Source organism: Variovorax sp. GW821-FHT09D04 (genome assembly GCF_059416405.1).
In genome coordinates this window covers 170,928-226,662 of sequence record NZ_JBWKPA010000006.1, presented here as the reverse complement: position 1 = coordinate 226,662, position 55,735 = coordinate 170,928, and the positions used below count along the sequence as shown (strand labels likewise).

At 68.3% G+C, this 55,735-nt stretch carries 52 protein-coding genes (2 of these 52 only partly in view); 28 read left to right on the top strand and 24 right to left on the bottom strand.

The annotated features are described in order from the left end of the window. From AC07O4_RS19900 to AC07O4_RS19890, 3 genes are all read left to right on the top strand, one after another. Positions 1-828, top strand: the 3' portion of a protein-coding gene (locus AC07O4_RS19900) for a polyprenyl synthetase family protein (protein WP_495305432.1). 87 nt of this gene lie to the left of the window's left edge; only the last 828 of its 915 coding nucleotides appear in the window; the start codon falls outside the window, past its left edge; the stop codon is at positions 826-828. Positions 829-850: 22 nt separating this feature from the next. Continuing rightward, positions 851-2,695 (top strand): 1-deoxy-D-xylulose-5-phosphate synthase, encoded by a 1,845-nt coding sequence (gene dxs / locus AC07O4_RS19895; RefSeq protein ID WP_159277877.1) that lies wholly within the window; start codon positions 851-853, stop codon positions 2,693-2,695. A 130-nt stretch (positions 2,696-2,825) separates the two neighbouring features. After that, complete coding sequence (locus AC07O4_RS19890; RefSeq protein WP_062468808.1) at positions 2,826-3,905, top strand: TRAP transporter substrate-binding protein; 1,080 nt, start codon at positions 2,826-2,828, stop codon at positions 3,903-3,905. Positions 3,906-3,983: 78 nt separating this feature from the next. Here the strand turns inward: AC07O4_RS19890 and AC07O4_RS19885 are convergent, their stop codons facing one another. From AC07O4_RS19885 to AC07O4_RS19875, 3 genes are all read right to left on the bottom strand, one after another. Further along, the gene (locus AC07O4_RS19885) at positions 3,984-4,505 is read right to left on the bottom strand and encodes a hypothetical protein (protein WP_139701873.1); all 522 of its coding nucleotides are present in this window, start codon (positions 4,503-4,505) and stop codon (positions 3,984-3,986) included. After that, positions 4,502-6,040 (bottom strand): TRAP transporter large permease, encoded by a 1,539-nt coding sequence (locus tag AC07O4_RS19880; RefSeq protein ID WP_062468805.1) that lies wholly within the window; start codon positions 6,038-6,040, stop codon positions 4,502-4,504. Before AC07O4_RS19880 ends, AC07O4_RS19885 begins: the two co-directional genes overlap by 4 nt. 64 nt (positions 6,041-6,104) lie before the next feature. Next, positions 6,105-6,644, bottom strand: coding sequence for a TRAP transporter small permease subunit (locus AC07O4_RS19875; RefSeq protein WP_070061823.1), 540 nt, complete (start codon positions 6,642-6,644; stop codon positions 6,105-6,107). A gap of 167 nt (positions 6,645-6,811) precedes the next feature. Between AC07O4_RS19875 and AC07O4_RS19870 the strand changes: the two genes are divergently transcribed. Beyond that, positions 6,812-8,104: an SUMF1/EgtB/PvdO family nonheme iron enzyme gene (locus tag AC07O4_RS19870; RefSeq protein WP_495305431.1), complete on the top strand. Its 1,293-nt coding sequence runs from the start codon at positions 6,812-6,814 to the stop codon at positions 8,102-8,104. Between the two features lie 6 nt (positions 8,105-8,110). Here AC07O4_RS19870 and AC07O4_RS19865 read toward each other — a convergent pair whose 3' ends face one another. The 5 genes from AC07O4_RS19865 to AC07O4_RS19845 all read right to left on the bottom strand — a co-directional run bounded on the left by AC07O4_RS19865 (position 8,111) and on the right by AC07O4_RS19845 (position 14,792). Next, positions 8,111-9,553 (bottom strand): MFS transporter, encoded by a 1,443-nt coding sequence (locus tag AC07O4_RS19865; RefSeq protein WP_495305430.1) that lies wholly within the window; start codon positions 9,551-9,553, stop codon positions 8,111-8,113. A gap of 78 nt (positions 9,554-9,631) precedes the next feature. After that, entirely contained in the window at positions 9,632-10,762 is a 1,131-nt protein-coding gene (locus AC07O4_RS19860; RefSeq protein ID WP_070061826.1) for a 2-aminoethylphosphonate--pyruvate transaminase, read from the bottom strand. Positions 10,763-10,813: 51 nt separating this feature from the next. Further along, positions 10,814-12,538, bottom strand: a complete 1,725-nt coding sequence (locus tag AC07O4_RS19855; protein WP_495305429.1) for a putative 2-aminoethylphosphonate ABC transporter permease subunit — start codon at positions 12,536-12,538, stop codon at positions 10,814-10,816. Continuing rightward, entirely contained in the window at positions 12,535-13,677 is a 1,143-nt protein-coding gene (locus AC07O4_RS19850; RefSeq protein ID WP_487850175.1) for a putative 2-aminoethylphosphonate ABC transporter ATP-binding protein, read from the bottom strand. Before AC07O4_RS19850 ends, AC07O4_RS19855 begins: the two co-directional genes overlap by 4 nt. 77 nt (positions 13,678-13,754) lie before the next feature. Then, on the bottom strand, positions 13,755-14,792 hold the full coding sequence (locus AC07O4_RS19845; RefSeq protein ID WP_159277872.1) for a putative 2-aminoethylphosphonate ABC transporter substrate-binding protein: 1,038 nt from the start codon (positions 14,790-14,792) through the stop codon (positions 13,755-13,757). A 160-nt stretch (positions 14,793-14,952) separates the two neighbouring features. Between AC07O4_RS19845 and AC07O4_RS19840 the strand changes: the two genes are divergently transcribed. The 5 genes from AC07O4_RS19840 to AC07O4_RS19820 are packed head-to-tail and all read left to right on the top strand — an operon-like array spanning position 14,953 to position 20,370. After that, positions 14,953-15,699: a phosphonate utilization associated transcriptional regulator gene (locus tag AC07O4_RS19840; protein ID WP_070061830.1), complete on the top strand. Its 747-nt coding sequence runs from the start codon at positions 14,953-14,955 to the stop codon at positions 15,697-15,699. Position 15,700: 1 nt separating this feature from the next. Further along, complete coding sequence (gene phnA, locus AC07O4_RS19835; protein ID WP_495305428.1) at positions 15,701-16,927, top strand: phosphonoacetate hydrolase; 1,227 nt, start codon at positions 15,701-15,703, stop codon at positions 16,925-16,927. 21 nt (positions 16,928-16,948) lie between these two features. After that, positions 16,949-18,397: a phosphonoacetaldehyde dehydrogenase gene (phnY, locus tag AC07O4_RS19830; protein ID WP_062468776.1), complete on the top strand. Its 1,449-nt coding sequence runs from the start codon at positions 16,949-16,951 to the stop codon at positions 18,395-18,397. A 2-nt stretch (positions 18,398-18,399) separates the two neighbouring features. Next, positions 18,400-18,972, top strand: coding sequence for a phosphonate degradation HD-domain oxygenase (locus AC07O4_RS19825; RefSeq protein WP_307694429.1), 573 nt, complete (start codon positions 18,400-18,402; stop codon positions 18,970-18,972). A 9-nt stretch (positions 18,973-18,981) separates the two neighbouring features. Beyond that, the gene (locus tag AC07O4_RS19820; RefSeq protein ID WP_495305427.1) at positions 18,982-20,370 is read left to right on the top strand and encodes an FAD-dependent oxidoreductase; all 1,389 of its coding nucleotides are present in this window, start codon (positions 18,982-18,984) and stop codon (positions 20,368-20,370) included. A gap of 15 nt (positions 20,371-20,385) precedes the next feature. Here AC07O4_RS19820 and AC07O4_RS19815 read toward each other — a convergent pair whose 3' ends face one another. Both AC07O4_RS19815 and aptA read right to left on the bottom strand, forming a co-directional pair. After that, positions 20,386-21,903: a CoA-acylating methylmalonate-semialdehyde dehydrogenase gene (locus AC07O4_RS19815; protein WP_095744313.1), complete on the bottom strand. Its 1,518-nt coding sequence runs from the start codon at positions 21,901-21,903 to the stop codon at positions 20,386-20,388. A 22-nt stretch (positions 21,904-21,925) separates the two neighbouring features. Further along, positions 21,926-23,281 carry an omega-aminotransferase AptA gene (gene aptA, locus AC07O4_RS19810; protein ID WP_495305426.1) on the bottom strand — a complete coding sequence of 452 codons (1,356 nt, stop codon included), beginning with the start codon at positions 23,279-23,281 and terminating at the stop codon, positions 21,926-21,928. Positions 23,282-23,387: 106 nt separating this feature from the next. On the opposite strand from aptA, the gene AC07O4_RS19805 reads away from it, so the two are divergent. Both AC07O4_RS19805 and AC07O4_RS19800 read left to right on the top strand, forming a co-directional pair. Beyond that, positions 23,388-24,368 carry a LysR family transcriptional regulator gene (locus tag AC07O4_RS19805; RefSeq protein ID WP_495305425.1) on the top strand — a complete coding sequence of 327 codons (981 nt, stop codon included), beginning with the start codon at positions 23,388-23,390 and terminating at the stop codon, positions 24,366-24,368. Positions 24,369-24,388: 20 nt separating this feature from the next. Further along, entirely contained in the window at positions 24,389-24,847 is a 459-nt protein-coding gene (locus AC07O4_RS19800; protein ID WP_495305424.1) for a GNAT family N-acetyltransferase, read from the top strand. A gap of 12 nt (positions 24,848-24,859) precedes the next feature. Here AC07O4_RS19800 and AC07O4_RS19795 read toward each other — a convergent pair whose 3' ends face one another. After that, the gene (locus AC07O4_RS19795) at positions 24,860-25,624 is read right to left on the bottom strand and encodes a FadR/GntR family transcriptional regulator (RefSeq protein WP_354347481.1); all 765 of its coding nucleotides are present in this window, start codon (positions 25,622-25,624) and stop codon (positions 24,860-24,862) included. 214 nt (positions 25,625-25,838) lie between these two features. Between AC07O4_RS19795 and AC07O4_RS19790 the strand changes: the two genes are divergently transcribed. The 9 genes from AC07O4_RS19790 (at position 25,839) to AC07O4_RS19750 (ending at position 34,827) form a co-directional block, all read left to right on the top strand. Continuing rightward, positions 25,839-27,044 carry an ABC transporter substrate-binding protein gene (locus AC07O4_RS19790; RefSeq protein WP_495305423.1) on the top strand — a complete coding sequence of 402 codons (1,206 nt, stop codon included), beginning with the start codon at positions 25,839-25,841 and terminating at the stop codon, positions 27,042-27,044. Between the two features lie 88 nt (positions 27,045-27,132). Beyond that, the gene (locus tag AC07O4_RS19785) at positions 27,133-27,993 is read left to right on the top strand and encodes a branched-chain amino acid ABC transporter permease (RefSeq protein WP_062468750.1); all 861 of its coding nucleotides are present in this window, start codon (positions 27,133-27,135) and stop codon (positions 27,991-27,993) included. Between the two features lie 7 nt (positions 27,994-28,000). Further along, positions 28,001-28,960 carry a branched-chain amino acid ABC transporter permease gene (locus AC07O4_RS19780; protein ID WP_495305422.1) on the top strand — a complete coding sequence of 320 codons (960 nt, stop codon included), beginning with the start codon at positions 28,001-28,003 and terminating at the stop codon, positions 28,958-28,960. Further along, entirely contained in the window at positions 28,957-29,724 is a 768-nt protein-coding gene (locus tag AC07O4_RS19775; RefSeq protein WP_495260538.1) for an ABC transporter ATP-binding protein, read from the top strand. Before AC07O4_RS19780 ends, AC07O4_RS19775 begins: the two co-directional genes overlap by 4 nt. Further along, entirely contained in the window at positions 29,721-30,428 is a 708-nt protein-coding gene (locus tag AC07O4_RS19770; protein ID WP_495305421.1) for an ABC transporter ATP-binding protein, read from the top strand. The genes AC07O4_RS19775 and AC07O4_RS19770 overlap by 4 nt, the downstream gene beginning before the upstream one ends. 26 nt (positions 30,429-30,454) lie before the next feature. Continuing rightward, a complete protein-coding gene (locus tag AC07O4_RS19765; protein ID WP_495305420.1) occupies positions 30,455-31,735 on the top strand; it encodes a Zn-dependent hydrolase in 1,281 nt (426 codons plus the stop codon). Then, complete coding sequence (locus tag AC07O4_RS19760; protein ID WP_495305419.1) at positions 31,732-32,868, top strand: ABC transporter substrate-binding protein; 1,137 nt, start codon at positions 31,732-31,734, stop codon at positions 32,866-32,868. Before AC07O4_RS19765 ends, AC07O4_RS19760 begins: the two co-directional genes overlap by 4 nt. Continuing rightward, positions 32,865-34,358, top strand: coding sequence for a M81 family metallopeptidase (locus AC07O4_RS19755; protein WP_495305418.1), 1,494 nt, complete (start codon positions 32,865-32,867; stop codon positions 34,356-34,358). Before AC07O4_RS19760 ends, AC07O4_RS19755 begins: the two co-directional genes overlap by 4 nt. A 91-nt stretch (positions 34,359-34,449) precedes the next feature. Beyond that, positions 34,450-34,827 (top strand): nuclear transport factor 2 family protein, encoded by a 378-nt coding sequence (locus tag AC07O4_RS19750; RefSeq protein WP_495305417.1) that lies wholly within the window; start codon positions 34,450-34,452, stop codon positions 34,825-34,827. Between the two features lie 10 nt (positions 34,828-34,837). On the opposite strand, the gene AC07O4_RS19745 is transcribed toward AC07O4_RS19750, so the two are convergent. Continuing rightward, on the bottom strand, positions 34,838-35,977 hold the full coding sequence (locus AC07O4_RS19745; RefSeq protein WP_495305539.1) for a helix-turn-helix domain-containing protein: 1,140 nt from the start codon (positions 35,975-35,977) through the stop codon (positions 34,838-34,840). A 187-nt stretch (positions 35,978-36,164) separates the two neighbouring features. Between AC07O4_RS19745 and AC07O4_RS19740 the strand changes: the two genes are divergently transcribed. From AC07O4_RS19740 to AC07O4_RS19710, 7 genes are all read left to right on the top strand, one after another. Continuing rightward, on the top strand, positions 36,165-36,671 hold the full coding sequence (locus tag AC07O4_RS19740; RefSeq protein ID WP_062468730.1) for a (2Fe-2S)-binding protein: 507 nt from the start codon (positions 36,165-36,167) through the stop codon (positions 36,669-36,671). A 10-nt stretch (positions 36,672-36,681) separates the two neighbouring features. After that, entirely contained in the window at positions 36,682-39,066 is a 2,385-nt protein-coding gene (locus tag AC07O4_RS19735; protein ID WP_495305416.1) for a xanthine dehydrogenase family protein molybdopterin-binding subunit, read from the top strand. Positions 39,067-39,100: 34 nt separating this feature from the next. After that, on the top strand, positions 39,101-39,892 hold the full coding sequence (locus AC07O4_RS19730; protein WP_159274620.1) for an FAD binding domain-containing protein: 792 nt from the start codon (positions 39,101-39,103) through the stop codon (positions 39,890-39,892). A gap of 64 nt (positions 39,893-39,956) precedes the next feature. Next, positions 39,957-40,859, top strand: coding sequence for an AAA family ATPase (locus AC07O4_RS19725; RefSeq protein ID WP_095744327.1), 903 nt, complete (start codon positions 39,957-39,959; stop codon positions 40,857-40,859). 19 nt (positions 40,860-40,878) lie between these two features. Next, the gene (locus tag AC07O4_RS19720) at positions 40,879-42,093 is read left to right on the top strand and encodes a vWA domain-containing protein (protein WP_495305415.1); all 1,215 of its coding nucleotides are present in this window, start codon (positions 40,879-40,881) and stop codon (positions 42,091-42,093) included. A 34-nt stretch (positions 42,094-42,127) separates the two neighbouring features. Further along, on the top strand, positions 42,128-42,781 hold the full coding sequence (locus tag AC07O4_RS19715) for an SRPBCC family protein (protein WP_495305414.1): 654 nt from the start codon (positions 42,128-42,130) through the stop codon (positions 42,779-42,781). Positions 42,782-42,797: 16 nt separating this feature from the next. Next, complete coding sequence (locus AC07O4_RS19710; RefSeq protein ID WP_495305413.1) at positions 42,798-43,820, top strand: XdhC family protein; 1,023 nt, start codon at positions 42,798-42,800, stop codon at positions 43,818-43,820. A 20-nt stretch (positions 43,821-43,840) separates the two neighbouring features. Here AC07O4_RS19710 and AC07O4_RS19705 read toward each other — a convergent pair whose 3' ends face one another. The 6 genes from AC07O4_RS19705 to AC07O4_RS19680 form a co-directional block, all read right to left on the bottom strand. Beyond that, positions 43,841-44,632, bottom strand: a complete 792-nt coding sequence (locus AC07O4_RS19705) for an ABC transporter ATP-binding protein (RefSeq protein ID WP_495305412.1) — start codon at positions 44,630-44,632, stop codon at positions 43,841-43,843. Further along, entirely contained in the window at positions 44,629-45,696 is a 1,068-nt protein-coding gene (locus AC07O4_RS19700) for a dihydrodipicolinate synthase family protein (protein WP_495305411.1), read from the bottom strand. Before AC07O4_RS19700 ends, AC07O4_RS19705 begins: the two co-directional genes overlap by 4 nt. 12 nt (positions 45,697-45,708) lie before the next feature. Then, a complete protein-coding gene (locus tag AC07O4_RS19695; RefSeq protein ID WP_495305410.1) occupies positions 45,709-46,545 on the bottom strand; it encodes a GNAT family N-acetyltransferase in 837 nt (278 codons plus the stop codon). Positions 46,546-46,549: 4 nt separating this feature from the next. After that, complete coding sequence (locus AC07O4_RS19690; protein WP_495305409.1) at positions 46,550-47,599, bottom strand: NAD-dependent epimerase/dehydratase family protein; 1,050 nt, start codon at positions 47,597-47,599, stop codon at positions 46,550-46,552. After that, a complete protein-coding gene (locus AC07O4_RS19685; RefSeq protein ID WP_082549019.1) occupies positions 47,596-48,408 on the bottom strand; it encodes an ABC transporter permease in 813 nt (270 codons plus the stop codon). Before AC07O4_RS19685 ends, AC07O4_RS19690 begins: the two co-directional genes overlap by 4 nt. An 80-nt stretch (positions 48,409-48,488) precedes the next feature. Beyond that, positions 48,489-49,160: a TetR family transcriptional regulator gene (locus tag AC07O4_RS19680; protein WP_495305408.1), complete on the bottom strand. Its 672-nt coding sequence runs from the start codon at positions 49,158-49,160 to the stop codon at positions 48,489-48,491. 120 nt (positions 49,161-49,280) lie between these two features. Here AC07O4_RS19680 and AC07O4_RS19675 point away from each other — a divergent pair, with 120 nt between their 5' ends. Next, positions 49,281-50,276: an ABC transporter substrate-binding protein gene (locus AC07O4_RS19675; RefSeq protein WP_495305407.1), complete on the top strand. Its 996-nt coding sequence runs from the start codon at positions 49,281-49,283 to the stop codon at positions 50,274-50,276. Positions 50,277-50,291: 15 nt separating this feature from the next. Here AC07O4_RS19675 and mnhG read toward each other — a convergent pair whose 3' ends face one another. The 6 genes in view from mnhG to AC07O4_RS19645 are tightly spaced (each overlapping or abutting the next) and all read right to left on the bottom strand, a layout consistent with a single transcriptional unit that may run on beyond the window. Then, the gene (gene mnhG / locus AC07O4_RS19670; RefSeq protein ID WP_495305406.1) at positions 50,292-50,642 is read right to left on the bottom strand and encodes a monovalent cation/H(+) antiporter subunit G; all 351 of its coding nucleotides are present in this window, start codon (positions 50,640-50,642) and stop codon (positions 50,292-50,294) included. After that, positions 50,639-50,917 (bottom strand): K+/H+ antiporter subunit F, encoded by a 279-nt coding sequence (locus AC07O4_RS19665; RefSeq protein WP_062468691.1) that lies wholly within the window; start codon positions 50,915-50,917, stop codon positions 50,639-50,641. Before AC07O4_RS19665 ends, mnhG begins: the two co-directional genes overlap by 4 nt. Beyond that, complete coding sequence (locus AC07O4_RS19660) at positions 50,914-51,405, bottom strand: Na+/H+ antiporter subunit E (RefSeq protein WP_062468688.1); 492 nt, start codon at positions 51,403-51,405, stop codon at positions 50,914-50,916. The genes AC07O4_RS19665 and AC07O4_RS19660 overlap by 4 nt, the downstream gene beginning before the upstream one ends. After that, a complete protein-coding gene (locus tag AC07O4_RS19655; protein ID WP_495305405.1) occupies positions 51,402-53,105 on the bottom strand; it encodes a monovalent cation/H+ antiporter subunit D in 1,704 nt (567 codons plus the stop codon). Before AC07O4_RS19655 ends, AC07O4_RS19660 begins: the two co-directional genes overlap by 4 nt. Then, positions 53,102-53,452 carry a Na+/H+ antiporter subunit C gene (locus AC07O4_RS19650; protein ID WP_056582686.1) on the bottom strand — a complete coding sequence of 117 codons (351 nt, stop codon included), beginning with the start codon at positions 53,450-53,452 and terminating at the stop codon, positions 53,102-53,104. The genes AC07O4_RS19655 and AC07O4_RS19650 overlap by 4 nt, the downstream gene beginning before the upstream one ends. After that, positions 53,452-55,735, bottom strand: the 3' portion of a protein-coding gene (locus tag AC07O4_RS19645; protein ID WP_495260525.1) for a monovalent cation/H+ antiporter subunit A. The gene runs 683 nt beyond the window's last position; the window shows 2,284 of its 2,967 coding nt (coding positions 684-2,967); its start codon lies beyond the right edge, outside the window; its stop codon occupies positions 53,452-53,454. The genes AC07O4_RS19650 and AC07O4_RS19645 overlap by 1 nt, the downstream gene beginning before the upstream one ends.

The window sequence follows — 55,735 nt, the reverse complement described above, 5'->3', positions numbered from 1 at the left end:
TCGCGCTGGGTCGGTGTCGATGCGCCGGTGCTGCTGGGCGACGCCATGCGCTATGCCGTGCTCGACGGCGGCAAGCGGCTGCGGCCGCTGCTGGTGCTCGCGGCCAATGAAGCGGTCGGCGGCAACGCCCACGCCGCGCTGCGTGCGGCCTGCGCCACCGAACTCATCCACGCCTATTCGCTGGTGCACGACGACCTGCCGTGCATGGACAACGACGTGCTGCGCCGCGGCAAGCCCACCGTGCACGTGAAGTTCGGCGAAGCCGACGCGCTGCTCGCGGGCGACGCGCTGCAGGCGCTGGCCTTCGAGCTGCTCGCGCCCGAAGGCGACGAGGTGCCCGCGGCCATGCAGGCCCTGCTGTGCCGCCTGCTGGCGCGCGCGGCCGGCAGCCAGGGCATGGCCGGCGGCCAGGCCATCGACCTGGCCAGCGTCGGCATCGCACTGAACGAAACCCAGCTGCGCGAAATGCACCGCCTGAAGACCGGCGCGCTGCTGCAGGGCAGCGTCGAGATGGGCGCCGCCTGTGGCGCCGTGTCGCCGGCCGCGCTGGCGGCGCTGCGCGACTACGGCGCCGCCATCGGCCTGGCGTTCCAGGTGGTCGACGACATCCTCGACGTCACCGCCGACTCGCAAACCCTGGGCAAGACCGCCGGCAAGGACGCCGCGGCCGACAAGCCCACCTACGTGTCGCTGCTCGGCCTGGACGGCGCGCGCGCGCAGGCGAGCCAGCTTCTTGCCGACGCCATCGCCGCACTGAACAAGAGCGGCTTGGCCGACACCTCGGCACTGCGCGCCCTGGCCCACATGGTGGTCGACCGCGACCGCTGAGAAGAAAAAAGAACCCACCTCCATGGCTCCGCTGCTTCCCACTCTCCACGACCCTTCGCCGATCCGCCAGTACGACCGGGCCCAGCTCAAGCAGCTGTCCGACGAGGTGCGCGCCTGCGTGCTCGACAACGTCTCGCGCACCGGCGGCCACCTGAGCTCCAACCTCGGCACGGTCGAGCTGACGGTGGCGCTGCACCATGTGTTCAACACGCCGCACGACCGGCTGGTGTGGGACGTGGGCCACCAGACCTACCCGCACAAGATTCTCACGGGCCGGCGCGAGCGCATGCCCACGCTGCGCCAGCTCGGCGGCATCTCGGGCTTTCCGCAGCGCACCGAGAGCGAGTACGACACCTTCGGCACCGCCCATTCGTCGACCAGCATCTCGGCCGCGCTCGGCATGGCCATGGCCGCCAAGCAGAAGGGCGAGAAGCGCCATGCCGTGGCCATCATCGGCGACGGCGCGCTCACGGCCGGCATGGCCTTCGAGGCGCTCAACAACGCGGGCGTGTGCGACTGCAAGCTGCTGGTCATCCTGAACGACAACGACATGTCGATCAGCCCGCCGGTGGGCGCGCTCAACCGCTACCTCGCGCAGCTCATGAGCGGCAACTTCTACGCCGCCGCCAAGAGCGTCGGCAAGAGCGTGCTGCGCAATGCGCCGCCGCTGTTCGAGCTGGCCAAGCGGCTGGAGCAGCATGCCAAGGGCATGGTCGTGCCGGCCACGCTGTTCGAGCAGTTCGGCTTCAACTACGTCGGTCCCATCGACGGCCACGACATCGACTCGCTGGTGCCTACGCTCGAGAACCTCAAGCACCTGGACGGCCCGCAGTTCCTGCACGTGGTCACGAAAAAAGGGCAGGGCTACAAGCTCGCCGAGGCTGACCCGGTGGCCTACCACGGCCCGGGCAAGTTCGATCCGCAGGTGGGACTGGTCAAGTCGACCACGGCCGCCAAGCAGACCTTCACGCAGGTCTTCGGCCAGTGGCTGTGCGACACGGCCGCGCACGACGGCCGCCTCGTGGGCATCACGCCCGCGATGCGCGAAGGCTCGGGGCTCGTGGAGTTCGAGAAGCGCTTTCCTGATCGCTACTACGACGTCGGCATCGCCGAGCAGCACGCGGTCACGTTCGCGGCCGGCCTGGCCTGCGAGGGCCTGAAGCCCGTGGTGGCGATCTACTCGACCTTCCTGCAGCGCGCCTACGACCAGCTGATCCACGACGTGGCGATCCAGAACCTGCCCGTGGTGTTCGCGCTCGACCGCGCGGGCCTCGTGGGCGCCGACGGCGCGACGCATGCAGGCGCGTACGACATCCCGTTCCTGCGCTGCATTCCCAACATGAGCATCGCCTGCCCGGCCGACGAGCGCGAGTGCCGCCAGCTGCTGACGAGCGCCTACGAACAGAACCATCCGGTGGCCGTGCGCTACCCGCGCGGCGCGGGCGCCGGCACCACGCCGCACCTCACGCTCGACGCGCTGCCCTTCGGCAAGGGCGAGGTCCGCCGCGAAGGCCAACGCATCGCCATCCTCGCGTTCGGCACCTTGCTGTACCCGGCGCTCACCGCGGCCGAGTCGCTCGACGCCACCGTGGTCAACATGCGCTGGGCCAAGCCGCTCGACGTCGAACTGCTGCTGCAGGTCGCGGGCACGCACGACGCGCTTGTCACGCTCGAAGAGGGCGCCATCATGGGCGGCGCGGGCAGTGCGGTGGTCGAGGCCCTGCAGGCCGCCGGCGTCCAGAAGCCGGTGCTGCAACTGGGCCTGCCCGACCGCTTCATCGAGCACGGCGATCCGGCCAAGCTGCTCGCATCGATCGGCCTCGATGCCGACGGCATTGCCGCCGCGATCAAGAAACGCTTCGTTTGACAAGAGGTCGCAGGGTAAACCCCCGCCGGCCACCTGTAAGCGCGTTTTTACAATCAAAAGGACTCACAAAAGTCCCTGACGCGGTCACAAGCCGCGTTTTGTTTTTTCCAAAGCACTCGGAGTGAATTCAATGGATCGTCGTTCCCTCATCAAAAACGCCGGCATCGCGGGCGTTCTGGCTGCCGGCATCGCGCCCGCGGTTCACGCGCAAGCCACCGTTCGCTGGCGTCTCGCATCGAGCTTCCCCAAGTCGCTGGACACCATCTTCGGCACCGCCGAGGTGTTCTCGAAGAGCGTGAGCGACATGACGGGCGGCAAGTTCCAGATCTCCGTGCACGCGGGCGGCGAGCTGATGCCCGCCTTCGGCGTGGTCGACGGCATCCAGAGCGGCGCGGTCGAAATGGCGCACACGGCGCCTTACTACTTCTACGGCAAGGACCCGACCTTCTGCCTGGGTTGCGCCGTGCCTTTCGGCATGAACACCCGCCAGCAGAACGCCTGGATGTACGAAGGCAACGGCCTGAAGCTGATGCGCGCCTTCTACGCCAAGTACAACATCATCAACCTGCCGGGCGGCAACACGGGCGCGCAGATGGGCGGCTGGTTCCGCAAGGAAATCAAGTCGGTCGCCGACCTGAAGGGCCTGAAGTTCCGCACCAACCCGTTCGCCGGCAAGGTGCTCGAGCCCTTCGGCGTGATCCCGCAATCGATCCCCGGCGCCGACCTGTACCCCGCGCTCGAAAAGGGCACGCTCGACGGTCTCGAATGGGTCGGCCCGTACGACGACCAGAAGCTGGGCTTCAACAAGATCGCCCCGTTCTACTACTACCCCGGCTGGTGGGAAGGCGGCCCCGAGCTCGACTTCTACATCAACACCAAGGCATGGGAAAGCCTGTCGGCCGATTTCAAGGCAGTGGTCGAAGCGGCTGCCGCGCACGCCAACATCACGATGACGGCCAAGTACGACGCCAAGAACCCGATCGCGCTCAAGCAGCTCGTGGGCTCGGGCACCAAGCTGCGTCCGTTCTCGCAGGACGTGATGAACGCCGCCTTCAAGTCGGCCCAGCAGATCTACTCGGACCTGAACAACAGCAACCCCGAGTGGAAGAAGATCTACAGCGACTGGTCCAAGTTCCTGGCCGACCAGAACGCCTGGTTCCGCTACACCGAAGGCACCTTCGACCGCTTCATGCAACAGCAGAAGCTGTAAGTAAGGCACGCGGCGCCGCAACCCGGCGCTTCGCACCTCACAAGAAAAAAAGCCCCGCCGGTTTCGGCGGGGCTTTTTTCATTTGGACGCGGGGTCGGGGTCGGGGGAGGGCGGCGGCGCGGAGGGCAGCGTGCGCATCGCCACCTGTTCGCCGAACGCGATCAGCACCTGCGGGTCGTAGGCATGGAACCAGGTGATGCCGCCGAAGCGCCGGCGCACCAGCAGGCGCGGTGCGATCACGCGCTCGAGCATGCGGATGTGCACCAGCTTGAGCTGCGCCACGTCCTGCGCGCTCACGCGCTTGTTCCACAGCCAGGTCTGCGTCAGCACGTCGCCTTCGAGGCGGGTGCGGCTGTAGACGATCCAGTAGCCGACCCAGATCACGCACAGGCCCGCCACACCGAAGACAAAGAGGCTGGTGGCCGACCAGCTGGTGGTGCGCAGCGACGGCAGGCTCCACAGCGCGAAGGCGAAGAGATCGACCACCAGCACCACCGCCAGCGTGCGCAGCAGCGGCGGGAAGGCGGCGCTTTCGAGCGGGCCGCCTTCTGTCGTCGCGGGGTGGTCGTTCGGGGCGTCGCCGGGGCGGGCGTCGCTCACGGCTTGGAAGCTTCGCCCGCCGCCGGGGCCGCCGGCGCCGGCGTTTCCTCGGGCGTCTTCTGGTTGCCGAACGGGTCTTCCATGTTCACGCCGTTGTCGGTGGCGGGCGGCGCATTCGGGTCCACCGGCATGTCGAGGTTGACCTTGTCGATGTCGACGACCTTTTCCTTCTCGAGGAACACGGTCACCGTCTGCGGGAAGAAGATCACGATGGCCACCAGCAGCAGCTGCATCACGACCCAGGGCACGGCGCCCAGGTAGATGTCGCGCGACTCCACCTTCTTGGGCAGCGCCCCGTTCTTGAACAAGGTGTCGGCGATGCCCCGCAAGTAGAACAGCGCGAAGCCGAACGGCGGGTGCATGAACGAGGTCTGCATGTTCACGCACAGCAGCACGCCGAACCACACCATGTCGATGCCCAGCTTGTGGGCCACGGGGCCCAGCAGCGGCAGGATGATGAAGGCGATCTCGAAGAAGTCGAGGAAGAACGCCAGGAAGAACACGAAGATGTTGACCGCGATCAGGAAGCCGATCTGGCCGCCCGGCAGGCCCGAGAGCATGTGCTCGATCCACTTGGCACCGTCCACGCCCTGGAACACCAGCGAAAACACGCGCGAGCCGATCAGGATGAACACCACCATCGCCGTGAGGCGCATGGTGCCTTCCATCGCGTCCTTCATCAGCGCCCAGTTCAGGCGCCGGTGAATGAGCGCCAGCACCAGCGCGCCCACCGCGCCCATGGCGCCGGCCTCGGTCGGCGTGGCGATGGCCTTGTCCATGAAGGGCAGGCCGCCCATCGAACCGAGCACCGCGAAGATCAGGATGGCCGAGGGGATGATGCCGCGCAGGCACTTGCCCCACAGCGCCCAGCCGTGCAGCGTGCGCGCCGTGGCGGGCAGGCCGGGCACGTAGTGCGGGCGGATGCGCGAGACCAGGAAGGTGTAGATCGCGAAGATCACCACCTGCAGGATCGACGGACCCCAGGCGCCCTTGTACATCTGGCCGACGTCGGTGCCGAGCTGGTCGGCCATGACGATCAGCACCAGCGAAGGCGGCACCAGCTGCGTGATGGTTCCCGAGGCGGCGAGCACGCCGGTCGAGTAACGCATGTTGTAGCCGTAGCGCATCATGACCGGCAGCGAGATCATCGCCATCGCGATCACCTGGCCGGCCACCGTGCCGGTGATGGCGCCGAGGATGAAGCCCACGATGATCACCGAGTAGCCCAGGCCGCCGCGGATCGGGCCGAAGAGTTGGCCCATCGAGTCGAGCATGTCCTCGGCGAGCCCGCATTTTTCTAACACCGCCCCCATGAGCGTGAAGAACGGAATGGCCAGCAGCGTCTCGTTCGACAGGATGCCGAACACGTTGAGCGGCAGGTTGGCCATGAAGCCGGCCGGGAACCAGCCCATCTCGATGGCGAAGAAGCCGCAGATCAGGCCGAGGGCCGAGAGCGAAAACGCGACCGGAAACCCGATCAGCATGATCACCACGAGCCCCGCGAACATGATCGGGGCGAAATTTTCCATGTGCATGATGTCTACGTGTCCTGCTGTGCGGGAAAGGTCGGGGCGGTCTGGCGAAGCGCGACGAACGCCATCACTGCACCGGCTTCTCGTAGTGCGTGTTCATCTCGATCAGTCCGCGCAGGTAGGCGATGCGCTTGATGATCTCGGCGACACCTTGCAGGAACATCGTGCAGAAACCCACGGGCATCAGCAGCGCGGCGGGCCAGCGGATCAGCCCGCCGATGTTGCCCGACATCTCGCCCGACACCCAGGTGTTCCAGAAGAACGGCCAGGTGAGGTAGGTCAGCAGGCCCATCACCGGCAGCAGGAAGAAGGTCAGGCCGAACAGGTCGACATACACCGGCCCGTGGCCCTTGAGCTTGCCGTAGATGATGTCCACGCGCACATGCTCGTTGAAGCGCAGCACCACCGGCGCACCGAGCATCACGGTGGCGGCGAACAAGTACCACTGGATCTCGAGGAAGGCGTTGTTGCTGAAGTCGAAGCCGTACCGGACGAAGGCGTTGGCGGCCGAGATGAGCGATGCGGCCAGGACCGCATAGCCGGCAAATTTGCCGAGTTTTTCGCTGACCCAGTCCATGACGGCCGCGAATTTGAGGAATACAGACAAGGGGTGTCTCCCGCGAAGCCCAAGGTGAAGCGCCGGCCCCTGGTGGGGGCTGCGCGCAAAGCCCGCAATGGTATCTCGGTGAACCTTAGTATTGCCTTGACACAAACTCGGGTTTACCCGGAATCCGCGTCGGCAGAGGGCCTGTCGGGCGGTCGCCATAATGGCCCATGTCTTCGAGCCCGCCGCCTTCGACGCCCTTCGGTGCGGCGAGCCCGCCCCTGTCGATCGACTCGCCCGACATGCGCCGCGCCGGCCGCGACCTGCTCTCGCTGGCCCTCATCGACGCGCGCAACCACACGCTGCACCTGCTGTCCCTGTTCGAACAGGCGCTGGGCGAAGCCATGCGCGTGCCGCCGCAGCCGGGCGTGGTGCCGCCGGTCTGGCTGGCGGGCCACATCGGCTGGTTCGCCGAATGGTGGATCGGGCGCAACACCCAGCGCGCCTTCGGCATCGACTGCCCCGTGCGCCCCACGCGGCTGGCCGCCATCGACCCCGACGCCGACGACTGGTGGAACCCGGCCCAGGGCGCGGCCGATCGCTGCTGGTCGCCCGACCTGCCGGGCCTGGGCCAGACCAAGGCCTACCTGCTCGAAACCCTCGAAAGCACGCTCGAGCTGCTCGAGAACGCCGCCGAGACCGACGCGGGTCTGTACTTCTACCGGCTCGCGCTCTTCCATGAAGACCTGCGCGGCGAGCAGCTCGTGGTGCTGGCGCAGACGCTGGGCCTGCCGCTGAACATCGAGCAGCCGCCCACCGCCGTCACGCGCGAGCCGCTGCTGCTGCCGGCCACGCGCTGGGAGCTCGGCCTGCCCGAGCACAGCGGCTTCCTGTTCGCGCAAGAGGGCGCGGCGCACCGCGTCGACGTGCCCGAGTTCGAGATCGACGCCCAGCCCGTCACCTGGGACCAGTACATCGAGTTCGTCGACGACGGCGGCTACGACCGCGAGGAACTGTGGCACAGCGACGGCTGGCGCTGGCTCGCCGCGCAGACCGAAGGCCGGCGCGGGCCGCGCCATGTGGAGCAGATCGGCGTGTCGCGCAACGGCACGGGTGGCTCGGTGCTGCAGCAGCGCTTCGGCGTCACCGTGCGCGCGGCCGGGCACCACAGCGCCGTGCACCTGAGCTGGTGGGAGGCCGACGCCTGGGCGCGCTGGGCCGGCCGCCGTATCGCGACCGAGGTCGAATGGGAAATCGCCGCCCACACGGCCGTACGGCGCGGCTTTCGCTGGGCCGATGTGCACGAGTGGACCGCAGGCACGCTGCAGCCCTGGCCGGGCTTCCGGGCCGATCCGTGGAGCGCCGGTGGCGAGTTCGATCCGGTGGCCGCCTTCGGCCGCGCGCGCGTGCTGCGCGGCGCCTCGTTCGCGACGCGTGCGCGCCTGCGCTCGCCGCGCCGTCGTGGCTTTGCGCTTCCCGATGCCGACGACGGCTTCTTCGGCTTTCGCACCTGCGCGCTGTAGCCGCCTTCAGGGCCGCTCGCTGCCAGCCTCCGACGACAGCGGCGGCGCTACTTCCTCCAGCGGCTTGCGTTCCGCATCGGCCGCGTAGCGCAGCGCCAGCAGCCCCGCGACGATGACCAGCACGGCACCGATCAGGTAGCCCACCATCACCGCGCCGCGGCTGCCGGTCTCGATCAGCATCCCGAACAGCACCGGCGCCGCGAAGCCGCCCGCGCCCATGCCGATGGCATAGAAGATCGCGATGGCCATGGCGCGCATCTCCAGCGGGAACACCTCGCTCACCGTCAGGTAGGCCGAGCTGGCCGCCGCCGAGGCCAGGAAGAACACCGCTGACCAGCACAGCGCCTGGCTGCGCGCGTCGAGCCAGCCCTGCATGAAGGCCCAGCCCGTGAGCGCCAGGCCCACGCCGGCCAGCACATAGGTCAGCGCGATCATCCGGCGCCGGCCCACGCTGTCGAACAGCGGCCCCAGCAGCAGCGGCCCGAGCACGTTGCCCAGCGCGAACGGAAAGATGTACAGCGCCACGCGGCCTTCGGCCACGCCGTAGAAGCGCGTGAGCACCAGCGCGTAGGTGAAGAAGATCGCGTTGTAGAAAAACGCCTGCGACACCATCAGCGCCGTCGCCACCACGCTGCGCGCCGGGTAGCGCCGCAGCAGCACGCGCGCCACCTCGCGCATCGACGGGCTGTTCTGGCGCGCGGCGGTGTACATGACGTGGCCCTGCGCGGCGGGCAGCGGGCCGTGCTGCACTTCGACTTCGCGCTCGATGCCCGCGACGATGCGCTCGGCCTCATCCGCGCGTCCGTGCGCGATGAGCCAGCGCGGGCTCTCGGGCACATGGCGGCGCACCAGCAGGATCGCCACCGCCAGCACCGCGCCCAGCGCAAAGCCCGCGCGCCAGCCCCACACCGGGCCGATCACGCGCGCATCGAGCAGCACCAGGCTCAGCGCCGCGCCGAGCGCCGCACCGATCCAGAAGCTGCCGTTGATCGCGAGGTTGACGCGCCCGCGCACGCGCGCCGGAATGAGTTCGTCGATGGCCGAGTTGATGGCCGCGTACTCGCCGCCGATGCCCAGCCCGGTGACGAAGCGGCACAGCGCGAAGAAGGCGAAGTTGGGGGAGAAGGCCGTGGCCAGCGTGCCCAGCGTGTAGACCACGAGCGTGAGCAGGAAGAGCTTCTTGCGACCGAGCCGGTCGGTGAGCCGGCCGAAGACCAGCGCGCCGATCACCGCGCCCGCGATGTAGATCGAGCCCGACCAGCCGATCTCCGCGGCCGTGAGCCCGAGCGTGTCGGGCCGCTCCAGCACCGCGCCGATGGAGCCCACCAGCGTGACCTCGAGGCCGTCGAGGATCCAGGCCACGCCCAGCGCGATCACCACGCGCCAGTGCCAGCGCGACCACGGCAGGCGGTCCAGGCGGGCAGGGATGTCGCTGCGCAGAACCGTCATGCGGGGCATTATGCGAAGCGCATCACCCCCTGCGTTGTAGGACCGGCGCTGCAATGCGCCGGTCTGCCCAGAGGTTCTTCAGGCCGCGACGGCCGCCGTCACCTGCCGGATGCCCATGGCTTTCAGCGTGTCGGCAATGGCCGCGACCGCGCCCGGGATGCCCGCGTCGCCGAAGTGCCCCATGCAGCCCACGCGGAAGGTCTCGACCTGCGTCAGCTTGCCGGGGTAGAGGATGTAGCCGCGCTTCTTCACCTCCTGGTAGAAGGTCTTGAAGTCGTAGTTGGCATCGTCCGGCGCATGGAAGGTGACGATGATCGGCGCCTGGATGGCCGGGTCGAGAAAAGGCCGGAAGCCCAGCGTGGCGAGGCCGTCGACCAGCGCCTTGCAGTTGCGCGTGTAGCGCCCGCCGCGCGCGGGCAGGCCACCCTCCTCGATGTACTGCGCGATGGCGGTGTCGAGCGCGGCCACCACGTGCGTGGGCGGCGTGAAGCGCCACTGCGTGGTCTTCTCCATGTAGACCCACTGGTCGTACAGGTCCATGCTCAGCGAGTGGCAGTTGCCTTCGCACTTTTCGAGCGTGCTGCGCTTGATGACCACGAAGCCCATGCCCGGCACGCCTTCGAGGCACTTGCCCGAGGCGGCGACCACGGCGTCGAAGGGCGTCTTGCGCGCGTCGATCTCCAGCGCGCCGAAGGAGCTCATCGCATCGATGATCAGGCCGCGCCCATGCTTGGCGACGACCAGTGCGATCTCGTGCAGCGGATTGAGCACGCCGGCGCCGGTTTCGCAGTGCACCACCGCGACGTGCGTGATGCTCGGGTCGGCTGCGAGTGCGCGGTCGACGTCGGCGGGCGAGACCTGCTTCTCTTCGGTGTAGTCGATGGTGGTGAGCTTGCGGCCCAGCACCTTGCAGATCTTGGCCAGGCGCTGGCAGTAGGCGCCGTTGCTCGGCACCAGCACGTGGCCGTTGCGCGGCACGATCGTGCCGATGGCCGCTTCGACCGAGAAGGTGCCGCTGCCTTGCAAGGGCACGCATTCGTGGGTGCCCGTGCCGTGCACGATGTTGAGCACCTCCTTGCGGATGCGCGCCGTGATCTGGTTGAAGTCGGCGTCCCATGAACCCCAGTCGCGCAGCATCGCTTGGCGGGTGCGGTCCGAGGTGGTCAGGGGGCCGGGCGTGAGCAGGATGGGGTGGGCGGCTTGACTCATGGTGTCTCCAGGCAGGGAAAGGAAATGAGGGGCGAGAGGTAAAGGGTTCGTTCAGCCGCGGCCGAGGTTGCGCCAGGCCTGCGTGCGTGCGAGCAGCACGCGCGTGAGCAGCGCGTAGGCGATGCACACCAGCGTCGAGGTGACGACGATCAGGCTGGCCAGCGCGGCGGCCGGGCCGATGTCGCCGGCGTCGTCCAGGTGCATGATCGCGACCGACGCGAGGATGGTCTCCGGCGTGTACAGGAAGATGGCGCACGACAGGCTGGCCATCGACACCACGAAGAAGTAGCGCCCGATGTCCAGGATGGCCGGCAGGCACACCGGCACCGTCACGCGCAGGAAGGTCTTGAAGAACGGCACCTTCAGCGAGGCCGACACGGCCTCGAACTCGTTGTCGATCTGCTTGAGCGCCGTCACCGCCGTGAGGTGGCTCGAGGTGTAGTAGTGCACCACCATCGAGATGACCAGGATCGCCATCGTCTGGTACAAAAAGTTCAGCGGGTTGGCCGGATGGTTGAAGAACATCACGTAGCCCAGGCCCAGCACCAGGCCCGGCACCGCCATCGACAGCACCGCCATCAGGTGCATGCCCTTGCGCATGAGGCCCAGGTTGCGCGTCTTCTCGATCAGGTAGGCGCCCACGAACACGATGAGCGAGCCGGCCACGGCAGTGACCATGGCCACGAGCAGGCTGTTGCCGTAGGCGGCGGCCATGTCGCTTTCCACCAGCACGAAGTGGTAGTGCTTGAGCGTGAACGACAGGTCGTAGGGCCACAGCGAGATCGCCGAGGTGTAGATCGCCATGCCGATGGTCGCCAGCAGCAGGCTGCAGACCACGGTGCAGAACAGCGTGAGCAGTGCATCGGCCACCTTGCGCGGCTTGGGTGTGTAGGGCACCGAGCGCGCCGTGAGCTGCGCCTTCAGCTTGCGCCGCACCACGTAGTCGATGACGAACGAGATGATCGACGGAATGAGCAGCAGCATGCCCACCACCGCACCGATGGAGAAGTTGTGCTGGCCCACCACCTGCTTGAACACGTCGACCGACAGCACGTTGAAGTTGCCGCCGATGACCTTGGGTGCGCCGAAGTCGCTCACCACGTAGGTGAAGACCACGGTGGCCGCGCTGATCAGGCCGTACTTGCACGAGGGCAGGGTGATCGTCATGAACTGGCGCAGGGGCCGCGTGCGCAGGGCAGTGGCCGCTTCGTACAGCCGGCCGTCGGCCAGCGACAGCGCGGTGACCAGGATCATCAGCGCGTGCGGAAAGGTGTTGTAGACCTCGGCCAGGATGATCCCGGGCGCGCCGTAGATCGAGGCGCCGCCCAGCAGGAACTTGAGTGCGCCCTGGTTGCCGAACCACTGCACGAACGAAATGGCCGACAGCAGCGAGGGCGCGAGCAGCGGAATGAGCGCGATGAGCCGGAACACTGCCTTCAGCGGCGCCGGCATGCGGCTGCGCGTGAGCGCGTAGGCGAACACGAAGGCCGTGGGCACCGAGATCATCACCACCGCGGCCGATACCCACACCGAGTTCCAGGCCGCGCGCAGCAGGCTCGGCGTCTGGAAGTAGGTGATGAAGTGGGCCAGGCCGACGAAGCGGCCGTTCTTGTCCTGCACCGCGTGGGCCAGGATGGTCAGCAGCGGCGCGATGAGGAACACGAACAGCATCGCCATCACCACGAGCAGGATGGCGCGCGCGATGGTCTCGTCGCGGCTCCAGCGCAGGGCGGGGCGTGCAGCGAGCACAGGCCGGGGATGTGCCAGCGTGTTCATGGCTTCGACGTGCGCGCGGCAAAGGCGCGGATGCGGTTGGCGCGCAGCGCGATGTCGATCGTGTTGCCTTCGCGGATGTCCAGGTCGTGCAGCTGGTTGAGCGAGAAGTGCAGGCCCAGCGTCTGGCCGTGCAGCGCGTCGGCCGTGACTTCGGCAATGCACAGGCCGCCCAGGAACTCGACCTTCGTGACCTTGGCCTGCAGGCGGTTGGGCGTGTCGTCGCGCAGGTGTTCCACCGCGCGGTCTTCGGGCCGCAGGTACAGGTTGACCGCGTCGCCGGGCTCGAAGGCGCCGTCGCAGGCGTCGCACTGCAGTTCCATGTCGCCGACCTGGAAGCGCTGGTTGCCCAGCGCCATCGCGCGCAGCACGTTGACCTTGCCCACGAAGTCGGCCACGAAGGGCGTGGCCGGCTGCTCGTAGATTTCCATCGGCGTGCCGACCTGCTCGATCACGCCGTGGTTCATCACCACGATGCGGTCGGCCATCGAGAGCGCTTCTTCCTGGTCGTGCGTGACCATGATGGTCGTGATGCCGACCTGCTTCTGCAGCCGGCGGATCTCGCCGCGCAGGCGGATGCGCTCCAGCGCGTCGAGTGCCGACAGTGGCTCGTCCAGCAACAGCAGGCCGGGCCGCGTGGCCAGCGCGCGGGCCAGGGCCACGCGCTGCTGCTGGCCGCCCGAGAGCTGGCTCGGGTACTTGGCGCCCGAGGTCGGCAGGCCGACCAGCTTCAGCAGCTCGTCGACGCGCGCCTTGATCTCGCCCCGCTTCGCACGGCTGTTGACGAGGCCGTAGCCCACGTTCTCGGCGATCGACAGGTTGGGAAAGAGCGCGTACGACTGGAACACGATGCCGTAGTCGCGCTTGTCCGGCGAGAGCCACGAGACGTCCTTGCCGTTCTGCAGGATCTGCCCGGCGGTCTGCGTCTCCAGGCCCGCGATGATGCGCAGCAGCGTGGTCTTGCCGCAGCCCGAGGGGCCGAGAAAGCACAGCATCTCGCCCGGGTTCACGCGCAGGTGCACGTCGCGCAGCGCGCTGAAGGTCTCGAAGTCCTTGCGAACGCCGACGATCTCGAGGGCCGCGGGCGGGGCCGAGGTGGGAGTCAACTGGCTGGCGATGAAGCGGGTGTCGGTCATGTCCATTTTTCGCACTCGTCGTTGGAGGGCGTCACCAGCTGCGGCGGCACCCTTGAATTGAAAACCGGGGGATGCCGTCGGGCTTACTTGGGTTCGGCCTTGCCTTCGTAGCGCTTGCTCCATTCGGCCAGGATGCGTTCGCGGTTCTTGGCGGCCCAGTTCAGGTCGTTCTTGGCCAGCAGCTTCTCGTAGTTGTCCGGAATGCCTTCCAGCTTGGAGACCACGCCCGGGTAGGCCACCACGGCCCACCAGCGCGCGCTGATCTGGTTGGCCTCCTTGCTCGCCATCCAGTCGGCAAAGCGCTTGCCCTGCGCCAGCTTCGTGCTGGTCTTCATGAGGCTGGTGGCCTCGATGTCCCAGCCCAGGCCTTCCTTCGGAAAGATCAGGTCGACCGGCGCGCCCGACTTCTTCACCTGGTGCGCGCGGAACTCGAACGAGATGCCGATCGGGAACTCGCCCGCGCCCGCCTGCTTGCAGGGCTTGGAGCCCGAGTGCACGTACTGCGCGATGTTCTGGTGCAGCGCGTCCATGTACTTCCAGCCTTCGGCGTCGCCCATGTTCTGCAGCCAGTACGACACGTCGAGGTAGCCGGTGCCGCTGGAGGCGGGGTGCGGCATCGAGATCGTGCCCTTGTAGACGGGCTTGGTCAGGTCCTTCCAGCTCTCGGGCTTGGGCAGGCCGAGCTTCTTGGCCTCGACCGTGTTGAAGCAGATGGTGGCGGCCCAGACGTCCATGCCGACCCAGGCGGGCGGGCGGGCGGCGTCGGAGTACGCGGGGTTCAGCTCCTTGAAGCCCTTGGGCTCATAAGGCAGCAGCATGCCTTCCTGCTGCAGCAGCGCCAGGCTGCTGGCGGCCAGGCCGGCCACTACGTCGGCCTGCGGGTTGGCTTTTTCGGCCAGCAGCTTGGCGGTGACGATGCCGGTGGAGTCGCGTACCCACTTCACCTCGATGTCGGGATTGGCCTTCTCGAACGCGTCCTTGTAGAGCTTCATGGCGTCGGTCTCGAGCGCCGTGTAGACCAGGAGCGGCGTCTTTTGCGCCCACGCACTGCCGGACATGAGGCCGAGGGCCGCAACACACAGGGCGGCCGTGAGACGGCGCGTGCTTTGTTTCATCGTCATCTGTTTCTCCTGAAAGGCTGGCTGTCACTGAAGAAGGGTGAGGGCTGGCGCCGGCGCGAGGGTGGCCAACGCCATCCGGTGTTTGCAATGTAGGTTGCTGATTGATGACTGTCAATAAAAAATTGTTGACAGTTGACGATCCTTCGGGAAAATACGCCCCATGGTCACCAGCAATCACTCCGCCGCCCTCGCGTTCCTCCAATCCAGCTCGCTGCCGATGCTGATGCAGGAAGAAATCGAGCGTTTGATCATGACGGGCGAGCTCCCCGTGGGCAGCCGCATCAACGAGAGCGAGCTTTCGCAGCGCTTCAACACCAGCCGCGGCCCGATCCGCGAGGCGTTGCGCGCCTTGGAAGAGGCGGGCCTCGTGCGCAACGAGAAGAACCGCGGTGTCTTCGTGCGCGAGATCGCGTTCGAGGAGGCCGACGAGATCTACGAACTGCGCGAGGCGCTGGAAGAAATCATCGGCCGGCGCGTGGCCCTGGCCATCCAGCCCGACGCCGTGGAGCGCCTGCGCGCCATGGTCGACGCCATGCGCTCGGCGGCCCAGGCGCAGGACGTGGAGCAGTACGCGCAGCTCAACCTGCAGTTCCACGAGATCCTGCTCGACACCGCCGGCAGCAAGAAGCTCACCGAAACCTACAAGCGGCTCGTCAAGGAGCTGCACCTTTTCAGAATGCGCGCGCTCGACAGCGGCGGCGGCCTGCGGGTCTCGGCCGACGAACACAGCCACATCGTCGACGCCATTGCCAGCGGCAACCCCGACACGGCAGGGCGTGCACTGCGCGAACACGTGGCCGGCAGCCGCGCACGCATGCACAAGGCCTTCGGCCGCATCGACGCCGATGCGGCCACTTCCAGCAACACCACCGCTACCCCGAACCACCCACCCCAAAAGGAAGTCTGAAATGACACCGGAGACACTTGAAGTCAATGCCAGGAGCTATCGCTGGATGGCGCGTCCGATCGTGGTCGTGTGCGTGGACGGCTGCGAGCCGGCGTACCTCGACGCGGCCATCGAAGCCGGCGTGGCGCCCTACATCGCCCGCATGCGCAAGGACGGCGCCGACCTGCTCGCCGACTGCGTCGTGCCCTCGTTCACCAACCCCAACAACCTGTCGATCGTGACCGGCGCACCGCCGGCCGTGCACGGCATCTGCGGCAACTACTTCTTCGACCGCGAGCTGGGGCAGGAAGTGATGATGAACGACCCCAAGTACCTGCGCGCCGGCACCGTGCTCGCGGCCTTTGCCGACGCGGGCGCCAAGCTCGCGGTGGTCACGGCCAAGGACAAGCTGCGCAAGCTGCTGGGCCACAGGATGAAGGGCATCTGCTTTTCGTCGGAGAAGTCGGACCAGGTGACGATGGAAGAGAACGGCATCGACAACGTGCTCGACATGGTCGGCATGCCGGTGCCCTCGGTGTACAGCGCCGAACTCTCGGAGTTCGTGTTCGCCGCCGGCGTGAAGCTCATGGAGTCGCGCCGCCCCGACCTGATGTACCTGTCGACCACCGACTACGTGCAGCACAAGGCCGCCCCGGGCAGCCCCGCAGCGAATGCCTTCTACAAGATGATGGACGGCTACCTCGCGCAGCTCGATGCGCTGGGCGCGACCATCGTGCTCACGGCCGACCACGGCATGAACGACAAGCACGGCGCTGACGGTTCGCCCAACGTGATCTACCTGCAGGACGTGCTCGACGGCTGGTATGGCGCTGAAAAGGCCCGCGTGATCCTGCCGATCACCGACCCCTACGTGGTGCACCACGGTGCGCTCGGCTCCTTCGCCACCGTGTACGCACCGGACGAAGCCAGCGTGCCGGGCTGGATCGAACGCATCAAGGGCATTCCGGGCATGGAGCTCGTGCTCTCGCGCGCCGAAGCTGCCAAGCGCTTCGAGCTGCCGCCGGACCGCATCGGCGACATCGTGGTGGTGAGCGAGCAGAGCACCGTCATCGGCACCGCCGCCAGCCGCCATGACCTGTCGGCGCTCGAAGTGCCGCTGCGCTCGCACGGTGGTGTGTCGGAGCAGAAGGTGCCGCTGATCTGCAACCGCCCGGTCGAAGGCATTGCACCCGGGCGCCGGCTGCGCAACTTCGATGCGCTCGACCTCGCCCTGAACCACGCACGCTGAAGCCACACGGAGCAAGCACCCATGAGCCAAGCCATCCTGAAGCCAGGCACCGTCCACCGCGAAGCCCTGCGCATCGCGGGCGAGAAAGTCCACCGCGACCGCACCATCGAGGTCACCTACCCGTACACCGGCGAGGTGATCGCCACCGTGCCCAAGGCCACGCTGGACGACGTGCGCAATGCCCTGCGCATTGCCCGCGACTACAAGCCCACGCTCACGCGCTACGAGCGCTACAAGATCCTCATGCGCGCCGGCGAGATCATCGCCTCGCGCCTGGACGAGATGTCGCGCACCATCACGCTCGAGTCGGGCCTGTCGCGCAAGGACTCGCTGTACGAAGTGGGCCGCGCCTCCGACGTGCTGCTGTTCGCCGCCAATCAGGCGCTGGTGGACGACGGCCAGGTGTTCTCCTGCGACCTCACGCACCACGGCAAGAGCCGCAAGGTCTACACGATGCGCGAGCCGCTGCTGGGCGCCATCACCGCCATCACGCCGTTCAACCACCCGCTGAACCAGGTGATCCACAAGGTGGCGCCGGCCATTGCGACCAACAACCGCATCGTGCTGAAACCCAGCGAGAAGACGCCGCTCACGGCCTTCCTGCTGGCCGACATCCTGTACGAGGCCGGACTGCCGCCGCAGATGCTGTCGGTGCTCACGGGCGACCCGAAGGAAATTGCCGACGAGCTGCTGACCAACGCCGACGTCGACCTCGTCACCTTCACGGGCGGCGTGCCCATCGGCAAGTACATCGCGGGCAAGGCCACCTACAAGCGCCAGATCCTGGAGCTGGGCGGCAACGACCCGATCATCGTGATGGAAGACGCGGACATCGAGGAGGCGGCGACGCTGGCTGCCAATGGGTCGTACAAGAACTCGGGGCAGCGCTGCACAGCCGTGAAGCGCATGCTGGTGCACGAAGCCGTGGCCGATCGTTTCGTCGAACTGCTGGTCGAGAAGACCCGCGCCCTGAAGTACGGCGACCCGATGGACCCGGACACCGACATGGGCACAGTGATCGACGAGGCGGCTGCCAAGCAGTTCGAAGCCGTGGTCAACGAAGCCATCGCCGCCGGCGCCAAGCTCCTGTACGGCAACGAGCGCCGCGGCGCGCTGTACTCGCCCACCGTACTCGACCACGTCGATCCCGAGATGACCGTCGCCAAGCACGAGACCTTCGGCCCCGTGTCGCCGGTGATCCGTTTCAAGAACATCGACGAGGCGATCCGCATCTCCAACGGCACGGCCTACGGTTTGTCGTCGTCGATCTGCACCAACCGCCTGGACTACATCACGCGCTTCATCCGCGAGTTGAACGTGGGCAGCGTCAATGTGCGCGAGGTGCCGGGCTACCGCCTGGAGCTCACGCCCTTCGGCGGCATCAAGGACTCGGGCCTGGGCTACAAGGAAGGCGTGCTCGAAGCGATGAAGAGCTTCACCAACACCAAGACCTACTCGCTGCCCTGGTAACCATGAGCCTCAGCATTCCCGACATCGTCGGCCTCTTCGAAACCAAGGGCCATGCGCAGTACGACGGCGAGCCGGTCACGCAGCTGGAGCATGCGCTGCAGTCGGCGCACCTGGCCGAGCAGGAGGGCGCGGACAGCGCGCTGATCGCCGCCGCCCTGCTGCATGACCTGGGCCACCTGCTGCACGACTTCGGCGGCACGCCGACGCAGCAGGGCCTGGACGACCTGCACCAGTACCGCTGCCTGCCGTTCCTGCGCGCGCTGTTCGGTCCGGCCACGCTGGAGCCGATCCGGTTGCACGTGGACGCCAAGCGCTTCCTGTGCGCGCGCGTGCCCGGCTACCTGGAGGCGCTGTCGCCCGACTCGAAGCGCAGCCTGCAACTGCAGGGCGGCGTCTTCGACGACGCACAGGCGAAAGCCTTCGAGACGCTGCCGTATGCGATGGACGCAGTGCGCCTGCGGCAGTGGGACGACACGGCCAAGCTGGCCGATGCCGACATGCCCGGCCTCGCGCACTTCGTGCGCCACCTCGAGATCAGTTCCGCCGAACACCGGCAAGCCCTCACCACCGCTTAAGGCACACGGATGCGCCCCTTCTGGATCGAACAAGCGCTCTTCAACGACGGCGATCTGGCACCGGCGCTGCAAGGTGAAACCAGCGCCGACGTCTGCATCGTCGGCGGCGGCTTCACCGGCTTGTGGACGGCCATCCAGGCCAAGCTGCAGGCGCCCGCGCTCGACATCGTCATTCTCGAAAGCGACCTGTGCGGCGCCGGCGCGAGCGGACGCAACGGCGGTTGCCTGCTCACCTGGTCGGCCAAGTTCCTGACCCTGCGGCGGCTGTTCGGCGAAGACGAGGCGGTGCGCCTCGTGAAGGCGTCGGAAGCGGCGGTGGGGCACATCGCCGACTTCTGCGCCGCGCACGGCATCGACGCCGAGCTGCGGCGCGACGGCACGCTCTACACCGCGACCTCGCAGGCGCAGATCGGCACGCTCGATCCGATGATGCAGGCGCTGGAGGCGCGCGGCATCCACTCGTACCACGCGCTGCCGCCCGACGAGGTGGCGCGGCGCTCGGGCTCGGCGCGCAACCTGGCCGGCGTGTACTCGCCGATCGCCGCCACCGTGCACCCGGGCAAGCTGGTGCGCGGGCTGCGGCGCGTGGCGCTGGCCATGGGCATCCGCATCCACGAGCGCACGCCGATGCTCGACTTCAGCACCGACCAGCCCGTGGTGGTGCACACGCCCACCGGGCGCGTGCGCGCGAAGAAACTGGTGCTCGCGATGAACGCGTGGATGGCCAGCCGCTTCCCGCAGTTCGAGCGGACCATCGCCATCGTGTCGAGCGACATGATCATCACCGAGCGCTGCCCCGATCTGCTGCAGCAGATCGGGCTGACCGACGGCGTGTCGGTGCTCGACTCGCGCACCTTCGTGTACTACTACCGCAGCACGGTCGACGGCCGCATCATGCTGGGCAAGGGCGGCAACACCTTCGCGTGGGGCGGCCGCATGGCCAAGGTGTTCGACGAGCGCTCGCCCTACGAGGGCGAGCTCACGCAGGCCCTGCATTCCTTCTTCCCGGCATTGCGCGACACACCGATCACCGCGAGCTGGAACGGCCCGTCCGACCGCTCGGTGACGGGCTTCCCGTTCTTCGGCAAGCTCGACGGCGCGCCGCACATCTACTACGGCTTCGGCTACTCGGGCAACGGGGTGGGGCCGACCTACATGGGCGGGCAGATCCTGTCGTCGCTGGTGCTCGACCAGGACAACGCATGGACGCGCAGCCCGATCACGGCCGGGCCGCTGGGCTACTTTCCGCCGGAGCCGATGCGCTATGTGGGCTCGATCGTCGTGCGCAACGCGATCCGTCGCAAGGAACGCGCTGAGGATGAGGACCGCCAGCCATGGCTGGTGGACCGCATGCTCAGCAAGCTCGCGAACGCCGCAGGAAAAGCCGACAAGGCCTGACCTGCGGACATTGCATCAACGGTTCGAGGGGAACGAGAACATCGTCCCTTCACGCACGCCGGCCGAGGGCCAACGCTGCGTGACGGTCTTGCGCTTGGTGTAGAAGCGCACGGCGTCGGGGCCGTAGGCGTGCAGGTCGCCGAACAGCGAACGCTTCCAGCCGCCGAACGAGTGGTACGCCACGGGCACCGGCAGCGGCACGTTGATGCCGACCATGCCGACCTGGATGTTGTCGCTGAACCAGCGCGCGGCCTCGCCGTCGCGCGTGAAGATGCAGGTGCCGTTGCCGTACTCGTGCGCGTCGATCAGGTCCATGGCTTCCTGCAGCGTCTTCACGCGCACCACGCCGAGCACCGGGCCGAAGATTTCTTCCTGGTAGATCGTCATGCCGGGCTTCACGTGGTCGAACAAGCAGGCGCCCAGGTAGTAGCCGCCTTCGTGGCCTTCGACCTGGATGCCGCGGCCGTCGACCACCAGCTTGGCGCCGGCGGCCACGCCCGCGTCGACGAAGGCCTTGACCTTCTCGAAGTGCGGCTGGGTCACCAGCGGGCCCATGTCGTTGCCGTTGTCGGTGCCGGGGCCGACCTTCATCTTGGCGATCTCGACCTTCAGGCCCTCGACCACCGCGTCGGCCGTGGCGTCGCCCACGGCCACCACCAGCGGAATCGCCATGCAGCGCTCGCCGCACGAGCCGTAGGCCGCGCCCATGAGTGCGCTCACGGCGTTGCCGATGTCGGCGTCGGGCATCACCACCGCGTGGTTCTTGGCGCCGCCCAGTGCCTGCACGCGCTTGCCGTGGGCCGTGCCGGTGGTGTAGATGTATTCGGCGATGGGCGTGGAGCCCACGAAGCTCACGGCCTTCACGCGGCGGTCGGTCAGCAGCGTGTCGACCGCTTCCTTGTCGCCGTTGACCACGTTCAGCACGCCCGGCGGCAGGCCGGCCTGCAGCGCGAGTTCGGCCATGAACAGCGTGGAGGAGGGCGTGCGCTCGGAGGGCTTGAGCACGAAGGTGTTGCCGCAGGCCACGGCCATCGGCCACATCCACAGCGGCACCATGACGGGGAAGTTGAACGGCGTGATGCCGGCCGCCACGCCCATGGCCTGGAACTCGCTCCACGAGTCGATCGACGGCCCCACGTTCTTGCTGTGCTCGCCCTTGAGCAGCTCGGGCACGTAGCTGGCGTACTCGACGTTCTCGATGCCGCGCTGCAGCTCGCCGTGCGCGTCGGCCAGCACCTTGCCGTGCTCGGCGGTGATCAGCGCGGCGATGGTGTCGGCGTTTTCCTCGAGCAGCGTCTTCAGGCGGCTCATCACGCGGGCGCGCTTGAGCGGCGGCGTGTTGCGCCAGGCCGGGAAGGCGGCCTGCGCCGAAGCGATGGCCTGCTCGACCGTGAGCTTGTCGGCGAGCGCGACGCTCTTGGCCGACAGGCCGGTGGCGGGGTCGAACACCGGCTGCACGCGGCTGCCGCCGCCGACGTGCTTGCCGTCGATGAAGTGGCCGATGGTGGCGGTGACGTTCTTGTCGTGTTGCATGTCTTCAGGTCTCGAAAGGGATTCAGGCGGTTTCTGCGAGGGCGTCGGCCAGGGCGTTGACCATGCGGTCGATCTCGGCCTTCTCGGCGATGAACGGGGGGGCGAGCTGGATCGTGTCGCCGCCGTAGCGCACGTAGAAGCCCTTCTTCCAGCAGTTCATGGCGATCTCGTAGGGGCGGCGCGCGGGCTCGCCCGGCAGCGCGGCGATGGTGATGCCGGCGGCCAGGCCGTAGTTGCGGATGTCGGCGACGTGCTTGCTGCCCTTCAGGCTGTGCACGGCGCTCTCGAAGTGCGGGGCCAGCGTCTGCACGCGGCCGATCATGTCTTCCTTCTGCAGCACGTCGAGCGCGGCGATGCCGGCGGCGCAGGCCACGGGGTGCGCGCCGTAGGTGTAGCCGTGCGGGAACTCGAGCATGTACTCGGGACCGCCGGCGGCCATGAAGGTGTCGTAGATGTCCTTGCTGGCCACCACGGCGCCCAGCGGCTGCGCGCCGTTGGTGACCTGCTTGGCGATGTTCATGATGTCGGGCGTGACGCCGAAGGCATCGGCGCCCGTGAGCGCGCCGCAGCGGCCGAACCCGGTGATCACTTCGTCGAAGATCAGCAGGATGTTGTTCGCCGTGCAGATGTCGCGCAGGCGCTTCAGGTAGCCCTTGGGCGGAATCACCACGCCGGCCGAACCGGCGAAGGGCTCCACGATCACGGCCGCGATGGTCGAGGCGTCGTGCAGCGCGATCAGGTCGAGCAGGCGGTCGGCCAGCTCGGCGCCGCTTTCGGGCATGCCGCGCGAGAAGGCATTGCTGGCCAGCTGCGTGTGCGGCAGGTGGTCGGCCTCGACGCCCTGGCCGAACAGCTTGCGGTTGGCCGCGATGCCGCCCACCGAGATGCCGCCGTAGTTCACGCCGTGGTAGCCCTTCTCGCGGCCGATCAGGCGCGTCTTGCTCGCCTGGCCCTTGGTGCGCCAGTAGGCGCGCGCCATCTTCAGCGAGGTGTCGGCGGCTTCGGAGCCCGAGCCGGTGAAGAACACGTAGTCCAGGCCGGCGGGCGTCAGTTCCTTGATCTTGTTGGCCAGCTCGAACGAGAGCGGGTGGCCGAACTGGAAGGCGGGCGAGTAGTCGAGCTTGGCGATCTGGCGGCTCACCGCCTCGGTGATCTCGGGGCGGCCGTGGCCCAGGCCCGAGCACCACAGGCCCGACAGGCCGTCGAAGATCTTGCGGCCGTCGTTGTCGGTGAAGTAGGCGCCCTTGGCCTCCACGATGATCCGCGGATCGGCCTTGAAGTTGCGGTTGCCGGTATAGGGCATCCAGTGCGCCTCGAGCCAGGCGGCGTCGGTGCGCGCGGTGGGCGTGGGTTCGATGGCGGGTGTGGCGAGGGTCATGGCGCATCCCGCGCAAGGCGGGCTCCGGGGGTGAAGGGATGCGCCGATTGTTCGCAACGCCTTCAGTGTGGAGAATGGCGCAATATCAATGTTCACTTGACGATCCATGCAAGTAAAGGCCAAGGCCTCGCCCGCCGACGAAACCGCTGCCCAGGGCACCCGCAACCGCGCCGTGCTGGGGCAGCTCAGCGACATGGACCTGCGCCTGCTCAAGGTGTTCAAGAGCGTGGTCGACTGCGGCGGCATGGCGGCGGCCGAGCTGGAGCTGAACATCGGCACCTCCACCGTGAGCCGCCACGTGAAAGACCTGGAAACCCGCCTGGGCCTCGTGCTGTGCCGGCGCGGGCGGGCCGGCTTTGCGCTCACGGCCGAGGGCCAGCGCGTGTACGACGAGACGCTGCGGCTGCTGGCCTCGGTCGACGCCTTTCGCGGCAGCATCGACGACATCCACAACCGCATGGGCGGGCAGCTCGACGTGGCGCTGTTCGACAAGACCGCGACCAACCCGAAGGCGCGCATCGGCGAGGCCATTGCCCGTTTCACCGAGATCGCGCCCGAAGTGAACCTGGCGGTGCACGTGGGCTCGATCAACGCCATCGAGCAGGGCGTGCTGGAGGGCAATTTCCAGATCGGCATCATCCCGGCGCACCGCAGCTCGAAGAGCCTGGTGTATGCCGACCTGTTCGACGAGACCATGCTGCTGTACTGCGGCGTGGGGCATCCGCTGTTCGACAGCCCGCACGGCAAGCTCACCTGGTCGAAGCTGGGCGAGCACCATTTTGCGGGGCTGGGGTACCACTCGCCGAACATGGAGCTGAGCCACCGGGCGAGGCTGTCGCGCAAGGCGACGGGGTTCGACCAGGAGGCGATCGCGACGCTGATCCTGTCAGGGCGCTTCCTGGGCTTCTTGCCCGACCACTACGCGCAGGTGTTCGAGCAGCGCGGGCTCATGAAGGCGGTGCTGCCGGCGCGCTTCAACTATGCGTGCCGGTTCGTGAGCCTGCTGCGGCGCTCGCCGAAGCCTTCGCGGGCGGTGCTGGCGTTTCAGGCGTGCCTGGAGAAGGCGCATGGCGGTGCGAAGATCTGAAGGCACCGAAACCATCCAAGATGACCGAAACACCACTGCGTATTCGTCCTGCACTTGCGTCGGAACACCGGGCACTCGAAGACTTGCAGCGGCGCGCATCGCTCGCGAACCCTGGCGATCGCGAGGCGATTCAGTCCGACCCGGACGTCATCGAACTGCCTCTGGCCCAGATCGTCGATGGCCGGGTGTTCGTGGCAGAGATCCATGGCGTGACGGCGGGATTCGCTGTCGTGCTGCCCAACGATGACGGCAGCGCCGAACTCGATGGATTGTTCGTCGAGCCCGAGGCATGGCGTCGCGGCATCGGCAAGGCATTGGTCGCGCACTGTGTCGAGCTTTCCCGGCGCCAGGGGGCGTCGGCACTCCACGTCACCGGCAATCCGCACGCCGGGTCGTTCTACCTTCGCTGCGGATTCGAGGCAAACGGCACCGTCGCCGTGCGCTTCGGCAGCGCCGAGCGGTTTCGCAAGGTCTTCTAGACCTTTGTGGTGCTATCGCTGTCCGCTGGGCAGCAACAAATGCTTCGCCCCGATGTGCGCTTCCATCTCATGCATGTGGTGCTCCGCATCCACCATGTGCTCCGCCATCAACCGCCGCACCTCGTCCGCATCTTCCTTGCGGTAGGCCGCCAGCAGCTGCGTGTGGTAGTCCACGTTGGTCTCGCCGAAGTGGTGGTGGTCCAGCGCCTTCTTGTAGACGACGAGGTCGCGCAGCAGGTCGTTGAGGAAGCGGCACATGAAGGACAGCACCGGGTTGGGGCACGCCTCGGCCAGCATCGTGTGGAAGGCCAGCTCGGCCTCGCGCTGTGTGCGCAATTCGTCTTCGTTCGTGGGCTCGACGGTGCACAGGCGCACGTTGTCTTCGAGCCGCGCGAACTGCTCGGGCGTGAGCCGCCCGACCACGCTCACGGCCAGTTCGGGCTCCAGCGCCTTGCGCAGCTGGTAGATGTGGTGGCCGTCCAGGTGGTGAAAGTGCAGGAAGTTGCGCAGCGGCTCCGACGCATGGTCGACCGACACCTGCTGCAGGTAGGCGCCACCGCCGGGGCCGGTGCGGATCGAGATCAGCCCGCGCACCTCGAGCGCCTTCAACGCCTCGCGCACCGTGCTCTTCGAATAGCCGAAGAGCTCGATCAGTTCCTTCTCGTTCGGTAGCCGGTCGCCGGGCTGCTTGCGCTCGGCAACGATCCATCGCTTGACGTCTTCGACGATGACGTCCGAGAGCTTTTGCCGCTTCGGAGGGTTGTGCCCCACTCTCATCAAAACGCTCCATCCATGCACATCGGGAGATGCGCGGGATGCGCAACAGCGCGCGATCTTAACGGCGTCATCGGCAGGGTCGGGTTGGGTTTGGGCACGGGGCTTGCTAACGGGTTTTTACCAACATATTAATCCTATTTATCCGCTTAAATTGCCGGCGATCGCAGGCACTGTGTTTTCTTCCCCACTTCCCACACCACGACCGGAGAACCCCATGCAACGCAGACAACTCCTTCAGCTCGCCGCCCTGTCGGCCGCCCCGGCCTCGCTCCTGATGAGCCGCTCGGCCATCGCCCAGGCCACCGACGTGATCCGCTTCGGTGCACCGGTGCCCATGTCGGGTGCCTTCGCGGCCAACGGCAAGTTCGCCGACCTGGGCACCAAGCTGGCGATCGAGCAGTACGGCAAGGTGCTGAACCGGCCGCTGGCCTACACGCTGCTGGACACCGAAGGCAAGCCGGCCACCGCCGTGCGCAAGGTGCAGGAAGCCTCGCAGCAGCAGGGCGCCAAGTTCTTCGCGGGCGGCATCCTGTCGTCGGAAGCCCTGGCCATGGGCAAGGAGGCCGAGAAGGCCGGCGGCCTGTTCATCACCACCGCAGGCGCCGACGAGATCACGGGCAAGGACTGCAACCCCGCCACCTTCCGCTGGTCGGTGCCCACCTTCGGTGCGATCGAGCAGACGGTGCGCCCGCTGATCGCGTCCATGCCCAAGGCCAAGCGCTGGTACACCATCACGCCGCAGTACGTGTTCGGCGACGGCCTCCTGAGCGCGGCCAAGACCATCTTCCAGGAGAAGGGCATCGAGCACGTGGGCAACAGCTACCACTCGCTCAACGACAAGGAGTTCAGCGGCTACCTCACCAACGCGATGGCCGCCAAGCCCGACGTGCTGCTGCTTCTGAACTTCGGCGCGCAGTCGTCGGCCGCGCTGCGCCAGGCGGTGAGCTTCGGCATGCACAAGAACATGACGATCCTCATGGCCTGGGCTTCGGGCCTGGAGCAGTTCGACGAGCTGGGCGCCGACCTGTGCGACGGCGTCTACTTCGGTGCGCAGTACTGGCACACGGTCGACACGCCGCTCAACAAGGACCTGGTGAAGCGCACCGCCGACAAGCTGAAGATCGTGCCCAACTACAGCCTGGCCGGCTCGTACATCTGCACCAAGATCCTCATCGACGGCATCGTGAAGGCCGGCACGGTCGATCCGAAGGCGGTGGTCGCGGCGCTCGAAGGCATGAAGTTCGATGGCCTCACGGGCGTGGAAGAAATCCGCAAGGCCGACCACCAGGTCATCAAGGACTACTACCTGCTCAAGGGCAAGGCGAAGTCGAAGATGGCCAACCCGGCCGACTACGTGGACGTCGTCAGCTCCGGCAAGTCGTTCCTGCCGATCGACAAGACCGGCTGCAAGCTGGCCTGACGCCGCCCGGCTTCGCGCCGCGCCCGCGCCGTTTTTGAGCGCGGGCAGGGCGCGTGCCGCCTGCACGTTTGCCACCCCCACGACACCTATGTCCGTCTACCTGCTCCAGACCATCAACGGAATCGGCATCGGCATGCTGTATTTCCTGCTGGCCGTTGGCTTGTCCATCGTGTTCGGCCTGCTGCGCTTCGTGAACTTCGCGCACGGCGCTTTCTACCTGCTGGGCGCCTACCTGTGCTTCCAGGCCATGCAGTGGGGCCTGAACTTCTGGGCCGCGCTCGTGCTGGTGCCGCTGTTCGTCGGCGCGCTCGGCTGGCTGGCCGAGAAGCTGCTGCTGCGCCGCGTGTACGCCAAGCCGCACGAGTTCCACATCCTCGTGACCGTGGGCCTGGCGCTCGCGGTGCAGGAGATCGTCATCGTGTTCTGGGGCCCGCTGGGCAACAGCGTGCCCACGCCCGACCTGCTGCAGGGCGTGGTCATGTGGGGCAGCTTCATCTACCCGAAGTACCGGCTCTTCGTGATCGGCTTCACCGCCGTGCTCGCGGTGGGGTTGTGGTGGGTGCTCGAAGGCACGCGCCTGGGCAGCGCGGTGCGTGCGGGCAGCGAATCGACCGAGATGGTCTCGCTGCTGGGCATCAACGTGTTCCGCGTGTTCAGCCTGGTGTTCGCGCTCGGCGCGGCCACGGCGGCGCTGGCCGGCGTGCTGGCCGCGCCCATCCGCGGGGCCGAGCCCTTCATGGGCGTCGAGGCGCTGGGCGTGGCCTTCGTGGTCGTGGTGATCGGCGGGCTCGGCAGCTTCAGCGGGGCGCTGGTCGGCGGCGTGCTGATCGGCATCGTGCAAAGCCTCATGAGCACCATCTGGCCGCCGGGGGCGAGCCTGATGATCTACATCGCGATGGGCGCCGTGCTGCTGCTGCGCCCGCATGGCCTGCTCGGCCGCAGAGGATGAACGCGCCATGCCAAAGAAATACACCTTCCTGCTGGCGCTGATCGTCGCGCTCGCGTTGCCGCTGTTCATGCGCTCGGGCTCGCTTGCGAGCGAAGTGCTCATCTACGCGCTCGCGGCCCTGGGCTGCAACCTGCTGCTGGGCTACACGGGGCTGCTCTCGTTCGGCCAGGGCATCTTCTTCGGGCTGGGCAGCTACACCATCGCGATCCTGCTCACGCGGCTGCAACTGCCGATGCCGCTCGCGCTGCTCGCCGCCATCGGCATGGGCGCGCTGGGCGCGGCGGTGGTCGGCTGGGTCGCCATCCGCCAGCGCGGCACCTACTTCGTGATGCTCACGCTGGCCTTTGCGCAAATGTTCTATTTCATCGCCTACACGGCCTCGGGGCTCACGGGCGGCGACAACGGCCTGCTCGACGTGCCGCGCCCGGCCTTCATGGACACGCCGTGGAAGTACTACGCCTTCGTGGCGGTGATCTTCCTGGCCGCGTTCGCGCTGCTGCTCAAGGTGACCGACTCGGTCTTCGGCCGCACGCTGCTGGCCATCCGCGACAACGAGGACCGCGCCGCTGCCGTGGGCTACGACCTGAAGCGCTTCAAGCTGCTGGCCTTCGTGATCTCGGGCGCCGTCACCGGCCTGGCCGGCGGCCTGCACGCGATGATGACCGGCATCGCGCCGCTGTCGAACGCCGAGTACCACACGAGCGAGATGATCCTGGTCATCACCGTGATCGGCGGTACCGGCAACCTGTTTGCCTCGGTGCTGGGCTCGGCCTTCTACGTGCTGCTGGCCGACTGGCTCTCCACGCTGTGGCCGCGCTGGCTGCTGCTGCTGGGCCTGCTGCTGATCGGCGTGAGCATCGGCATGCAACGCGGCCTCTGGGGCCTGGGCGAAAGCGCCTGGCGACGGGTGTTCCGCAAGACGGCGGCCGCAGCCAAAGCGCCGGCCGTGCAAGGAGAACAGGCATGAGCGACATCCTCATCGAAGCCATCGGTGTCACCAAGCACTACGGCAAGTTCGCCGCGCTCGGCGGGGTCGACCTGAAGATCAAGCGCAACACCGTGCACTCGGTGATCGGGCCCAACGGCGCGGGCAAGACCACGCTGTTCCACATGCTCACGGGCACCGGAACCACCACGGGCGGGCGCATCCTGTTCGACGGCCACGACGTGACGCGCGAGCCCGACCACCAGCGCGTGCAGCGCGGCATGGCGCGCTCGTTCCAGGTCACGAGCCTGTTCCCCAGCCTGTCGGTGCGCGAGAACCTGCGCGTGGCGGCGCAGGGCATCGCGCCGCGCCAGGCCATGAACTGCTGGCGCGCCCCCATCGGCGAGCGCGCCTGCGCCGACACGGTGGCCGAGGTGCTCGCGCGCGTCGGCCTCGAACGGCTGGCCGACACGCCCGCCAGCGTGCTCTCGCACGGCCAGCAGCGCCGCCTCGAAGTGGGCATGGCGCTGGCTGCGAAGCCCAAGGCCATCTTCCTGGACGAGCCGACCTCGGGCATGGGCATCGACGACCTCGACGACATGAAGCATCTCATCCGCGGCCTGCGCGACGCGCACACCGTGGTGCTGATCGAGCACAACATGAACATCGTGATGGACATCTCCGACACCGTGACCGTCATGCAGCTGGGCCGCGTGCTGGCCGAGGGGCTGCCGGGCGACATCCGTTCGGACGCGCGCGTGCGCACGGCGTACCTGGGCAACATGATCACGGGAGGCAAGGCATGAGCAACATCCTCGAAGTCGAAGGCCTGCACGCGCACTACGGCAAGAGCCATGTGCTGCAGGGCGTGTCGCTCACGGTGGGCGAGGCCGAACTGGTCACGCTGCTGGGCCGCAACGGCGCGGGCAAGTCGACCACGCTCAAGAGCATTGCCGGCGCCGTCACGCCCACGAAAGGGCGCGTGCGCTTCCAGGGCGCGGACATCGCGGGCCAGCCGCCGCACCGCATCGCCACGCGCGGCGTGTGCCTCGTGCCCGAGCACCGCGGCATCTTCAAGCTGCTCACGGTGGAAGAGAACCTGCTGCTCGGCCTGCGGCGCGATTCGCCCTGGCAGCTGGCCGACATCTACCGCATCTTTCCGCGCCTGAAGGAGCGCCGGCGCAACGGCGGCGGGCAGCTCTCGGGCGGCGAGCAGCAGATGCTGGCCATCGGCCGCGCGCTCATGAACCACCCGCGCCTGCTGATCCTCGACGAGCCGGTGGAAGGCCTGGCGCCGGTGATCGTGGAAGAGATCGTCGCGCAGCTCAAGACCATCAAGGCCGCGGGCGTGGCCATCCTGCTGGTCGAGCAGAACCTCGAGGTCTGCGTGCAGCTGGCCGACCGCCACTACATCGTGGAGCAGGGCGTGATCGTGCACGAGGCCGACAACGCCGCCTTCATGGCCGACCACGACGTGAAAGACAGATACCTCGGCGTCGGTCTCGCCTGAACCGCCACTCATTCGTCACAAAAATCATGAACACAACGAACGAACTTTCCGCTGCAACGGACGTGCGCGCCCTGCGCGTGAACGGCCGGCGCCTCTGGGACTCGCTGATGCAGCTCGCGCAGCTCGGCGCCACCGAGAAGGGCGGCGTGTGCCGCATCGCGCTCACCGACCTGGACCGCCAGGGCCGCGACCTCTTCACGCGCTGGGCGCGCGAGGCTGGCTGCGAGGTGCGCGTGGACGCCATCGGCAACATCTTCGCGCGCCGCGCGGGCCGCAACAACGCGCTGCCACCCATCACCACCGGCAGCCACATCGACACGCAGCCCACGGGCGGCAAGTTCGACGGCAACTACGGCGTGCTCGCGGGGCTCGAAGTGATCCGCAGCCTGAACGACGCCGGCATCGCCACCGAAGCACCGGTCGAGGTCGCGGTGTGGACCAACGAGGAGGGTTCGCGCTTCGTGCCCGTGATGATGGGCTCGGGCGTGTTCGCCGGCGCCTTCACGCTGGAACATGCGCTTGCGCAGCGCGACACCGAGGGCGTGAGCGTGGCCGAGGCGCTGTCGGCCATCGGCTATGCGGGCGCCGTGCCCGCCTCGGCGGTGGCGTCGCCGGTCGGCGCCTACTTCGAGGCGCACATCGAACAGGGCCCGGTGCTCGAAGCCAACGAACGCGTCATCGGTGTGGTCGAGGGCGCGCTGGGCCAGCGCTGGTACGACGTGGTGGTGCAGGGCATGGAAGCCCATGCCGGCCCCACGCCGATGGAGCTGCGCAAGGATGCGCTGCTGGCCGCCGCCGAACTCGTGGTCGAGGTGAACCGCATCGCGCTCGCGCACGCGCCGCACGGGCGCGGCACGGTCGGCTGGATCGACAACTACCCGAACTCGCGCAACGTGATCCCGGGTCGGGTGAAGCTCAGCGTCGACCTGCGCGCGGCCGACGACGTGGTGCTGTCGGCCATGGACGCGGCGCTGAAAGAAGCCGTGCAGCGCATCGCCACCAAAGGCAAGGTCGAGGCGACGGCCGAGCAGGTCGTGTACTTCCCGCCGCAGCCGTTCACGCCCGCGCTGGTGTCGGCCGTGCGCGAGGCCGCGCAGGACCAGGGCATGACGTGGATGAACGTGATCAGCGGCGCCGGCCACGACGCCGTGTATCTCGCGCGCGTGTGCCCCGCGGCGATGATCTTCGTGCCCTGCCTGGACGGCATCAGCCACAACGAGATCGAAGACGCGCAGCCCGACCACCTCGAAGCCGGCTGCAACGTGCTGCTGCAGGCGATGCTGCAGAGCGCGGGAGTGGCCGCGTGAAGGCGGCGCTTCGCCGCATCGGCCTGCACTGCGTGCTGGCGATGGGCCTGGTCGCGGCGTCGACGGCGGCCCTGGCGGCTGGAGAACCGATCCTGGTCGGCCAGTCCGCGGTGCTCACCGGCCCGTTCACGCCGAACAGCCTCGCGTTCATGGAAGGCCAGACGCTGTTCCTCGACCAGTTGAACAAGGCGGGCGGCGTCGGTGGCAGGCCCGTCAAGATGATCACCTACGACGACGCCTACATCCCCGAGAAGGCCGCGGCCAATGCCGAGAAGCTGCTCGGCACGGACCGCGTCGTCTGCCTGTTTGGAACCATGGGCACGGGCATCGGCGCGGCCATGGTGCCGGTGGCGGCGAAGTACGACAGCTTCATCTTCGGCGGGCTGACCGGCGCGGCGGTGCTGCGCGGGCCGAAGGTGCCGATCTATCACGTGCGGGAGTCGTATGCCGACGAGGTCTCGCGCGTGATGAACCACCTGACGACCATCGGCGTGACGCGCATCGCCATCGTCTCCAGCGACGACGCTTACGGCAAGGGCATCGAGAAGGACGCGCTGGCCGCGCTCGAGAAGAACAGGCAGCCGGCCCTGCTGTCGCTGCGCTTCGATCCGAAGGAAAAGGACCATCCCGCCATCGCACAGCAGGTCATCGCGAGCGGGGCGCAGGCGGTGTACGTCATCGCGGCCGGCACGCCTGCGATCAACATCATCCGCTCGCTGGTGGCTGCGCCCATCCATCCGCAGATCTACACGAACTCGGTGGCGAGCTCGTTCCTTCTGTACAAGGAACTCGGCGACAAGAGCCGCGGCATCGTGCTGTCGCAGGTGGTGCCGCCGTTCTGGAAGACACGCTTTCCCATCGTCGACGAATACCAGCGCGCGAGGAAGGCCGCGGGCAGCGAAGGCGAAGGCTCCTACCTGGGGCTGGAGGGCTACATCACGGCCAAGGCCTTTGCGGAATCGCTGCAGCGCGTGAAGGGGCCGATCACCACCGAATCGCTGCGCCGCAGCATCGAGAACTCGCCGCCCATGAACCTGAATGGCTTCACGGTCGCGTTCCGTCCCGACAACCGCAACGGCTCCAGCTTCGGTGACATCACCATGCTGGGCAGCGCCGGAAAGTTTGCCCAATGAAAGTCCTGATCGCGCGTCTCAACCACGAGACCAACACCTTCTCGCCCGTGCCCACGCCGCTCGCGGCCTTCGGGCCCGACGGCCCGACCTTCGGGGCGCAGGCCTACACCGACAACAAGGGCATGCGCACCGCGATGTCGGCCTTCATCGACCTGGCCGAAGCGGCGGGCGCGCAGCTCGTCACGCCGGTGTCGGCTTCGGCCAACCCGAGCGGGCCGGTCGATGCGCAGGCCTACACCACGCTCACGCAATGCATCGTCGATGCGGCGCCGGGCTGTGATGCGATCCTGCTCGACCTGCACGGCGCGATGGTGGCGCAGAACAGCACCGACGGCGAAGGCGACCTGCTGGTGCGCCTGCGCGCCGCCGCGCCCGGCGTGCCCATCGGCGTGGCGCTGGACCTGCACGCCAACGTGACGCCCGCGATGGTGGACAACGCCGACGTCATCGTCGGCTTCAAGACCTACCCGCACGTCGACATGTACGAGACCGGCGAGCACGCCGGCCGCCTGCTGTTCGACCTGCTGGCCGGGCGCAGCCAGCCGCACATGCGCTGGCGCCAGCTGCCGCTCATGGCGCACACGCTGCGCAGCGCCTCGTTCACCGGTGCGATGCAGCGGGCCATCGAGGCGGCGCGCGCGGCGGAGGAATCCGAGTCGCTGGCGGTATCGATCCTGGCGGGCTTCTCGCTGTCGGACATCACGGCACCGTGCATGAGCGTGATCGCGGTCGATGCCCAATCGCCCGCGCGCGCGCAGGCCACGGCCGACCGCATCGCGGCGCAGATGTGGGCCGAGCGCGAGGCCTTCATCTACCGCAGCGAGCCGCTGGCCGCGTCGGTCGCGCGCGCGAAACTCATCGCGGGCGGCGCGACGCGCCCGGTGCTGCTGCTCGACCACGGCGACAACTGCATGTCGGGCGGCAGCTGCGACACCATGGACGTGCTGCAGGAAGCGCTGGCGCAGGGCCTGGACGGCATCGGCGTCGGGCCGCTGTGCGATCCCGCGGCGGTGGCCGCGCTGGTTGCGGCGGGCGAGGGCGCCGAAGTGACGGTGGCGCTGGGCAACAAGGTGTCGCTGGAAGGCATCGGCCTGAAGAAGACGCCGGTGCAATTGACGGGCGTCGTGCGAACGGTCAGCGACGGCGAGTACGTGATCACCGGCCCCACCTACACCGGCCAGCGCAGCAGCATGGGGCGCACCGTGCTGTTCGACATCGGCGCGGCGCGCATCGTCGTCACCGAGCGCACGCAGGAGCCGTGGGACATCGGCGTGTTCGAGTGCGCCGGGCTCGACCCGCGCCAAGAGCGCTTCCTGCTGCTGAAGTCGCGCATGTACTGCCGGCCGGTCTTCGAGCCGCTGTCGGCGGCGCTGGTGGAGTGCGACAGCCCGGGCGTGACCAGTTCCGACTACAGCCTGTTCCCGTTCAGCCAGGTGCGCCGGCCGGTGTTTCCGCTCGATGCGAACGCGGCGATGGACGTGCCCGCATAACCTGCCACGTCATCGACGCGCGGCGCGTGCCCCGCGACCATTCCTTCACCCCGCGCTGTTGCGGGTCGAACCCTCGAAAGGAACAGTCGCCATGAACACCGCCGCCCACGACGCCCATGCCATCGCCACGGGCTACATCGCCGTCTGGAACGAGACCGACGCCGCGCGCCGCGCCGCGCTCATCGACGCCGGCTGGACCGCCGACGCCCGCTATGTCGACCCGATGGCGCAGGCCAGCGGCCACGAGCAGATCAGCGCGCTGGTCGGCGCGGTGCACCAGCGCTACCCGGGCTTCCGCTTCCACCTGCTGGGCAAGGCCGAGGCGCACGGCGACAACCTGCGCTTCTCGTGGACCCTGGGCCCGAGCGGTGCCGACGACCTGATCCAGGGCACCGACTTCGCGCAGGTCGATGCAGGCAAGCTGCGCGTGGTGACGGGTTTTCTCGACCGCGTGCCCGTGGGCGCCTGAAAGGGTGGGGTCAGTCGCCCGCTGGTCGGCCGCGCCAGAGCTTGCGGTAGACCGTGGCGCGGCTGATGCCCAGCGTGCGCGCCGCCTCGGCCACGTTGCCGCGCGCGTCGGTCACCGCCTTGCGGATCAGGGCGGTCTCCACGTCGCGCAGGCGGGGGCGGCCGTCGGTCGCGGCACCGGGCACGCCGCCATGCTCGCTGCCGCCGCGCTGGGCCCGCACCTGCACCCGCAGGCCCGACCACAGCGGCACCTCGAGCATGGCGTCGCCGCGCCGGGCGGCGTCGAACATCATGTGCAGCGGCAGCGCGAACAGGTCGTTGAAATGCAGGCCGCCGGCATGGCAGACCAGCGGCTGGTGCAGCATCTGTCGGGCCGCCGCGTTGGCGCCCGTGACGTGGCCCGCGGCGTCGATGCACAGCAGGCCCTCGGTGGTCTCGCTGCTCGGGCAGCCGGGCCAGAGCAGGCGCAGCAGCAGCTCGCAGGGCTCGCGCTGCACCAGCAGGTTCTCGATGCTGCGCGCCGACAGGGTGGCCAGGTGGCGCAGCTCGGGCCGCTCGACCACCTGCACGCCCGTGAGGTCGAGCATGCCGATGCAGTCGCCCCGGGGGCCGAAGAGCGGGGCGCCGGCGCAGCTGTACACACTGGTGTCGTCAAAGAAGTGTTCACCCCGGTGCAGCCACACCGATTCCTGCTCGGCCAGCGCTGTGCCGATGGCGCTGGTGCCGATGGCGCTTTCCGACAGGTCGACGCCGATGCGCCCGATGTCGCGTGCATAGCGGGCGGCGGGGTCGGTGCCGTCGGGCAAGGTACCCACGTCGACCACGATGCCGCGGGCGTCGGTCAGGATGGCGAAATAGCGGGTGTCGGCGATGGCGCGCGAGAGCCGTTCGATCACCGGACGTGCCGCCGTGACCAGGGCCCGGTTGCATTCCGTGACCTCGCGGCTGGCGGTGCGGCTCACGGGCTCGAAGCTCACGCGTTGCTGGGGCCGGCGGCCGGCCTCCAGGCAGCGCTGCCAGGAGCGGGTGATGCCCGGGTCGACCCGCACGCTGCCGCGCGGGCGGGGGCCGTCGCCGTCGATCAGCTCGCGGCGCGCCTGCGCAATGGCCAGCGAGCGCTCAGCAGGAGGGGGGACGGCGGAAGCGGACATCATCGTGAAAGTTCTTCTTCGCGCGGGGAGGGCTGCTTTTGCGGGCCGGCCGGTTGGCAAGCTGTTTCATTTTGAGAATTTCCCGCGCTCTGTGCAAGTGTCAAGGGTTTTTGCCTAGGATAGTGCGAAAGGGCGGCATCCAAGATGCCTCGCTGAACCAGCCATCACCTTTCACGGAGACAGCCACATGCAGGTCGCTTTCAAGGTCAACGGCCGGCCGGTCACGGTCGACGCCCCACCCAACACCTTCCTTGTGCACGCGATCCGCGAGCACCTCCACCTCACCGGCACCCACGTCGGCTGCGACACCGCCCAGTGCGGCGCCTGCACGGTCCACCTGAACGGCCGCGCGGTCAAGTCGTGCAACATCCTGGTCGCGCAGGCTGCCGGCGCCGACGTCACCACCATCGAGGGCGTGGCCGCCGCCGACGGCACCATGCACCCCATGCAGGCGGCCTTCAAGGAATGCCACGGCCTGCAGTGCGGTTTCTGCACCCCGGGCATGGTCATGAGCGCCATCGACCTGTGCACCCACCACCCCAAGTCGAGCGAATCGGAAATCCGCGAGCTGCTCGAGGGCAACCTGTGCCGGTGCACGGGCTACCAGAACATCGTCAAGGCCGTGAAGATGGGCGGCGAGGCCATGGCATCGGGCAATCCGGTGCCGACCCAGCAAACCACGGTCACGGCCTGAGGAGAGCGACATGGGCGCTTCCGACTTCTCCAACCTGCCGCACATCGGCGAGGCATTGCGGCGCAAGGAAGACTATCGCTTCCTGACCGGCGCGGGCAACTACACCGACGACATCACGCTGGCCAACCAGAGCCATGCGGTCTTCGTGCGCTCACCGCACGCGCATGCCGTCATCAAGTCCGTCGACATCGCCGAGGCCTCGAAGATGCCCGGCGTGGTCGGCATCTTCAGCGGCAAGGACATCGAAGGAAAGATGGGCGGGCTGCCCTGCGGCTGGCTCATCAACAACCCCGACGGCACCCCCATGAAGGAGCCGATGCACCCGATCCTGGCGATCAACAAGGTGCGCTACGTGGGCGACCACGTCGCCATGGTGGTGGCCGAGACGGTCGAGCAGGCCAAGAACGCGGCCGAGGCCGTGGTGGTCGACTACGACGTGCTGCCCGCGCTGGTGAGCGTGGCCGACGCGGCCAAGAAGGCCAGCGGCGTCACCCTGCACGACGAGGCGCCCGACAACCAGTGCTACAAGTGGGCGCTGGGCGACAAGGCGGCGGTCGATGCGGTGTTTGCCACCGCCGCGCACGTCACCAAGCTCGACCTGGTCAACAACCGGCTCGTGCCCAACCCGATCGAGCCGCGCGTGGCCATCGGCAGCTACGCCCGTGGCACCGACGACTACACGCTCTACGTGTCGAACCAGAACCCGCACGTCGAGCGCCTGCTGATGACGGCCTTCGTGCTGGGCCTGCCCGAGCACAAGGTGCGCGTGATCGCGCCCGACGTGGGCGGCGGCTTCGGCTCCAAGATCTTCCTGTACGCCGAAGACGTGTGCCTGACCTGGGCGGCCAAGCAGCTCAACCGCAACATCAAGTGGACGGCGGAGCGCTCGGAGTGCTTCCTGTCCGACGCGCACGGCCGCGACCATGTGAGCCACGCCGAGATGGCGATGGACAAGGACGGCAAGTTCCTGGCCATGCGCGTGCACACCGACGCCAACCTGGGCGCCTACCTGTCGACCTTCTCGACCGCGGTGCCGACCATCCTGTACGCCACGCTGCTGGCGGGCCAGTACACCACGCCGCAGATCTACGTCGAGGTCGATGCCTGGTTCACCAACACCTCGCCGGTTGATGCGTACCGTGGGGCCGGGCGGCCCGAGGCCACCTACCTGCTGGAGCGCCTGGTGTCGCGCTGCGCCTGGGAAATGAACCTGGGCCAGGACGAGATCCGCAAGCGCAACTTCATCACCAGCTTCCCGTACCAGACGCCCGTGGCGCTGCAGTACGACACCGGCGACTTCCATGCCTGCATGGACAAGGCGCGGGTGCTGGCCGAGGTCGACGGCTACGCCGCGCGCAAGGCGGCGACCGAGGCCAAGGGCAAGCTGCGCGGCATGGGTTATTCGAGCTACATCGAGGCCTGCGGCATCGCGCCGTCGAACATCGCGGGGGCACTCGGTGCGCGCGCGGGCCTGTTCGAATGCGGCGAGATCCGCGTGCACCCGACCGGCAGCGTGACGGTGTTCACCGGTTCGCACAGCCACGGCCAGGGCCATGAAACCACCTTCGCGCAGGTCGTGGCCGCGCGCCTGGGCATTCCGGTCGAGAACGTCGACGTGGTGCACGGCGACACCGGCCGCGTGCCCTTCGGCATGGGCACCTACGGTTCGCGCTCCATCTCGGTGGGCGGCGCGGCCATCATGAAGGCGCTCGACAAGATCGAGACCAAGGCCAAGAAGATCGCCGCGCACCTCATGGAGGCGAGCGACGCCGACATCGAGTTCGCCAACGGCGAGTTCACGGTCAAGGGCACCGACAAGAAGATCCCGTTCGGCCAGGTGGCGCTCACGGCCTACGTGCCGCACAACTACCCGCTCGACAAGCTCGAGCCGGGCCTGAACGAAACCGCCTTCTACGACCCGACCAACTTCACCTTCCCGGGCGGCACCTACATCTGCGAGGTCGAGATCGACAAAGAGACTGGCGAAGTCAAGGTCGACCGCTTCACCGCGGTGGACGACTTCGGCACCATCATCAACCCGATGATCGTCGAGGGCCAGGTGCACGGCGGGCTGGTGCAGGGCATCGGCCAGGCGCTGCTCGAGAACTGCGTGTACGACAACGAAACCGGCCAGCTGCTCACCGGCAGCTTCATGGACTACGCCATGCCGCGCGCCGGCGACTTCCCGCAGTTCAAGCTCGACACCGTCTGCACCCCCTGCACCCACAACCCGCTGGGCACCAAGGGCTGCGGCGAGGCGGGCGCCATCGGGTCGCCGCCGGCCGTCATCAACGCCGTGCTCGACGCGCTGGCGCCGCTGGGCGTCAAGGATTTCGACATGCCCGCTTCGTCCAGCCGCGTCTGGGAAGCGATGCAGGCCGCCGCCAAGCCCTGAACGACACAAGAAATAACAGAGAAGGAATCACCCCATGTATGCCTTCACACTCGAACGGCCCGCCAGCGTGGCGGACGCGGCCCGGCTCATCGCCGCGGGCGGCAAGCCACTGGCCGGTGGACAGACCCTGCTGGCCTCGATGAAGCTGCGGCTCTCGGCGCCCGAGCAGCTCGTCGACCTCGGCGGCATCAAGGAACTGACCGGCATCAAGAAGGATGGCGGTGCGATCACCCTCGGCGCCATGTCGCGCCACCTCGACGTGGCGAACAATGCCGACGTGAAGGCCGCGTACCCGGCGCTCGCCGATCTCGCGTCGCGCATCGGCGACCGGCAGGTGCGCGCGATGGGCACCGTCGGCGGCTCGGTGGCCAACAACGACCCGGCGGCGTGCTACCCGAGCGCGGTGCTGGCCTCGGGCGCGACCATCGTCACCTCGAAGCGCGAGATTGCGGCCGACGACTTCTTCCAGGGGCTGTTCACCACGGCGCTCGAAGAAGACGAGCTGATCGTCGCCATCCGCTTCCCGATTCCGAAGCGCGCGGTGTACGAGAAGCTGCGCCAGAAGGCCTCGAACTTCCCGCTGGTCGGCATCTTCCTGGCGCAGTACGACAGCGGCGTGCGCGTGGCCGTCACCGGCGCGGGCAACGGCGTGTTCCGCCATGCCGGGCTCGAGGACGCGCTCAACAAGAGCTTCACCGCCGCGGCTGCCGCGGCCGTGAAGATCGACGCGAGCGACCTCAACAGCGACCTGCATGCCTCGGCCGCCTACCGCGCGAACCTGATCAGCGTGCTGACGCAGCGCGCCGTGACCAAAGCACTCGGCTGAAGCAGCCCAGCGCCGCCGCCCACCGGAAGGCGCGACACCCTCGCGTCTTCCGCTACGCTTGCCCATGATCTTCCCGACCATCGACGCCCTTTCCGACGGCTTGCGGCAGGCCGGCTACTTTGCCGACCGCCGCCTGGCCACCGCAGTGTTCCTCGCGCTCAAGCTGCAGCGCCCGCTGCTGCTCGAGGGCGAGCCCGGCGTCGGCAAGACCGAGCTGGCCAAGGCGCTGTCGACGGCCCTGAACCGCGAGCTGCTGCGCCTGCAGTGCTACGACGGCATGGAGCAGCGCGAGGCGCTCTATGAATGGAACTACGCCGCGCAGCTGCTGCACATGCGCGCGGCCGAAGCCACCGGGGCGGCACGCGACGTGGAGGCCGAGGTCTACCAGCCGCATTACCTGATCCGCCGCCCGCTGCTGCAGGCGCTGCAGACGCCAGCCCCTGGCTCGGTGCTGCTGATCGACGAGGTCGACCGCGCCGACGAGCCCTTCGAAGCCTTCCTGCTCGAGTACCTGGGCGAGTACCAGGTCAGCATTCCCGAGCTGGGCACCGTGCGCGCCGTGGTGCCGCCGGTCACCTTGCTCACCAGCAACCGCACGCGCGAACTCAACGACGCCGTGAAGCGGCGCTGCCTCTACCACTGGCTCGACTACCCGGAGCGCGAGCGCGAACTCGCCATCGTGCGCGCGCAGGTGCCGCAGGCCGGCGAGGCGCTGTCGGCGCAGGTGGCGGCTTTCGTCGCGCGGCTGCGCTCGGCGCCGTTCGTCAACGCCTTCCAGCGCGCGCCCGGCATCGCCGAAAGCGTGGAGTGGGCGCGGGCGCTCATCGCGCTCGACACCGTCGAGCTCGACCCCGAAGTGGTCGTCGACACCGCCGGCATCCTCTTCAAGCAGCGCGACGACGTGGCGGCTCTGACGCACGAGCTGGCCTCCGACCTGCTGAGGCCCGAGGAACCGCTCGCGAGCTGAGCGCGGCCGAGGCATCTACATGGCCGGCATCCAGCAACTCGGCGACGTGCGCAGCGGCAAGCTGGCGGGCAACATCGCCGCCTTCGGCCGCGCATTGCGCCGCGCCGGCGTGCGCACCGACGCCATGCGCATCGCGCTCGCCACCGAGGCGGCCACGCTGGTCGGCGTCGAAGACAAGCTCGACCTGGGCGCTGCCATGGAAGCCGTGATGGTCAGCCGCGAACAAGACCGGCTGGTGTTCCGCGAACTCTTCGACGCGTGGTTTCGCGACCCCGAGCTGGCCAACAAGCTGCTCGCCCAGATGCTGCCCAGCGCCGAAGGCAAGGCGGAGCCTTCCAAGCGGCGGCCGCGCGTGCGCGAGGCGCTGAGTCCACCGCGCGACGCCGTGAAGCCCGCGGCGCCGACGAAGCCCGACGAGGAGATCAAGTTCGACGCCGCCATGACGGCCAGCGACCGCCAGCGGCTGCAGCATGCCGACTTCAACGCGCTGGGCGCGGCCGAGTACCGGCTGGTCGAGCGGCTGGCGCGCGACATCACGCTGCCGGTGCCCCGGCTGCCCACGCGCCGCCTGCGCCCGGCCGGCGATGCGGGCAGCGCGCACGCCCGCATGCACTGGCCCGGCGTGCTGCACGAGGCGGCCCGCACTGGTGGCGAGATCCTGCGCCTGCCCCGGCTGTCGCGGCGCGAGCAGCCCTTGCCGCTGCTGGTGCTGGTCGACGTGTCGGGCTCGATGGAGCGTTACGCGCGCCTGCTGCTGGCCTTTCTGCATGCCGCCACGCGGCGCGCCGGCCGGCGCGACGTGTTCGCCTTCGGCACGCGGCTGACCGACCTCACGCCGGCCTTCCGGCTGGCCGACACCGACGCCATGCTGGAGGCCGCCAGCCTGGCCATCGACGACTTCGCGGGCGGCACGCGGCTGGGCGGCTCGCTGGCCGAGCTGCGCCAGTCGCATGCGCGCCGGCTCATCGGCCGCCGCACGCTGGTGCTGGTGATCAGCGACGGCCTCGACACGGGCGAGCCCGCCTTGCTCGAGACCGAGCTGCAGTGGCTGAAGCGCCATTCGCGCCGGCTGCTGTGGCTCAACCCGCTGCTGCGCTTCGAGGGCTACGCCCCTCTGGCGCGTGGGGCCGCCGTGCTGCACCGCCATGCGGACGCGATGCTGGCGGTCCACAATCTGAATGCACTCGAACAGCTGGCCGCCAGCCTGGCCGCGCTGATGCGCGCCAGCCGATAGCGCGGATCTCAGGAAGGAACAAAGGAAACCCACCATGGAAATGCTCGGAAACCGCCGCCTCGGCGTCACCCAACAACAGGCCTGGGACGCGCTCAACGACCCCGAGACGCTCAAGAAGTGCATCCCCGGCTGCGACAAGTTCGAGCTCACGGGCGACAACACCTACAGCGTGGCGCTGGCCGTGAAGATCGGCCCGGTGTCGGCCAAGTTCAGCGGCAAGGTGATGCTGTCGGACATCGTCGCGCCCGACGGCTACAAGCTCACTTTCGAGGGGCAGGGCGGCGTGGCGGGGTTTGCCAAGGGCTCGTCGAGCGTGTCGCTCAAGCCGGTGGCCGTGGCCGACAGCGCACCCATCGCAGAGGGCGCACCTGCTGCCGAAACCGCCCCCGTGGCCACGGCACCCGCCGGCTGCGAACTCGACTACACCGTGCAGGCCCAGGTCGGCGGCAAGATCGCCCAGCTCGGCCAGCGCCTGATCGACGGCGCGGCCAAGTCCACCGCCGACGATTTCTTCAAGCGCTTCGAGGCCGAGATGCAAAGCCGCTACGGCCCGCCGCCTGCACCGCCCGCGGAAGCGGCGGCCGAGGCGCCCGCCGAGAAGGCCGGCGTGATGTCGGGCCTCATGAAGAAGATGGGCTTCGGCAAGAAGGACGGCGAGGACGCCGCCACCCCGGGCGACGCCGCCTGACGCACAAGGTCCTGCCATGGAAAACCTCGACGTCATGGTGCTGCGCACGCTGCGCGACTGGCGGCGTGCCGGCAAGCGCGCGCTGCTGACCACCGTGGTGCGCACCTGGGGCTCGTCGCCGCGGCCCGTGGGCTCGATCATGGCGCTGGCCGAGGACGGCGCCGTGGTCGGCTCGGTCTCGGGCGGCTGCATCGAGGACGACCTCATCGCGCGCTACAGCCACGCCCACGGCAAGGGCGAAGACGTGCCGCTGGGCGCGCCGCCCGCGCTCGTCAAGTACGGCATCACGGCCGACGAGGCGCACCGCTTCGGGCTGCCCTGCGGCGGCACGCTCGAACTGCTGCTCGAATACGCGCCCGATGCCGACGCGCTCGACACGCTGGTCGCCGAACTCGAACGCGGCAAGCTCATGCGCCGCACGGTGACGCTGGCCACCGGCGCGGTGCGGCTGGCCGAGGCGACCGCGCCCGACGAGCTCACGGTGAACGACACCGAGCTCACCAACACCTTCGGCCCCGAGTACCGCATGCTCCTGATCGGCGCCGGCCAGCTCGCCGAGTACCTCGCGACCATGGCCAAGTTCAGCGGCTTCGCCGTGACGCTGTGCGACCCGCGCGCCGAGTACCGCACCGCGTGGACGCTGTCCGGCGTGACGATCACCACCGAGATGCCCGACGACGCCGTGCTGGCCTTCAAGCCCGACCGCCGCAGCTGTGTGGTCGCGCTCACGCACGACCCCAAGCTCGACGACCTCGCGCTGCTCGAGGCATTGCAGAGCGAGGCCTTCTACGTGGGCGCCATCGGTTCGCGCCGCAACGCCGATGCGCGGCGCGACCGCATGATCGAGCACTTCGACCAGACGGCCGCATCGCTGGCGCGCCTGCGCGGGCCCATCGGTATCTTCATCGGCAGCAAGACGCCGCCGGAGATCGCGGTGAGTGTGATGGCGGAAATTCTGGCCGTGAAGAACGCGGTGACCTTGCCGCGCGAAGTGGAAGTGGCGCGCGCCAAGGAAATCCAGCAGCTGCAACCCAGCTGAACTGAATTGCGGGGCGAGGCTCAGTCCACGCCCAGCAGGTCGTAGATGCGGCGCACGTACTCGCCGAACTCGGGGCTGGTCTTCACGTGCAGCTTGCGCGGCTCGGGCAGGTCGATGCGGAAGAAGTCGGCCATGCGTGCCGGCCCGGCCGTGAGCACGGCGCAGTGCGAGCCCAGGAACACGGCTTCCTGGATGCTGTGCGTGACCACGATGAAGGTCTTGCGGCTGCGCTCCCAGATGCGCAGCATCTCCAGGTTCATCTTCTCGCGCGTGAGCGCATCGAGCGCGCCGAAAGGCTCGTCCATGAGCACCAGCTTCGGATCGTGGATGAGCGCACGTGCGATGGCGGCGCGCTGCTGCATGCCGCCCGAGAGTTCGTAGGGCAGCTTGTCGGCGAAGCCCGTGAGGCCGACCATGTCGAGCAGTTCGTGCGCGCGTGCCTTGGCGGCCTTGCGTTCCAGCCCGAGGATGTCGGCGGGCAGCAGCACGTTCTCCAGGATGGTGCGCCACTTCAGCAGCAACGGCTGCTGGAACACCATGCCGACGTCGCGGCCCGGGTTGAAGCCCGCCCCACCGGGGCCGCCGATCTCGAGCGTGCCGCCGTCGTGGCCGTGCAGGCCCGAGAGAATTTTCAGCAGCGTCGACTTGCCGCAGCCCGAGGGGCCGACCAGCGAGATCATGTCGCCCGCATGCACGTCCATCGTGACGTCGGAGACGGCGAGGAATTCTTCGTTGCGCTTGCGGTAGACCTTGCGCAGCTGCCGCATGCGGATCAGCGGCACATCTTGTACGGGGGCCAGAACGGCGCTCATGCCAGCCACCGTGCCAGGTTGTCGCGCACGAAGGCGTCGTCGGCCAGGTCACCGTGCTGGCGGTAGACGCGGTCGATCTCTGCTGACTGCCCCCGGCCCAGGCCTTCTTCCGGATCGAGGCACCAGATGCCTTCGAGCAGGCCCTGGCGCCGTAGCACCTCGTGGCAGCCCGCGATGCAGCCGTGGAAGTTGTTCGCCACGTCGAAGAAGGCGGCGTTGCAGTCGGTCACGCGCGAATCGAGCGCGAGCAGGGCGGGGCTCAGCGCGCCGCCGCTGGCGGCCAGCTCGGCCTTGATCTGCTGCAGCTGGTGCACCGCGCTTGACGTCCACACCGACCAGTGGCCCAGCAGGCCGCCGCGAAAGCGCACCTGCACGGGCGCGCCGTCGCGCATCGCGGCAAAGGGCAGCGCCAGATCGAGCACGATGTGGTCGTCGTTGCCGGTGTAGAGGAACACGCGCTCCTCGGCGCGCGCATCGACCAGCCCGCGCACCACGTCGATGCTGCGGTAGCGGTTGAAGGGCGCGACCTTGATCGCCAGCGCGTTCGGAATGAGCGCGAAGCGGCGCCAGAAGTCGCTCGAGAGGATCGGGCCGCCGACCACGGTCTGCAGGTAGAAGCCGATCAGCGGGATCTCCTGCGCCACCGCCTCGCAGTGGGCGATGAGCGCGTCTTCCGACGCGCCGGCCAGCGCCGCGAGGCTCAGCAGCCCCGCGTGATAGCCCAGGGAGACGGCGGTGCGCGCCTCGGCCCGCGCCTGCGCGGCCGGGCCGCACAGGCCCGCGATCATCGCCATCGGGCGGTCGTTCCAGGCCAGGCGGTCCTGCATCGCAGCTTCGAGCACGGTGGCGTACAGGCCGCGCTCGCGGATCGCGAACTGCGTGGTGTGCACGCCCACCGCGAGGCCGCCGACGCCGGCATCGACGTAGTAGCGCGTGAGCGCGCGCTGACGCTGGCGATCGAACTGACGATCGGCGTCGAGCGCGAGCGGGTGCGCCGGGATGACGGTGCCTTGCGACAGCAGCGCAAGCACGTCGGCGGGAAGGTCGGAGCGGTTCAGTGGCATGGGCGAAGGTCCTCAGGCGAACTCGGGGCCGGCGATGGCGTGAATGAAGGCGGGGTGTCCGGTGGGCGGCTGCGTGCCCTCGCGCGTGGCCAGCGCCATGCGTGCGAAGCTGCGCTGCGGTGTGAAGCCGGCGGCGCGTAGCGCGGCGGTCATGGTCTTGCGGTCGTCGGGCACGTCGACGTAGATGCGGCCGTCGAGGCCGCGTGCGGCCTGTGTCAGCAGCGCGGCGGCCGTGGCCTCATCGGACGACAGCAGCGGCCCGATGTGGTGCGCGGTGCGGCCCGCACGCACGAGGCCGAAGCCCAGGCCGTTGCGCACGCAGCGGCTGTCTGCGCGCCCGAGCAGGTCGGCGAGCACAGCGGGGCGCGCGAAGCCCAGCGCCTGCGCGTCGAGTGCGGCGAGGTTGTCGAGGGCGGGTTTGTCGGCGCTGAGCGATGCGGTGGCGGGCGCGGCCTCGCGCTGCCAGCGCGTGAGCCGCCACAGCGGCGTGAAGCCGAAGCTCGCATAGAGCGGCTCGCCCTGCGGCGTGGCGTCGAGCATCGCGACAAGGCCGGCGGTCTTCACCTGGTCGAGGCAGCGCGCGAACACCGCGCGGCCCAGGCCTTGTCCGCGCGCGGTGGGTATCACGAGGATCATGCTGATCCAGGCGACGCCTTCCATCGGCAGCACCGCGCCGCTGGCGATGAGCTGGCCCGCCTCGTCACGCACGCCATGCAGCGTGCCTAGCCGCTCGAACAGCCGCCAGTCGAGCGCGGTCTGGTTCCAGCCGCTCGCGGCAACCAGCGCGTCGAGCATCGGGGCGATGCCGGGCGTGATCGACGACAGGGCTTCGACGGCGGGCATGGTCATGGGCTCAGTACTTGCCGTCGCGCGATTCGAACTTCGTGGGCTTGCCGTACTGGCGCTGTTCGCGCGAGATCCAGTCAGCCACCCAGCGGATCTGCTGCGCCAGCGGCACGCGCGGGTAGCCGAACAGGCGCTCGGCCTCGCCGGTGTTCATGAGCCAGGCAGTGGGCGCCTCTTGTCCGCTGATCGTCACGGGCTTGCCGAACTGGCGCGCGAATTCTTCAGCAAGCCAGCGGATCGACGTCGTCTCGGGCCCGCTCACGTTCAGCGGCGAGGTCGGCACCGTGGCCGCCGCGAGGCAGCGCAGCGCCTGCGCGTTCGCGTCGCCCTGCCAGATCACGTTGACGTGGCCCATGGTCACGTCGACCGGCTCGCCGCGCCACACCTTGAGCGCCACGTCGGCCAGCACGCCGTAGCGCAGGTCGATGGCGTAGCTCAGGCGGAACAGCCGCCCGGGCGTGTCGTGGCGCTGCGAGAAGTACTCGAACATGCGCTCGCGGCCCACGCACGAGTTGGCGTACTCGCCGGGCGGGTTGGGCGCGTCGCTCTCGCTCGCGCCCTGGCTGGTCACGGGCACGAAGGGGTACACGCAGGCGGTCGAGAAGGCGACGATGCGCGAGGCATGGAAGTGCTCGGCCACCAGCGCCGGCACGTGCGCGTTCATGGCCCAGGTCAGCGGGTTGTCGGCGTCGGCGCCGAACTTGCGCCCGGCCATGAAGACCACGTTGGCGCACGGCGGCAGCGCGGCGATGGCGGCGCGGTCGAGCAGGTCGCAGGCGATGGTCTCGATGCCGTGTGCTTCGAGCGCTTCGCGCACGCCGGCTTCGCTGAAGCGGGCGACGGCGATCACGCGGCGACCGGGCATCGCGTTCTTGGCGAGGCGGGCCAGCGTCGGGCCCATCTTGCCGCCTACGCCGAGGATCATCAGGTCGCCGTCGAGGCGGGCCATGTCGCGCACGAGGTCGCGCGAGGGCGTGGCCAGGTAGTCTTCAAGCGCGGCTTCGCTCTCGAAGCGCTCGGGAAAGGGCAGGTCGTCGAGGACAGGCGTGGAGGTCATTGGATTCTTGCGTCCTGGGTGATGAAGAGGCGCTCCAGCAGAAGCACCAGCAGATAGAGCAGCACGCCCAGGCCCGTGATGAGCAGCACGGCCATGAAGACCGCGGGCGTGTCCAGCGAGGCCTGGACCTGGATCATCAGATAGCCCAGGCCGCGTTCCGAGGCGATGAACTCGCCCACCACCGCGCCCGCCACGGCGAGGATGGTGGCGACCTTCATGCCCGAGAACACGTACGGCAGCGAGCCCGGCAGCTGGATGTAGCGAAACAGCTGCCAGCGCGAACCCTTGAGCGCGCGCACGAGGTCGAGCAGCTCGGGCTCGGTCTCGTTCAGCCCGCGGATGGTGGTCAGCAGGATCGGGAAGAAGCACAGGCTGAACGTGATGAGGATGTTCGGCCCGATGCCGTAGCTGAACCACACGATCACCAGCGGCCCCATCGCCACCTTCGGAATCATGTTGAGCGTGACCAGCAGCGGGAACACCAGCAGCATCAGCCGCTTGCTGGTGATGAAGAGCAGCGCGCAAAGAATGCCGAGCACCAGCCCCAGCGCGTAGCCGCCGAACACTTCGAGCGCGGTGACGCCGGTGTTCTTGAGCCAGCTGTAGTTCGGGTTGGCCAGCGTGGCCAGCACCTTCGAGGGCGCCGGCAGGATGAAGGGCTGGATCGCGAAGATCCGCACCGCCAGCTCCCACAGCGCGATGCCCGCGAGATGCACCGCGACCACGAGGGCCCAGCGCTGCCATTCGGGGCGCTCGCCCGACAAGGGCGCAGGTGCGGGGGGCGCCAGAGCGCCATCAGGTGCCGTCATCTCAATTCCTGGGTCTAGGAAGCAATGCGGCGAATCATAGGAGTCGCCACGACCCGAGTCAACCAACTAGTTGATAATTTTCATGCGGCGGCCTTGTCGGGCCGCAAGGCATTGAGCGCGAACTCGATCACGTGCCGGCGGCGCTGCAGCAGCGCGCCGCGTGCATCGAGCGGCTTGCCGAAGATGGCCGACAGCGTGTGGTTGTTGGAGAAGAAGAAATACGAGATGCCGGCGATCGAGATGTAGAGGTTGATCGCGTCGAAGTCGGGCCGGAACACGCCCGCCGCCACGCCGCGCTCGAGCGTGGCCTCGAGCATCTCGATGAAGGGCGAGTGCATCTTCTGCAGCCGCTCCGACTCGCGCAGGTGCGCGCCGTGGTTGCGGTTCTCGTCGGCCAGCAGCGCGATGAACTCGGGGTGCTCGGCCAGGTAGTCGAACGAGAAGGCCACCAGCTGCTTCATGGCTTCGAGCGGCTCGAGTTCGTCGAGCGTGAGCTTCTGTTCCTTCTCGCGGATCTCGGCATAGACCGACTCGAGCGCGACCAGGTACAGCCCCTGCTTGCTGTCGAAGTAGTGGTACACGAGCTGCTTGTTGACGCCGGCGTTGGCGGCGATCTCGTCGACGCGCGCGCCCGCGAAGCCCTTGGTGGCGAACTCGGCCACCGCGGCAGATATGAGCGCCTGCTTGGCGGCGACGGGATCGCGCTCGCGTTTCGTGGCGACGGCGGTGCGGGCGGGCTTGGTGGCGGTCATGGTGTTTTTGATTCTCCCGGCAGGGGCAACGCAGTCTGGATGATCTGGATTGCCTGTCAACCAAACAGTTGGTAATATGAATTTCAGGACCTGTTTTTACCTTCTTTTGGAGTGTTCCGCATGAAAAAGCTGTTGTCGGCCGCCGGCGCCACCGCCTTGCTCATGGCCTCGGCCCCTGCCGCGTTCGCGGCCGATGCCATGAGCCTGATGCTCAACTGGACACCCACGGCCGATCATGCGCCGATCTATTTCGCGAAGGCCAAGGGCTGGTACACCGAAGCGGGCATCGACCTGAACATCGAGGCCGGCAAGGGTTCGGCCGTGTCGGCGCAGCGCGTGGGCACCGGCGGCAGCGACCTGGGCATTTCCGACCTGCCCACCACGATCCAGGCCAAGGGCAAGGGCGCCGACGTGAAGGCCGTGATGGTCATCTACGCCAACAGCCCGCAGGGCTTCTACTGGCTCAAGTCGTCGGGCATCAACGGGCCCAAGGACTTCGCGGGCCGCAAGATCGGCAACCCGCCCGGCGACGCCGCGCGCCTCATGTGGCCGGCCTTCGCCAAGAAGATGGGGCTCGACCCGGCCAGCGTGACCTTCGTCAACGTGAGCCCGCAGGCCAAGGTGGCGGCGCTGAAGAGCAAGTCGGTCGACATCATCAGCGACTTCTACAACGAGCACGACCTGAAGGCGCGCGAGTTCGGCGCCGACCTGGGCTTTCAGCCGTGGCGCGACGCGGGCGTGAACGTGTACGGCAACTCGCTGATCGTGAACGGCCCGTACCTCGCGAAGAACTCCGGCCAGGTGAAGAAGTTCGTGGCCGTGACGCAGCGTGCCTACGACGCGTGCGTGAAGAGCTTCGAGCCCTGCCTGCAGGCGCTGCAGGCCAGCGTGAGCGGCCTCACGCCCGACAACCAGCGCGACCAGTGGAATCGCATCAAGCAGCTGATGCGCGACGACACCACCACCAAGGTGGCGCTCGGTGCCTTCGACGGTGCGCGTGTGAAGGCCGACTATGAGCTGGTGTCCTCGCTGATCGGCATCGACAAGGCCTACGACCCGGCGATGCTGTTCACCAACGAGTTCCTCGACAAGGGCGTGCGCATGGCGCCCAACTGATGGGAAGAAGCCGCTTCAGCGCGACTCGGAGGAAGGCGGCACCTTCGTGTTGCCCTTCTGCCGTTCGCGGAAGAGGGCGGCGCGCATCAGGAAGATGGTGGTGATCGGTGCCGTCAGCACGATGAACAGCACGATCAGCACCGCGTGCAGGAACAGGCTGAAGCCCTGCACCGAGAAGTAGGCGATGGTGGCCACCGTCAGGCACCAGGCGCCCACCGTGGCGCCCAGCGTGGGCGCATGGATGCGGCGGAAGAAGGTGGGCAGGCGCACCAGGCCGAAGGAGCCGATGGCCGCGAAGGCCGCGCCGAGCACCGCGAATATGGCCGTAATGATCTCGGCCCACAGGGGCAGGGCAGTGCCGCTCATTCGATGACCTCCCCGCGCAGCAGGAACTTGGCGATCGAGGTCGAACCCACGAAGCCGAACAGCGCCACCAGCATCGCCGCCTCGAAGTACACGCTGCTCGCGTAGTTGATGCCCAGCACCAGCATCATCAGCATGCCGTTGATGTACAGGCAGTCCAGCGCCATCACGCGGTCCTGCGCGGACGGGCCGGCCAGCAGGCGAAAGAGCGCGCACAGCATCGCCACGGCCAGCAGGAAGAGCGCGGCCTTCAGGGCCCAGAAGAGAACAGGCGTCATGATTCGAAAATCTCCATCAGCGGACGTTCGTAGCGGGTCTTGATCAGGGCGATGAAGGCCGCTTCGTCCTCGAGGTCGAACACGTGGATCAGCAGCGTGGTGCGGTCGAACGACACCTCGCCCCAGGCCGTGCCGGGCGTGAGGCACATGATCATCGCGAGCACGGCGAGGCCGTTGGGGTCGCGCATGTCCAGCGGAATCTGCACGAAGCGCGCCGAGATGTCGGCGGTGCGGCGCGTGAGCAGCAGCCGCGCCACGTCGTACGCCGACTTCAGCATGTCGAAGGTGACGAGGAACGACAGCCGCAGCGCCACGCCGGGCCGGCGCATGCGCACGGTGGCGGGGCGCAGGCCCTTGGTGATCAGCGGCACCGCAATGGCGAGCAGCGCGGCCGACAGCAGCGTGGCCGCCTCGAGCGACTGGTTGAGCAGCAGCCAGATGACGAACAGCGCGAACGACAGCGGCGGGGACGGCATCAGGCGCTTCATGGCTTCGCCTCCGCCTTCGCGGGCACCGGGTTGGGCTTCTGCTTGGCACCGAGCACGGCCTCGCGGTACGCAGTGGGCGTGCGCAGGCCGCCGGCGGTGGCTTGCGCGTGCTGCATCACGGGCTCGGCCCAGACCGTGAGCGCCACGCAGGCCGCGAGCAGGGCGGCCACCGGCAGCACCTCGAGCGCGGGCAGCGAGGGCATGGTGGGGTGGTGCTGGGTCCAGAAGTGGCGGATGCCGGTGCGGCTCAGGGCGATCAGCGAGAGAAAGCCCGAGACGATCAGCAGGCCCAGGAAGGTCCAGCCGGCCGAGGCCACGGCCCTGCCGTCGAGCAGGCCCGAGAGCATCGCGAACTTGCCGACAAAGCCCGACAGCGGCGGCAGGCCTGCCAGCAGCAGCGTGCACAGCATGAAGCTCAGGCCCAGGAAGGCCACGCCCGCCGGAATGGCGCGGCCGTAGAGCGCCTGGGCATCGTCGTCGAGGTTCACGTCGTCAAGCGCGCGCAGGTCTTCGGCCAGGAAGGGTGCGTTGCCCGCCGCCTCGTGCGGCGCGACGCTCATGCCCGCGTTGCGCCAGCGCTCGATCATGTCGATCAGCAGGAAGAAGGCCGCCACCGCGAGCGTGGAGCTCAGCATGTAGTACAGCGCGCCCGCCCACACGGCCGGATCGCCCAGCCCGACGGCGGCCAGCAGCGTGCCCGCCGACACCAGCACGCTGAAGCCCGCGAGGTTCGACAGCCGCTGCGTGCCGACGATGCCGATGGCGCCGACGAACAGCGTCGCCAGCCCCACGCCCACCAGCGCGGCCTGCCCGAAGGCGGCCGAGGCGCCGGTGTCGGGCGCGAACAGCACGGTCCACAGGCGCAGCACGGTGTACACGCCGAGCTTGGTGAGCAGCGCAAACACCGCGCCCACCGGCGACACGGCCGCGCTGTAGGCCGGCACCAGCCAGAAGTTCAGCGGCCACGCGCCCGCCTTGGCGAAGAACGCGGTGGCCAGGATGGCCGCGGCCGCGTGCACCAGGCCGCGGTCGCCTGGCGCGAGCTCGGCGATGCGCGCGCCCAGATCGGCCATGTTGAGCGTGCCGGTCACGCCGTACAGGATGGCCGCGCCGATCAGGAACAGCGACGAGGCCGCGAGGTTGATCGCAATGTAGTGCAGCCCGGCGCGCACGCGCAGCCGGCCAGAGCCGTGCAGCAGCAGGCCGTACGAGGCGGCCAGCATCACCTCGAAGAACACGAACAGGTTGAACAGGTCGCCCGTGAGGAAGGCGCCGTTCAGGCCCATGAGCTGCAGCTGCAGCAGCGGATGAAAGTGCACGCCCGCGCGGTCCCAGCGCGAGGTCGAATAGATCGAGGCCGCGAAGGCGACCACGCCCGTGAGCGCGACCATCATGGTCGAGAGCCGGTCGGCCACCAGCGTGATGCCGAAGGGCGCGCGCCAGTTGCCCGGCAGGTACACGCCGATGGAGCCCGGGCCGCCGCCGGTGTCGGCCGCGTTCACCCAGCGCAGCAGCGCCAGCGCGGCCAGCAGGCCGATCAGGCCCGAGACCACGCTGAGGAACGATTTCGTGCGCCGGTGGTTCTCGTTCATCAGCAGCATCAGCGCCGCCGTGAGCATGGGCACGAGGATGGGCACCGCCACCAGGTGCGGCATGCTGAACTCGAGGAAGCGGTCGAGCAGGTGGAACACGTCGTTCATTCGACCGCCTCCCGCTCTTCACCGTCCACGTGGTCGGTGCCCGACAGGCCGCGCGAGGCGAGCATGACGACGAGGAACAGGGCGGTCATCGCGAAGCCGATCACGATGGCCGTGAGCACCAGCGCCTGCGGCATCGGGTCGGCCGTGTTGGCCAGCGTGGCCTTGAAGCCTTCGACCAGCACCGGCTCGCTGTCGACCTTGAGCCGGCCCATGCTGAAGATGAACAGGTTGACCGCGTACGAGATGAGCGTCAGGCCCATGATGACCTGGAAGGTGCGCGGGCGCAGCAGCAGGTACACGCCCGACCCCGTGAGCACGCCGATGGCGATGGCCAGCACGATTTCCATCAGCGGGCCCCTCCGGTGGCGGCGGCAGCCTCTTCGGCTTCGGCGGCCGCGCGGGCCTGCGCTTCTTTCTCTTCTTGTTCGTCGGCCCAGCGGTGGCTTCGGATGGACTGGTGAGCCAGCGCGGTCAGGATCAGCATGGTGGCGCCGAGCACCAGCGCGAACACGCCGATGTCGAAGAAGAGGGCACTGGGCACGTGCATGTCGCCCAGCAGCGGCACGTGCACGTGCGCGGTGTGCGTGGTGAGGAACGGGTAGCCGAACACGATCGCGCCGCCGCCGGTGGCCAGCGCGAACAGCAGGCCGATGGCGATCCAGCGGCGCGGGTAGATGCGCAGGTGCTCTTCCACCCACTCGGTGCCCGAGACGATGAACTGCAGCACCAGCGCGACCGACATCACCAGCCCCGCGACGAAGCCGCCGCCGGGCGCGTTGTGGCCGCGCATGAAGAAGTACACCGACACCAGCACGGCCACCGGCAGCACCAGGCGCACCAGCACGGCCGGCACCATCAGGTAGCCGATGGCGGAGTCGGTGGCGCGGCGCGGATTCAGCAGGTCGCTGCTGCCGTCGTCGACCTGCAGGCGTTGCTGAATGGGCAGCGCCATCGATTCGATGGCCGGGCGGAAGCGCCGCAGCAGCGCATACACGGTGAGCGCCACGATGCCCAGCACCGTGATCTCGCCGAAGGTGTCGAAGCCGCGGAAGTCGACCAGCATCACGTTGACCACGTTGGTGCCGCCGCCTTCGGTGAGCGCGCGTTCGAGGAAGAAGGGCGAGATGCTCTGCGGGAAGGTGCGCGTCATCATCGCCCAGGCCAGTGCCGCCATGCCGCAGCCGGCGATGGTGGCCACCAGCAGGTCGCGCCCGCGCCGACCCCAGGGCCGCAGTCGCATGCGCGCGGGCTGCACCACGTCCTTGCTGCGCATCGGCAGCCAGCGCAGGCCCAGCAGGATGAGCACCGTGGTCACGGCCTCGACCACCAGCTGCGTGAGCGCCAGATCGGGCGCCGAGAACCAGATGTAGGTGACGCACGAGACCAGCCCGGCGCCCGCGGCCAGCATCAGCGCCGCGAGCCGGTGGAACTTGGCCTGCCAGGCGGCGGCCACGGCGCAGGTGCAGCCGATGAGCCAGGTCATCGCGAACATCGGCGAGAACGGCAGCAGCTCGCGCGTGCCGCGCTCGGCCGGCGTGGTCCACAGCGAGGCCGCGGCGCCCGCCACGGCCACCACCACCAGCCACAGCAGCTGCCACTGCAGGCGGCGCGTGCCGAAGAGGCGGCGGCTGCGGCGGCCGGCTTCGCTCAGCAGCGCGATCAGGTGTTCGAAGATGAGCTGCCCGTCGAAGCGGTGCAGCAGCGGCGTGTGCTCCAGGCGCCCGCTGCCCAGCGGACGGCGCAGCAGCAGGTAGAGCACGGCGCCGCCCGCGAGCGCGACGAAGCTCATCATCAGCGGCAGGTTGAAGCCGTGCCACACGGCCAGGCTGTAGACGGGCAGCGTGCCGCCGACCACCGGCGTGGCCGCGGCCGCGAGCATCGGGCCGACCGACCAGGCCGGAGCCACGCCCACCACCAGGCACACCAGCACCAGCAGCTCGACCGGCACGCGCATCCAGTGCGGCGGCTCGTGCGGGGGCTTGGGCACGTCGGGGCCGCAGGGCGGGCCGAAGAACACGTCGAACACGAAGCGCGCCGAGTACGCCACGCTGAAGATGCCCGCGAGGGTGGCGATGACCGGCAGGCTGAAGTCGATCCAGGGCGTGGCCTGGATGAAGACGGTCTCGGCGAAGAACATCTCCTTCGAGAGAAAGCCGTTGAGCAGCGGCACGCCGGCCATCGAGGCGCTCGCGATGATGGCCAGCGTGCCCGTGATGGGCATGAGGCGCATCAGGCCGCTGAGTTTGCGGATGTCGCGCGTGCCGGTCTCGTGGTCGATGATGCCGGCCGCCATGAACAGCGAGGCCTTGAAGGTCGCGTGGTTCATCACGTGGAAGACCGCGGCCACCGCCGCCAGCGGGCTGTTCAGGCCCAGCAGCAGCGTGATGAGGCCCAGGTGCGAGATGGTCGAGTAGGCCAGCAGCGCCTTCAGGTCGCGCTGGAACATGGCCGCGAAACCGCCCAGCAGCAGCGTGATCGCGCCCGCGCCGCCCACCATCCAGAACCACTGCTCGGTGCCCGAGAGCACGGGCCACAGCCGCGCCATCAGGAACACGCCCAGCTTCACCATGGTGGCCGAGTGCAGGTAGGCCGACACCGGCGTGGGCGCGGCCATGGCGCGCGGCAGCCAG

Coding starts and splice junctions, on each gene's coding strand:
- dxs (WP_159277877.1), top strand. CDS start 851: ATGGCTCCGCTGCTTCCCACTCTCCACGACCCTTCGCCGATCCGCCAG.
- AC07O4_RS19890 (WP_062468808.1), top strand. CDS start 2,826: ATGGATCGTCGTTCCCTCATCAAAAACGCCGGCATCGCGGGCGTTCTG.
- AC07O4_RS19880 (WP_062468805.1), bottom strand. CDS start 6,040: ATGCACATGGAAAATTTCGCCCCGATCATGTTCGCGGGGCTCGTGGTG.
- AC07O4_RS19870 (WP_495305431.1), top strand. CDS start 6,812: ATGTCTTCGAGCCCGCCGCCTTCGACGCCCTTCGGTGCGGCGAGCCCG.
- AC07O4_RS19865 (WP_495305430.1), bottom strand. CDS start 9,553: ATGACGGTTCTGCGCAGCGACATCCCTGCCCGCCTGGACCGCCTGCCG.
- AC07O4_RS19860 (WP_070061826.1), bottom strand. CDS start 10,762: ATGAGTCAAGCCGCCCACCCCATCCTGCTCACGCCCGGCCCCCTGACC.
- AC07O4_RS19855 (WP_495305429.1), bottom strand. CDS start 12,538: ATGAACACGCTGGCACATCCCCGGCCTGTGCTCGCTGCACGCCCCGCC.
- AC07O4_RS19850 (WP_487850175.1), bottom strand. CDS start 13,677: ATGGACATGACCGACACCCGCTTCATCGCCAGCCAGTTGACTCCCACC.
- AC07O4_RS19845 (WP_159277872.1), bottom strand. CDS start 14,792: ATGACGATGAAACAAAGCACGCGCCGTCTCACGGCCGCCCTGTGTGTT.
- AC07O4_RS19840 (WP_070061830.1), top strand. CDS start 14,953: ATGGTCACCAGCAATCACTCCGCCGCCCTCGCGTTCCTCCAATCCAGC.
- phnA (WP_495305428.1), top strand. CDS start 15,701: ATGACACCGGAGACACTTGAAGTCAATGCCAGGAGCTATCGCTGGATG.
- phnY (WP_062468776.1), top strand. CDS start 16,949: ATGAGCCAAGCCATCCTGAAGCCAGGCACCGTCCACCGCGAAGCCCTG.
- AC07O4_RS19825 (WP_307694429.1), top strand. CDS start 18,400: ATGAGCCTCAGCATTCCCGACATCGTCGGCCTCTTCGAAACCAAGGGC.
- AC07O4_RS19820 (WP_495305427.1), top strand. CDS start 18,982: ATGCGCCCCTTCTGGATCGAACAAGCGCTCTTCAACGACGGCGATCTG.
- AC07O4_RS19815 (WP_095744313.1), bottom strand. CDS start 21,903: ATGCAACACGACAAGAACGTCACCGCCACCATCGGCCACTTCATCGAC.
- aptA (WP_495305426.1), bottom strand. CDS start 23,281: ATGACCCTCGCCACACCCGCCATCGAACCCACGCCCACCGCGCGCACC.
- AC07O4_RS19805 (WP_495305425.1), top strand. CDS start 23,388: ATGCAAGTAAAGGCCAAGGCCTCGCCCGCCGACGAAACCGCTGCCCAG.
- AC07O4_RS19800 (WP_495305424.1), top strand. CDS start 24,389: ATGACCGAAACACCACTGCGTATTCGTCCTGCACTTGCGTCGGAACAC.
- AC07O4_RS19795 (WP_354347481.1), bottom strand. CDS start 25,624: ATGAGAGTGGGGCACAACCCTCCGAAGCGGCAAAAGCTCTCGGACGTC.
- AC07O4_RS19790 (WP_495305423.1), top strand. CDS start 25,839: ATGCAACGCAGACAACTCCTTCAGCTCGCCGCCCTGTCGGCCGCCCCG.
- AC07O4_RS19785 (WP_062468750.1), top strand. CDS start 27,133: ATGTCCGTCTACCTGCTCCAGACCATCAACGGAATCGGCATCGGCATG.
- AC07O4_RS19780 (WP_495305422.1), top strand. CDS start 28,001: ATGCCAAAGAAATACACCTTCCTGCTGGCGCTGATCGTCGCGCTCGCG.
- AC07O4_RS19775 (WP_495260538.1), top strand. CDS start 28,957: ATGAGCGACATCCTCATCGAAGCCATCGGTGTCACCAAGCACTACGGC.
- AC07O4_RS19770 (WP_495305421.1), top strand. CDS start 29,721: ATGAGCAACATCCTCGAAGTCGAAGGCCTGCACGCGCACTACGGCAAG.
- AC07O4_RS19765 (WP_495305420.1), top strand. CDS start 30,455: ATGAACACAACGAACGAACTTTCCGCTGCAACGGACGTGCGCGCCCTG.
- AC07O4_RS19755 (WP_495305418.1), top strand. CDS start 32,865: ATGAAAGTCCTGATCGCGCGTCTCAACCACGAGACCAACACCTTCTCG.
- AC07O4_RS19750 (WP_495305417.1), top strand. CDS start 34,450: ATGAACACCGCCGCCCACGACGCCCATGCCATCGCCACGGGCTACATC.
- AC07O4_RS19745 (WP_495305539.1), bottom strand. CDS start 35,977: ATGTCCGCTTCCGCCGTCCCCCCTCCTGCTGAGCGCTCGCTGGCCATT.
- AC07O4_RS19740 (WP_062468730.1), top strand. CDS start 36,165: ATGCAGGTCGCTTTCAAGGTCAACGGCCGGCCGGTCACGGTCGACGCC.
- AC07O4_RS19735 (WP_495305416.1), top strand. CDS start 36,682: ATGGGCGCTTCCGACTTCTCCAACCTGCCGCACATCGGCGAGGCATTG.
- AC07O4_RS19730 (WP_159274620.1), top strand. CDS start 39,101: ATGTATGCCTTCACACTCGAACGGCCCGCCAGCGTGGCGGACGCGGCC.
- AC07O4_RS19725 (WP_095744327.1), top strand. CDS start 39,957: ATGATCTTCCCGACCATCGACGCCCTTTCCGACGGCTTGCGGCAGGCC.
- AC07O4_RS19720 (WP_495305415.1), top strand. CDS start 40,879: ATGGCCGGCATCCAGCAACTCGGCGACGTGCGCAGCGGCAAGCTGGCG.
- AC07O4_RS19715 (WP_495305414.1), top strand. CDS start 42,128: ATGGAAATGCTCGGAAACCGCCGCCTCGGCGTCACCCAACAACAGGCC.
- AC07O4_RS19710 (WP_495305413.1), top strand. CDS start 42,798: ATGGAAAACCTCGACGTCATGGTGCTGCGCACGCTGCGCGACTGGCGG.
- AC07O4_RS19705 (WP_495305412.1), bottom strand. CDS start 44,632: ATGAGCGCCGTTCTGGCCCCCGTACAAGATGTGCCGCTGATCCGCATG.
- AC07O4_RS19700 (WP_495305411.1), bottom strand. CDS start 45,696: ATGCCACTGAACCGCTCCGACCTTCCCGCCGACGTGCTTGCGCTGCTG.
- AC07O4_RS19695 (WP_495305410.1), bottom strand. CDS start 46,545: ATGACCATGCCCGCCGTCGAAGCCCTGTCGTCGATCACGCCCGGCATC.
- AC07O4_RS19690 (WP_495305409.1), bottom strand. CDS start 47,599: ATGACCTCCACGCCTGTCCTCGACGACCTGCCCTTTCCCGAGCGCTTC.
- AC07O4_RS19685 (WP_082549019.1), bottom strand. CDS start 48,408: ATGACGGCACCTGATGGCGCTCTGGCGCCCCCCGCACCTGCGCCCTTG.
- AC07O4_RS19680 (WP_495305408.1), bottom strand. CDS start 49,160: ATGACCGCCACCAAGCCCGCCCGCACCGCCGTCGCCACGAAACGCGAG.
- AC07O4_RS19675 (WP_495305407.1), top strand. CDS start 49,281: ATGAAAAAGCTGTTGTCGGCCGCCGGCGCCACCGCCTTGCTCATGGCC.
- mnhG (WP_495305406.1), bottom strand. CDS start 50,642: ATGAGCGGCACTGCCCTGCCCCTGTGGGCCGAGATCATTACGGCCATA.
- AC07O4_RS19665 (WP_062468691.1), bottom strand. CDS start 50,917: ATGACGCCTGTTCTCTTCTGGGCCCTGAAGGCCGCGCTCTTCCTGCTG.
- AC07O4_RS19660 (WP_062468688.1), bottom strand. CDS start 51,405: ATGAAGCGCCTGATGCCGTCCCCGCCGCTGTCGTTCGCGCTGTTCGTC.
- AC07O4_RS19655 (WP_495305405.1), bottom strand. CDS start 53,105: ATGAACGACGTGTTCCACCTGCTCGACCGCTTCCTCGAGTTCAGCATG.
- AC07O4_RS19650 (WP_056582686.1), bottom strand. CDS start 53,452: ATGGAAATCGTGCTGGCCATCGCCATCGGCGTGCTCACGGGGTCGGGC.